Raw genomic sequence first — 57671 nt, 5'->3', positions numbered from 1 at the left:
TTTGGATATAACTGTGTAGTTATTGCAACTAAGGCAGATAAAATATCTAGAGGACAATATCAAAAACACATAAGTATAATAAGAAAAAAATTACAAATGGAAAGTAGCGAAAAAGTAATTCCTGTTTCTTCGCTAAAGAAGACTGGTGTTGAAGAATTGTGGGAAGAAATTGTAAATCAATACAATCAACATGGATATGAGATAACAGTAGATTAAATTTAAAATATTAAATGTTGCCATAATACTTGTTTAGATAATCTATGTAAAATAACATTAGATTAGTTTTAATTGTATTAATATCAAAATAAAATATAGGATGCCTAAAAATGGTTTTAATGGTCATTTTTTGGCATCCTTTTAGTTTTTAATACTAAATTAATGCTACAATACGTTTTTATGAAAATAAAGTAAAAAAAGAACTTATCAGTTAGGAAAAGGAATTTCACCTTTATAGTTAAATTTATATTTATCGATAAAAGCTAAGATATAGTATAAAAACCTATAATAATTAGATAAGATTAACATGTTATTAGTATTAGATGGTAAGTTTTAAATTTATCAAAAGTATAAAGCTGTAATAAAACTCTTATAATATGAATATCTTAATTAAGAGATATTGTAAATTATGAGGAGGCGCTAATATGGAAGGAAAGGTAAAGAAGGCATTTCCGGGTGGAAACACATCACAGGGCTCATATTCTTTTTTTGACTATATAATTCCTGAAAATGTAAAAAGAGTTTTTTGTTTAAAGGGTGGACCTGGAGTAGGAAAATCCTCGCTTATGAAAAAAATTTATAAAGAGTTTTTGCATAGAGGATATGATATTGATTTATATTACTGCCCTTCTGACCCAAGTTCATTGGATGGTTTAGTTATAAAGAAATTAGGCGTGGTACTTATGGATGCAACTGCTCCACATACTAGGGACCCAAAGCTACCTGGAGCTTTGGACGAGATAATTAATTTAGGTGATTACTGGAATACAGAAGAGTTAGAAAAGAATAGACAGGAAATATTAGTCTACGATAAAGATATTAGTAATGCATTTAAAAGAGCATTTAAGTTTTTAAAATCAGCAGAACCAATCTTTAGAGATATAGAAGAAAAATATTCTGATTGTATGGACTATGGTAAAGTGAATCTAATCACAGAAGAATTTATAAAAAGTTTGTTTGATGGAGTTGAAAGCACAGGAAATTTAAAAAGAGAAAAGCATTTATTTGGTTCAGCTATAACTCCTGTAGGGTGTTTGGATTATACAGAAAATATTTTAAAAGATGTAAAGAAAGTTTATTGTTTAGCTGGAGAAATAGGAACTGGGAAAACTACACTATTAAACAAAGTATATAAGAAAGCAATTGAAAAAGGTTTAAATGTAGAAGTTTATCATTATCCACTTATTCCAGAGAAAATTGAGACTGTAGTATTAACTGACTTAGATATAGGTATAACAATAAGCACGATTTTTAAAGAAGAAGATACAATTGATTTAAATCAATTTTTGAATAGAGAAAAACTACTTAAGTATGAAGAGGATATTAAGTTTGATGAAAAAGTCTTAGATGATTTAATTTGTTGGGCTGTGTTAAATCTTAAGAGAGCCAAGTCCAAACATGATATTATAGAAAGTTACTATATCCCTAATATGAGATTTGATGAAGTAGGAAAATTAAGAGACAAACTAATTAAGAGAATTTTAAAATATGAGGAAAACATATAAACACATATGTTTAAAATGAATATCAATTATAATGTATAATTTTTAGTAAACTGGTGTAGCTTTGGAGCTATGCCATTTTACTGTTTTTGATACTATCTCTATATCTAAAGTAAGAGGATTTTTGGTGGCTCACTTATTTATACTTAAACAGTACAATATAGGTGGTAGATTAGCGATAGGATTTTAATGTATGATATTATATACTAAAGATGAATTTTAATATACAATTTTGATATAATAAGCGTATGTAAATGTTTAATATTTAATTAAAAATTATAACATAAAAATAAATTTGTAAGGAGCAATACAGTATGAAAAAACAATATGTGTTTATAATACTAGCAAGTACTATTTTAGGTATACTTGTTGGAACCATATTTAGAGATTATAGAAGTGAAGAAACAGTTTATACAAGTAAGGATAAGTCAATAAGAAAAGAAATAAAAATGACAAAAAAATCTATAAAAGAATTAAGCAAAGAGAAAGGTAAGTTAGATAAAGAGATTGATTCAATGAAAAAAAATCAAAAAAATTCTGAAGAAATATCAGAAATAGAAACTCTTAGAGATAGTCTATCATATTCAGATATAAAAGGTAGTGGAATAATATTAAGTATAGATGCAATAGATGAAAAAACAGGGAATATAGCTAATAGTATAGACTATAACAAGATTCTTGTAAAAGTTATAAATGAATTAAAAGTAAATGGAGGAGAATACATAGAAATAAATGGTCAAAGAATTAATCAATATTCGGAAGTCGTACTTGCAGGAAGCCATATAAATATAAATGGAGTTCCTGTAGCACAACCATATGAAATAAAATGCATTGGGGATAAAGGTAAACTATCTAATTATGTAGATAAAGGGAGTAAATATTTAGATAGCATACAAACAAATTATCCAATGAAAATAAGCATAAAAACTGAAGAAAATATCTCTATGAAAAAAATGAATATACCTAATAAATTAAAGTATATAAAGGGTGATTAAGATTATATTAGAGGAAAGCAGTTTATCAATGTTAATACCAGAAAAACTTGCAAAAAAATATAATGTATTTCCAGTTGAATTTCAAGATGATAATTTAGTTGTAGAAATAGAGGATGAAGATATATATGCTCTACAGGACTTGAGATTAGCTACAGGTAAAGAAATTATATTGAAGAAAGAGAAAAAAGAACTTATAAGTGAAAAGATTGAAAAATATTACAATAGTTCTGAACTTGATGAGGATTATGCAAAAAAATTATTTGAAAATCTTTTAGAAAAAGCTATAAAAGAAAACGCGAGTGATATACATATAGAACCATTTAAAGAACATTTAATAGTGAGAATGAGGGTAGATGGAGAACTAAAGGAAGTATCAAAGTTTTTGGTTGATGTCTATCCATCGTTATCTACAGTTGTAAAATTAAAGGCATCAATGGATATAACAGAAAAAAGGCTTCCTCAAGATGGTAGAGTAGATATAAAGTTAAGTGGTAATTTAATTGACATTAGAGTTTCATCAATACCAACTGTCTATGGTGAAAAAATCGTTTTGAGGATACTTAATAGAGATACTTTCTTAAAAGATAAACTAGAACTTGGTTTTTCAGAAGAAGCTATAAAATCTATAAATCATATAATAAACAAAAGAGCAGGAATATTATTAGTCACAGGTCCTACAGGTAGCGGAAAAACTACAACAGTATATTCCTTATTGAATGATTTAAAAGGTATAAATAAAAATATAATGACTATAGAAAATCCCGTAGAGTATAAGATGGATGGTATAAGTCAGATTCAAGTAAATTCAAAAGTAGGATTGAGTTTTGAGGTTGGTCTTAGAGCGATATTAAGACAAGACCCAGATATAATAATGGTCGGAGAAATAAGAGATGCAGAAACAGCTAAGATAGCAGTAAGAGCAGCTATAACAGGTCATTTAGTTATAAGCACTTTACACACTAATGATGCAGTATCTTCTATAGCTAGATTACTGGAAATGCAAATACCACCATATCTTTTAAATGCCTCTCTTATAGGTGTTATATCTCAAAAGTTGGTTAGAAAAGTTTGTAATCATTGTAGTCATGAGATTATGATAAAAGATAATTTTAGTGGAGACGTAAATACTACAGTAGCTGTAGGTTGTGAAAGATGTAATGATAAAGGATATTTTAGAAGAACAGCAATTTATGAAATCTTAGAAATCAATGATGATATAAAGACATGTATAAGAAATATGGAGGATTCTAGTACTGTTAAAGAAGTAGCACAAAACAATGGAATGATAACATTTGAAGATAGTTGTAAAAGACTAATAAATGAAAAAATAACGACGTTAGAAGAATGTTTAGTAGTAAATGAAATGATTTAACTGAATTGTATAGTTAAACTTCTTTTAGACAGTTGGACTTCATTTAATTTATTTTAATTAAAGTGTTTGAGTATAAATTATATTCAAGTAAAATAAAATTAAATGCATTAAATTAGAAAGTATTAAATTTATTTAATTGTAATTAATATAAGTTGGAAGGTATTATAGTACATGAGATTATCTAAAAGTATATTTTATAATTTAGAAAAGTTTTATTTAGTATTAAATAGAATTAGTGATAAAGAAATTAGAATAATTTGCAAAGAGATAGGCATACTATTGGAATCAGGATGTGAAATTACAAAGATATTTGAAATCATTGAGAGTCAGTCCAATAAAAAAGTAAAAAATTTGCTCAATATAGTATCAAATCATATTCAAAAAGGTAACTCAATAGCAGAATCATTTCAAATAACAGGTACATTTTCTAAATTCTTTATAAGCATGATAAAAGCAGGAGAAGCTAGTGGAAACTTAGATGTAATAATGAGCGATTTGTCTAACTATTATGATAAAGAATACAAATTAAAAACGAAAATAATAACTATCTCAATCTATCCAATAATACTTATAGTATTATCTATCTTATCAATGCTATTTATATTTATATTTGTAATACCTAATTTTAAGGTGGTTTTTACCAGTAATGGAATTGAACCACCTTTAATAACTAAAGTTTTAATGGGAATATCTACAATAGTTACAAATAATTTAGGTTATCTGATATTTTGTCTTATATTGTTTTCAATAGGAAGCATTTATTTCTTTGTAACAAATGATAATATAAAAAAATTGATTAATTTGTTAAAGTTCAAAATGCCATTTGTAAAAAGAATTAATCAATTAGTAGCTACAACAAGATTTTCAAGAGCATTGTCTATTTTGATTAGTAGTGGAATACAAATTGTGGAAGCTATAGACATGTCAGCTAGTGTTATAGACAATGAATTTATTTACGAAAGGTTAAAGATTTCTAATAACTATATAAAAAAAGGCAATAGCATAGGTAAATCCTTGAATCTAGCGAATATTTTTCCTAAATTATTTATTTCAATGGCAAATACAGGAGAAGAAAGCGGTAAACTAGATAAAAGTCTAGATGTAATAAATAAATTTTATGAAAATGAATTAAATAGCAAAATAGAGCAAATAATGAAATTTATAGAACCTATGTTAATTATCTTTATGGGATTAATTATTGGAACTTTTATTTTGGCAATGGTTATTCCTATGTTCGATGCAATTACTAGTTTTTAGGGAGAAAAATAAATTTTATTAGATAAAACTTTTGAAAAGGAGAGAATATTTAATTGATAAATAAAAAACGAAGAGGATTTACACTTGTTGAAATGATTGTAGTGGTAACTATTTTAGGAGTTATATCTAGTATAGCATTAGTTAAATACAGTAAGGTTCAAGAAAGTGCTAAGTTAAATGCAGACTATACAAATGCCGCTAATATAGTAACAGCAGCTAGTATGGCAATTAATGATGATGAAAAGATAGCAGAATCACTAAGTGTAGAGTCATTAAAGGAAAAGGGATACTTAAATACTGTTCCAGTTCCTCAGAGTACATCAGGTAAATTTGAACTTGTTATAAGTGATAACGGAACGGATATAAGTGTAAATATAAATTCTAAACAATTTTATCCAAAATAGTATTTTATATAGATTGTTATAAATTTTAAAATTTGTTTTTATTTAAGAAGGAGATGGCTATAATTAAAAAATTTTTAAATTTAGAGATAAATGATGATTATATAAGGCTTATATTTTTAAGAAAAAATCATAAAAAAGTTTTTATAGATAAATCAATTATAAAAGAGATTAATTTTAATATAAAAAATGATAGTGATTCGGTTGAGAAGATTAAATACATAGAAGATGTAGTTAGATTTGTAAAAGAGGAGATAAGGAAATTAAAAATATCATATAAAACTTTATACTTTAACATTCAAATTCAAGATATAGTCATTAGAAATGTTGAAGTTCTAGATACTAAGAAAAAAAGAGATATATTAAGTATGATTGAATTTGAAATAACACAATATATCCCAATAAATATAAATAGCTATTCAATAAAATATAAAGTTATAAATTCTACCAATGATAAATTGAATATACAAGTAATTCTTTTTCCAAAGAGTATTATTCAATTAGTTGAAAGTATTTCAAAAAGTCTAAACATGAATCCAAAGGCTATAAATATAAATTTTGATATATTACAAAAGCTTATAAACTTAGATTTAATAGACAACTTTTCAGAAGAAGGAGTATTTATAGAATGTAAAAAAAATCAGTTCATTATAAATATAGCGAAAGATAAAAAAATAGAAGAAACATACTTGCTATCAAAGGAAATAAAATCATATGAGTCAGTAAAAAGGATATTAAGGAATTTTAAGTACATTTATTACTATGGTATAGAAGATTGTTTTATTGAAGAATACTTTAAATATACAGATAAGTCTATTGAAGTAAATCCATTAAGATTAAAAGATAAAGTAAAAGTAGAAAATAATTTTGATACAGGCTTAGAAGATAGTAGCATAAATTATATAAGTAGTATAGGAATGATTATTTAAATGAAAGTATATAAAACAATAAATTTTCTTAATGGATTCAAAAAAACTAAACCATGTAATAAAGTCTATAATGTAATAATAGTCTTAATTTTAACGTGTATTTTATTTAAATCGTTTATGTATGTGAAATCTATAAATGAACTTGAAGATTATATAAGTCAAAATAAGTTAGTGAATGAATCAAAACGCACTGTACCAACAACAGATAAAACTAGAGAGAAATTTTCTAAAATAAAAATTAATGAAATAAAAAAAATATATGAAATAGTTGGAATAAATAGTATTACTAGAATCTTAATAGATAAAAATAAGTTGGAGATGGAAGGTGTGTGTAATGATTTAGATGTTTTAGAGAATCTAAGGAAAATAAAGTATATAAAATATTATTACATAGATAGCATTGTAAGAGATGGAGAATATTACAGATTTAGAATAAAAAGTTAGATGGGTGGTTATTTTTGAGATTAAATAATAGAGAAAAAAATCTACTTAAAATATTGTTAATATTAGCTATTATGTTAGCAACTAATATAATAGTAAGTCCTTTGAGAGAAAATTTAACTAGTTTAGAGAATGAAAAGCAAAATATAATAAATAAAATAAATAGTCAAGATAATTATCAAATAAAGGATAATAAGCATAAAGATGATAAATATATAGAAAGTGTTGAATTAAATAAAAATGAAGAATTGAAAAATAATTTTAATAATTCATTTTTAGATAAAAAAACAAATAAAGATATAGTGTTATTAGTAGAAAATGGACTGAGAGATATTGTGAACATAGAATATATTAATCAAGAAAGTAGTTTAGATAATCATAATAAAAAACAAGTTAATTTAGAAATAAAAGTTAATGGAGAACTTGAAAATGTATTGAAACTTGAAGGTGTAATGAAGAAGTTAAAACTAAACAATAAACTTGAAAAGATAGAAATCAATAAATTAAAAACTAATAATTTTGATGCTCAAAATATTTCCAATGAATATAAACAAGAAAAAGATAATATTGTTGAATGTAAAATGACAGTTAGAGTCATATAACAAAAAAGAATAGATAAAGTAAAAAACTATTATCAATTAATAAAATTTTATAGAGGAATTAGTTTTACGATAATCCATTTCTATAAGAGGGATTGTTAGTGATTTTATCGAAATCCTAATTAAAGTTAATATATTGTACCAAAGTATAAGTGAATTTAAGAGAATATTTACTTATACTATAGATGGATTAATAAAAAAATGGTATAATAACAAATTGTACTTTAATTTAATAATAAGGGAGTGGAAGTCATATTGTTAGGGAGAAATGAGCTATGCCCTTGTGGAAGTGGCAAAAAATACAAGAAATGTTGTTTAAATAAAGATATTGTTTCAGAAAGAGCATGCAGAAAAACTGAACTTTCACAAAAACAATATACAGATTTATATTCAAAGTTATATGATTATTCAAGACAGGATAAGTTTAAAGACGAATGTAAAAAAGCTAAAGAAATGTTTTATATAATGCATAATGATAGTGTAAATGAAAAGTTTGAAAGATTTTTTAATACTTATTTAATACAAGACCACATAATGGAAAATAAAAAGGTTATGACAGTTGGTTTTCTTGAAGAAAATGGTGCAAACCTAAGTCAATCAGAAGTATCAATATTAAAAAGTCTATTTGAATCATATGTAAGTATTTATGAGGTAAAAGAAGTTTCTGTTGGAAGAGTAGTCTTAAAAGATTGTCTGAGTGGGAATGAACTTTATACAGAAGATGTAAAACTTTTAAGAAGTTTTAAAATCGGAAGTTGTATGATAGCTAGAATAGTTGATATTGAAGGAATTAACATATTGATAGATGTAACTATAAGTATATCAAATGAGGTTAAAGATATAATTTTAAAGGATATTATGAATTTATTCAATCAATATCAAGGTGTATACAAAGATATGAAGACGTTCTTAATTTATCATACACATATACTATACAAGTATATACAACAGCTTTTAGACCCAAGTATAGCTGAATACTTAAAGAGAGAAAGAGAAAAAAATGATATAAAAGTTAATTCAGAAAGTGGATTAGCTGAAGAAGAATGTAAGGTTTTAGATACTCTTAAAGAAAATGTAGAAAAAGAAAATATAGATGCATGTATAGAGTTTTGGAATGAATATAAGAAAAATCATGAAAATATAAAAGGAGCTGAAAATGGTTGGGCAGCTGCTGTTGAATATTATGTTAAGAAAGAAGCAGGACAACCTATAACTCAAGTGCAAATATCAAAAAAATACGATATAAGCTCTAGCACTCTAGGAAAAAGATACAAAGATTTAAAAATATCTTAATTAATTATAAAAAGCTTTAAGTCATAGATAAAGAATATATAGTATAATATATGTATAATGTTTAGAAAGAGGTATTAATAATGAGTCTTAGTTTAGGAAATGCAATTGCTGTGTCAACGAACTTTATAAAATCTAACCCAGCAGTACCTGTGTACAACGGAGAAGAAATATATGCAGTTATTTATCATATAGAAATAGGATATAATAATGGTGTATCCCCTGATACCAAACAATATATAATAATAGACTATAAAGAGTTTGATTTATCTATGGATAAAAAAATTGAACTAATAAATATTGCTAAAGAGTACTGTAAATCTAAAGGTATTGTAGAAAATGAAAACCTTGAAATGAATCTTTTAGATAATGAAGAAGCAGAAAACTTCTTAGAAAAGGTATTTAATAACATGAAAGTTATAAGAGGTCTTATAACTAAAAAAGGATAAGTAAATGGACTATATAGGAATAGAAAATATAACACCTTATGAAAATATATATGAATTTAGTGTGTATAAATATGATGATGAAATTACCTTAGGTAGTGAAGAGCTATATTTGTGTGAATTAAGGGTTGTATTAATTAAAGTTAATTCTCTGTATGTTGAAAGATTGAATAAATCAGTTGAAGCAATGGTCTTAGTAAAAAATTTGAAAAAAAATTTAGATAAAGCACTTGTTGTAAACAAAATAAAGAATTTTGTGCTAGATGAGATTTGGGTAGAAAATCTAGTAAAAGAGAATATAGAAGTTATATTTGTAGAAAGCTAGGAATAACCCTAGCTTTTTTATATTACAATCTAAGAGAGGAAAACAATATGTTAAGAGTATCTAATATAAAACTTGGAATTGATAAAGATATATCTTTATTAAAAGATATTGTACTTAAGAAGCTAAGAATAAAAGAAAAAAACTTAGTTAAATATAGTATATATAAAGAATCTGTAGATGCTAGAAAAAAAGGAAAAATGGAGTTTGTTTATTCTGTAGATGTAGAAGTTAAAGATGAAAATAAAATACTCAACTCAAAAATAAAAGATGTAACAAAAATAAAGGAAGTTAGATATGTAAATGTAACCATGGGTGATAAAAAATTAAAAAATAATCCTTTAGTAATTGGTAGTGGACCAGCAGGTTTGTTTGCAGGTTTGATTTTAGCTCAAATGGGTTATGAACCAATCATACTTGAAAGAGGTCTTGATGTAGACAATAGAACTAAAGATATAAGTGAGTTTTGGACAACTAGAAAGTTTAAAAATAATTCAAACGTTCAATTTGGAGAAGGTGGAGCAGGAACTTTTTCGGACGGTAAACTTACAACTAGAATAAAAGATATACGATGTAGAAAAGTATTAGAAGAATTGGTTCAGTTTGGAGCACCAGATGAAATATTATACTCACATAAGCCACATGTAGGAACAGATATATTAAAAAATGTAGTTAAAAATATAAGAAATGAAATAATAAATTTAGGTGGTCAAGTTAGATTTAATTCAAAAGTAACAGATATAGTTGTATCAAATGATTCTGTACAATCTGTAATAATAAATGATACCGAAAAAATAGATACAGATACGATTATATTAGCTGTAGGGCATAGTGCAAGAGATACTTATGAAATGTTGTATTCAAGAGGTGTAAAAATAGTTCAGAAACCTTTTGCAATAGGAGCTAGAGTTGAACATCCACAAGATTTAATAAATAAAGCACAGTATAAGGAGTTTTATAATCATCCTAGATTAGGAGCTGCTGATTATAGACTTATAGAGCATGTTTCAAATGGAAGAACAGCATATACTTTTTGTATGTGTCCAGGAGGTAGTGTCATAGCATCTACATCAAATGATTTTGAAATAGTTACAAATGGTATGAGTGAACATGCAAGAGATAAAGTAAATGCAAATAGTGCATTTTTAGTAAATGTAACGCCAGAAGATTTTAATAGTAATAATCCACTAGCAGGTGTGCATTTCCAACAGAAATATGAGAAATTAGCCTTTGAACTAGGTGGAAAAAATTACAATGCACCAGTTCAGCTTGTTGGAGATTTTATCAATAATAAAGCTTCTTTAAATTTAGGAAGTGTTGAGCCATCATATAGACCGGGATATACACTTACAAATTTAAGCGAATGTTTACCTAGCTTTGTAACAGAGACTATGAGAGAAGCATTTATATCTCTTGATAAAAAATTAAATGGATTTGCAATGTATGATGCTGTTTTAACCGGAGTAGAAACTAGGTCATCATCACCAATAAGAATAGTAAGAGATGAAAATACTTTAGAATCAATAAGTATTAAGAATCTATATCCATGTGGTGAAGGTGCTGGATACGCAGGTGGGATAGTTACAGCAGCAGTTGATGGTATAAGATGTGCAGAAAAAATAATACAAAAATACACTAATAATACAAAAATTTAACATAAACTTAATAATTTTGTAATATTTAACATGAATTTAACATTGCAACTCCTATAATTTGATAAAATACAATAGGTTATAAAATTTTTAGATATAGTAATCTCTTCACAAGGAGGAAATAATTTGAACATTATAATAAGTCTAATGGGTGGATTAGGTCTGTTCTTATACGGTATGAACCTTATGGGAGAAGGTCTTCAAAAATCTGCTGGGACAAAGCTAAAAAAGATAATAAAATTACTTACTAGTAACCTATTTATGGGGGTTTTAGTAGGTACAGGAGTTACAGCAGTAATACAAAGTTCAAGTGCTACTACTGTAATGGTTGTTGGTTTCGTAAATGCGGGAATAATGACTTTAAAACAGGCAATCGGAGTTATAATGGGTGCTAATATAGGTACTACTGTTACAGCCCAATTGGTATCTTTTGACTTAACTGGTATGGCTCCAGTGGCACTAGGTGTAGGTATTATACTTTATTTATTTGGAAATAAGCCTAGAATAAAAAATATAGCCGAAATACTTATAGGTTTTGGTATATTATTTACAGGTATGGATTTTATGAAGATGGCAGTAGAACCACTAAGAGATTATCAAGGATTTACTGACTTACTTGTTACATTTGGTAGATATCCTCTACTTGGATTATTATTGGGATTTGGGATTACAGCAATAATACAAAGTTCAAGTGCATCTATGGGGATGTTGGTTGCATTGGCAGCAGAAGGTCTAGTGCCATTATCAGCAGCACTACCAATTCTTTATGGTCAAAATATTGGTACATGTGTAACTTCACTGTTATCGAGTATTGGTGCCAACAAAAATGCACGAAGAGCAGCCATGATGCATCTAATCTTCAATGTTTTAGGAACGGTGATATTCTTGATATTCTTGAATAAACCAGTAGTAAGTTTGGTTACAAGTTGGGACCCAAGCAATGTTGCAAGACAAATAGCCAATACACATACACTGTTTAATATAATATCTGTATTGATACTTTTGCCATTTACAAATCTTATCATAAAACTAGCTATAAAGCTTGTTCCTGATAAAGTAGGCGACATAGATGAAGATGAAACTAAGACTATCAAATATATAGACGATAGAATGATAGAAACTCCTTCTATAGCTCTTGCAAATACGATAAAAGAAGCACTTCGTATGGGTGAGAAGGCTAAGGAAAGTCTAAATGCATCTATGGAAGCTTTAGTAGAACATTCAGCTGAAAAAATAGACAAGACATATAGACGAGAGAGATTAATCAATGATTTACAGAAAGCTATTTTGAATTACTTACTTAAACTTTCAAAAGCACCTTTAGATGATGATTCAAGAGAAGTTGTGGATACCTTGTTTAATACAGTCAATGATATAGAAAGAATTGGTGACCACGCTAAAAACATAGCTGAATTATCACAAGTTGCAATAGATTCAAATATTTCTTTCTCAGAAGAAGGACAATCTGAACTTGATGTTATGTACAATAGAGTTGTTTCAGCCTATACTTATGCGTTAGAATCAATGAGAAGTGATAATATAGATTTGGCTTGCAAGGTTATAAAAATCGAAGAACAAGTTGATATAATGGAAAAATCTTGTAGAGCTAATCATATGTACAGATTGAATAATAATCTATGTAGTATAGAGAATGGAGTTATTTATTTAGATGTAATAAGTAATCTAGAGAGAATATCTGACCATGCTGTCAACATAGCGCAACAAGTTATAGCTAAGAGATTAGGAAATGATTAAAAATAGTTGATTTAAAATAATATAAAAATTGAAGTATAAAATAAATAAAAAGAAATTCTAAACCATATGTTTAGAGTTTCTTTTTTTATAAATTTATTTGATTAAAATTTAAAAATTTATAGATAGTTATAGTATTTAGAAGAATCGATTTCCTAATAGCCAGTGATGATATATGTATAATTTTGTGGCAAATTTTAAAAAAAAACACCCATATTTTATGTTATAATCTCTTTAAAACGAATATGCTGAAAAGAGGGATTTAAATGGGAAAAATAAATTTTGATTATAGTAAAGCTATGGAGTTTTTTTGTCAAAACGAAATAGATGTTATGCAACCATATGTAGATGTTGCACATGAGATGTTACATAACAAAACAGGCTTAGGAAATACTTTTCTAGGTTGGATAGACCTTCCTAAAAATTATGATAAGGAAGAGTTTGATAGAATAAAAAAATCTGCTGAAAAGATAAAATCTGATTCAGACGTCCTTTTAGTAATAGGTATAGGAGGCTCTTATTTAGGTTCAAGAGCTGCTATAGATATGGTAAGTCATTCTTTTAGAAATGGACTTAAAAAAGAACAAAGAAAAGCTCCAGAAGTATATTTTGTAGGGCATAATATAAGCTCAACATACATTATGGATTTATTAGATATAATTGAAGGAAAGGATATTTCTGTAAATGTAATATCTAAATCAGGAACTACTACAGAACCAGCTCTTGCTTTTAGAATATTTAAAGATTACTTAGAGAAAAAGTATGGTAAAGAAGAAGCGAGAAAGAGAATTTACGCAACAACAGATTCAAGTAAAGGTGCACTTAGACAGTTAGCTACAGAAGAGGGATATGAGACTTTTGTAATACCAGATGATGTAGGTGGTCGTTTCTCTGTATTGACAGCAGTTGGATTACTTCCTATTGCTGCTGCAGGGCTTGATATTGATGCTATGATGAAAGGTGCAAATGATGCTAGAGAAGCATTTCAAAATCCTGATTTAAAAAGTAATGATAGTTATAGATATGCTGTTGCTAGAACAATTTTACATAGAAAAGGAAAAGATGTAGAACTATTGGTTAACTACGAACCTCAGTTACACTATGTAAGTGAGTGGTGGAAACAACTTTATGGGGAAAGTGAAGGAAAAGAAAATAAAGGTTTATTCCCTGCTTCTGTAGATTTTTCAACAGATTTACATTCTATGGGGCAATATATACAAGATGGAAAAAGACTTTTATTTGAAACAGTACTCAATGTTGAGAACTGTAAGAGAAATATAACTATAAATTCAGAGGAAGTAGATTTAGATGGTTTAAATTATCTAGCAGGTAAGACTGTAGATTTTGTTAATCATAAAGCTTTTGAAGGAACTCTACTAGCTCACACAGATGGAAAAGTACCTAATTTAGTAATAAATATACCACAATTAGATGAGTATAATTTTGGATATTTAGTGTATTTCTTTGAAAAAGCTTGTGGAATAAGTGGATATTTATTAGGAGTTAATCCATTTGACCAACCAGGAGTAGAAGCCTACAAGAAAAATATGTTTGCTTTATTAGGAAAACCAGGTTATGAAAAGGAAAAGGAAGAATTAGAAAAAAGACTTAAATAATTTTAAATAGTTAAGGTTTAATTAAGATTAAAATAATATAATGAAATCATCGAAAAGGAGTTTACTCAAAATAGATGGTTTCATTTTTTTATGAAAAATTGGGAAAAATATATTTTGATAATTTATATTATATTAGATAGGGAGTGGTATGAGATGTCAAGAAGAAAGAAAGGTATAAGTTTAGTAATATTAGTTGCTATAATAAGTTCAATACTTAGTAGTTTACTAACAATAATTTTAGTTAAAGACAATTTAGGAAGTAAGACTACAGGAAATTCTACGCCAATAGTTGTAAATGATGATGGTAAGAGCCAAAATATTTATCAGGCAGTTGCAGAAAAAGCCACACCATCTGTTGTAGGTATTACGACAACTAGCGTTGATACTAATAATATGTTTGCAATACCAACTGAAACACAAGGTGTAGGAACTGGAATTATAGTAGATTCAAATGGATATATACTTACTAATTCTCATGTTATATCAGATGGTCAAGCTACAAGTGTAAATGTACTATTCAATGATGGTTCGACAACTTCAGGTAAAGTGGTATGGTTTGACCAACAACTTGATTTGGCTATAGTTAAAGTTGATAAAACTGGATTAACACCAGCAGAATTTGCTGACAGTGATAAAGTAAAAGTTGGAGATATATCAATAGCAATAGGCAATCCTCTTGGATTAGATTTCCAAAAAACAGTTACTCAAGGGATAATAAGTGGATTAGATAGAACTATACAAACAGAAAAAACTAATATGACTGGTTTATTACAAACTGATGCAAGTATAAATGCAGGAAATAGTGGAGGACCATTGTTAAATCAAAAAGGTCAAGTAATTGGTATAAATACAGCAAAAGCTTCTCAAGCAGAAGGTTTAGGGTTTGCAATACCAATTAATACAGCTAAAAGCATAGTTGAAGAAGTAATAAAAACTGGAAAATATGAAAAAGTAACTTTAGGTATAAAAGGTACAGATGTATCAAATTATGAAGCAGCGACAGGTACAAAATTAAGTACTGAGAAAGGTGTTTATGTTGCAGAAGTAATATTTGGTTCAGCAGCAGAAAAAGCTGGAGTAAAAGTAGGAGATATTATAACTAAAGTAGGAGATACAGATATAACAGGCATGAATGACTTGAATAAAAAGTTATATACTTTCTCAAAAGGTACTAGTACAAAAATCACAGTAAATAGAGGCGGAAAAGCAGTAACAATAAATGTAAATTTCTAAATATGACTAGAAAGATAGAGACTACATGGTAAAGTATAGTCTCTATTTTTATTTAATTTTTATGGTATATACATATAAATTAACTAAAATAATATATTGTTTACGGATTATTGCTATATTTTCTTATAAAAATAAATTTAATAAATATTTAAATTTAATTTACAAAAACAATATAAATATCATAGCAAAATAAAGATTTTTAATATTACTAAAAATATATAGACAAAATAATAACAAATATAGTATTATGTAATTGTAGAAATGCTTTTCATAGGTATACTCTATAAAGATAAATTACGTAGAAATGAAAAAATGGAATGGATATTATTTAGGGGTGAAAAATTATGAATCCATTAGTTATAAACTTACAAAAATGTAGCATACATGATGGACCAGGGATAAGAAGTACAGTTTTTTTTAAAGGATGCCCACTTGAGTGTGTTTGGTGTCATAATCCAGAGAGCCAAACATATACAAAACAAGTTTTGTATAATGAAGAAAGATGTTCAAGATGTGAAGCATGTATAAATATATGTCCTCATAAGGCAATTTATAAAGGTGAAACAAAAATATGTCTAGACCAAGATAAGTGTGAGTTTTGTGAAACTTGCTTAGACTATTGTGTAAACAATGCAAGAGAGATTGTTGGTCAAGAGTATTCTGTAAGAGACTTAGTTAAAGAGATAGAGAAGGATAGAGTTTTTTATGAAGAATCAGGTGGTGGAGTAACTTTATCAGGTGGAGAAGTAATGGCTCAAGACATGGATTTTATTTGTGGAGTAATAAACATGTGCAAATCAAAGGGAATTCATGTAGCAATTGATACCTGTGGTTATGCAAAGTCAGAAAATTATGAAAGAGTTGCTAAATGTGCAGATTTATTCTTATATGATATTAAGCTTATTGATGAAGAAAAGCACAGAAAATTTACAGGAAAATCAAATGATTTAATACTTGAAAATGTTAAGCTTTTGAGTGAATTAGGAGCTAATATAAATATAAGAATACCATTAATTGTAGGAGTAAATGTAGATGATGAAAATTTAGAGGTTAAAAAAATGATAGAGTTTTTAAAGCCTTTGAATATAAAAGCAGTAAGTCTTCTTCCATATCATAATATTGGTAAACATAAGTATGATAAAATTTATAAAAAGTATGAAGGAGAAGAATTGCAAAGACCATCTGAAGAAAAGCTAGAGGAAATAAAAAGACTGTTTGAGGCAAGTAATTTCAATACTAAGATTGGAGGGTAATAAAATGGCAAGAGGAACTTTTGAGAGAACTAAAAAATTAAGAGAAGAAAGTATTAATGCAGAACCACACATATCTATTGAAAGAGCAGTACTTATGACGGAAGCTTATAAAAAATATGAGGGAAGTGTAGAGATTCCTGTGCTTCGTGCTTTATCATTTAAGCATTATATTGAAAATAGAACTCTTAGCATAAATGATGGAGAATTAATAGTAGGCGAAAAAGGGGATTCTCCTAATGGAGCACCAACATATCCAGAGATTTGTTGTCATACAATGGAAGATTTAGAAGTAATGCATAATAGAGATATAATAAATTTTAGTGTATCTGAAGAAGCAAGAAAAATACATAAAGAAGAAATAATTCCTTTTTGGAAAAAGAGACAAACAAGAGATAAGATAATAAATGCTATGACACCTGAATGGTTAGCAGCATATGAAGCAGGTATGTTCACAGAGTTTATGGAGCAAAGAGCTCCAGGACATACAGTTTGTGGAGATACAATATATAAAAAAGGATTTTTAGATTTAAAGGAAGACATAGAGGCAAGGTTAAAAGAATTAGATTTTCTTAATGATTTAGATGCATATAATAAAAAAGCTGACTTAGAAGCTATGGCAATAGCTTGTGATGCAATGGTTATATTAGGCAAAAGATATGCTGAAAAAGCAAGACAAATGGCAAAAGAGGAAACAGATGAAGCTAAGAAAAACGATTTATTGTTAATTGCTGAAACTTGTGATGTTGTACCAGCTCACAAACCAGAAACTTATCATCAAGCTATACAAATGTACTGGTTTGTTCATATAGGGGTTACTACTGAACTTAATATATGGGATGCTTTTACTCCAGGAAGACTTGACCAGCATCTAAATCCTTTCTATGAAAGAGATGTAGAGAATGGAATACTAGATAGAGATAGAGCACAAGAATTACTTGAATGTTTATGGGTTAAATTTAACAATCAACCAGCACCACCAAAAGTTGGTATAACATTAAAAGAAAGTAGTACATATACAGACTTTGCAAATATAAACACTGGTGGAATAAATCCAGATGGTCAAGATGGTGTTAATGAAGTTAGTTATATAATACTTGATGTTATGGATGAAATGAAATTGATACAACCTAGTTCAAACGTTCAAATAAGTAAAAAGACTCCTCAAAAATTCTTAAAGAGAGCTTGTGAAATATCGAGAAAAGGATGGGGGCAACCAGCATTTTATAATACTGAAGCAATAGTTCAAGAGCTTATGGAAGCTGGAAAGACTATAGAAGATGCTAGACTTGGTGGAACTAGTGGCTGTGTTGAAACTGGATGTTTTGGTAAAGAAGCATATGTTTTAACTGGATATATGAATATTCCAAAAATACTTGAATTAACATTAAATAATGGATATGACCCAATTAGTAAAAAGCAAATAGGTATTGAAACTGGAGACCCTAGAAGCTTTAAATCTTATGAGGAATTATTTGAGGCATTTAAAAAGCAATTACATTATATGATTGACATAAAGGTAGAGGGAAATGCTGTAATAGAAAATATATGTGCAAAACATATGCCTTGTCCACTTATGTCTACAATAGTTGATGATTGTATAAAAAAAGGTAAGGACTATCAAAGAGGTGGGGCAAGATACAACACTAGATATATACAGGGTGTTGGTATAGGCACTATAACAGATAGTTTAACAGCAATAAAATATAATGTATTTGATAAGAAAAAATTTGATATGGATACATTACTTAAAGCACTTGATGCTAATTTTGAAGGATACGAAGCCATACTTAATTTAGTTTCAAATAAGACTCCTAAATATGGAAATGATGATGATTATGCTGATGAGATAATGCAAGAGATATTCAATGCATATTACAATGAGGTAACTGGTAGACCAACTGTTTGTGGTGGAGAATACAGAGTAGATATGCTACCAACAACTTGTCATATATACTTTGGAGAAATTATGGGAGCAAGTCCAAACGGTAGACTTTGTGCAAAACCAGTTTCAGAGGGAATTTCACCTGAAAAAGGTGGAGATACTAATGGACCTACAGCAGTTATAAAATCTTGTGCTAAGATGGACCACATAAAAACTGGAGGAACACTATTAAATCAAAGATTTGCACCATCAGTGGTTCAAGGAGAAAAAGGATTGGATAATATGGCTAATCTAGTAAGAGCATACTTTAATATGGATGGTCATCATATACAATTTAATGTATTTGATAAAAATGTACTGTTAGAGGCTCAAAAGAATCCTCAAGATTACAAAGACTTGATAGTTAGAGTTGCAGGATATAGTGACCATTTCAATAACCTAAGTAGAACATTACAAGATGAGATAATAGGAAGAACTGAGCAAACATTTTAGGATTGTTTGTAAACAAAACTTCTTACTATATAAAAACTGAACTGGTATAATAGAGTATGGATGCTTAGATACCATTTCAAAAATTTTAGACTAATTATGAGCTAACTTTCTAAATAGGAAGTTAGCTCGTTAAGTTTAATCTAATAATCGTTAAATTTATATTTAATAAGTCATACATATATAAGGAATAAATTATTATTATAATCATAATAAGATTATATTTTATGAGAATAAGATAGTTTTAAGCAGTTAAAATAAAACCAATTTAGCTACTTTAAAATAAAAACTAATAGAAAAAAGGAGATTTGATATGAAAACTTTAGGATTTATTGGTTCAGGAAATATGGGAAGTGCAATGATAGGTGGTATAGTACAATCAGGATTAGTAAAGGCAGAAGATATAACTGTGTCAGACTTAAGTCAATTTGCTTTAGATAAAGTAAAAGAAGAGTTTGGAGTAAATACTACAACTGATTCAAAAGTAGCTGTTACAAACTCTGATGTGGTAATAGTAGCACTTAAACCTAATATATGTGAAAAGGCTTTAACACCACTTAAAGGATTAATAGATGCAAATAAAATAATAGTATCAATAGCAGCAGGTAAAACTATCGAAAGTCTTGAAAGCTTTATAGGTTCAGATAAAAAAATAGTAAGAGTAATGCCAAATACTCCAGCCCTTGTTGGTGAAGGAATGTCGGCTCTTTGTAAAAATAGTAATGTAACTGATGAAGAGCTAAATATGATTAAGGATTTGTTTGAATCATTTGGTGAGGCAGAAATAGTATCAGAATATTTAATGGATACAGTTACAGGTATTAGTGGCTCTTCTCCTGCATATGTATTTATGTTTATAGAAGCTATGGCAGATGCAGCAGTATTAGCTGGTATGCCAAGACAGCAAGCTTATAAATTTGCATCTCAAGCAGTAATGGGGTCAGCTAAGATGGTTCTTGAAACTGGAAAACATCCAGGTGAATTAAAAGATATGGTTTGTTCTCCAGCAGGAACTACTATAGAAGCAGTTAAGGTTTTAGAGGAGGAAGGTTTTAGAGCAGCAGTTATAAAATCTATTGTTGCTTGTATAGATAAATCTAAAGATATGAGCAAATAACAGATATAAATGAGGTTTATCATATTACTTTTTTAGTATTTACTTATATTTACAAAGAAATGTATGGGGTACAAGTAAAAGAAGAGTAATTTGTTATGGAAGGAGTTTAATGATTGAGTGAGAGTTTATTACTTAAATATTAATACTTAAATAGATATATTTTTAACTATATTTGAAATATACTATTGTAGAAAAAAATTTATAAGTATCATTGTGAGGCTATAAGTAGATTTACGCAAAATAAATTTACCTATAGCCTTTGTAAATTTGAAATAATATTCATAAGATAATAAAATTTACAAATATTTTCTTCACTAATGAGTTTTAAAAATATCCATAGTGTTTTACTTTTGGTTATGATAAATACAATAAATATATTCTTATATCAGTTCTATATCAAATATATGAGAAGATAAGAACTTTGAGATTATGCTAAAAATCTGGACTTTATGCTTATAAAAGTTTGATTTTACAATCTTACAAAAGAGAGTTAGATAGGGATATAATTAGCTTTTTCATAAATATATAAATGATATACTATTATTATAGTATTATTGATATTTATATTGGAGGTTGAACATGAGGGATGAAATTTTAAGTTTTATAAATGAATGTGTATTATTTAACAATTTTGATGAACTTAAAAAACAGAGTGGTATAGTAACAGAAGATATAGTAAAAAAGTTTAATTTAAGTAGAACTCAATCAAGTAGATTATTAAATGACTTAGTAAAGTCTGATAACCTTATAAAGATAAATAGTAGACCTGTTATCTTTTTACCTAAAAATAAGATAAATGATGTAATAGGTCCTACAAAGAAGAGTATTTATGAAAATATAGATGAACTTAACAATGAGTGTAAATTATTAAAGCAAGAGAGTGTATTTAATAGTATTATAGGGCATGACAATAGCTTAAAAGAGGTAATAGAACAAATAAAAACTGCTGTACTTTATCCAAATGGTGGGCTTACGATAATGCTAACAGGTGAAAGTGGAGTAGGAAAAACTTTTTTAGCCAGGATAATATATAAATATAGTGTAAGTAGTAATGTATTAGAAAAAAATGCTCCATACAATGTACTAAACTGTGCTCAATATTATAATAATTTGGAGTTATTATCTAGTATACTGTTTGGGCATGTGAAAGGAGCTTATACTGGAGCTAATGAATCTAGAGCAGGGTTAATAGAACAGTCTGATGGAGGTGTCTTATTTTTAGATGAGGTACATAGATTAAATAGTGAAGGTCAGGAAAAGTTATTTACATTTATGGATACAGGTACATTTTCTAGAATTGGAGAGAATGGAGTAAGCAGAAGAGCCAGAGTAAGGTTAGTATTTGCTACGACAGAAAACCTAGCTGAGTTTTTACAAACTTTTTTGAGAAGAATACCTATAAACATTTATGTTCCTAATATAGAAGAAAGAGGGATTATTGAAAAAAGAAGGATTGTAGAACATTTTATATATGAGGAAAGTAAGATACTTGGTTTGCCTATAGAGATAACTCAAATTACATTAAACACGATTTTAAAGATAAAATTCAAGGGTAATATAGGTGAATGTAAAAATGTAATAAAATATGCATGTGGACGAGCATATGCAAAAAATCAAAGAAGAAATGGAAATATTTTTGTCACTCTTCAAGACCTTCCTAGAAATATTTATATAGAAAATGTAGGTATGTTTCAATTCCAAAGTGGTAAAAGCAAAAGCATTGTATTTTCTCCTAAACAATTTAGTCTTGAAATCTCAAATGGAGAAAATAAAAGAAATATAATATATCAAAGTTTCATAAAATGTTTAGATTACTTTGATAGACTAGAAAAAAATGAAATAACAAAAGAATTATTTAATAAAAAGAGTTCTAGTTTAATGATTAGATTAATGGACAATTTAGTTTTTTCAAATAATGATGAAAACAAAAATGTACTTATGGAGCTTATAATATCTATAATGCAGGATATATTTAGAAACTTAGAAGTTAACAACAATATAAAATACGATGGGAATAATGTATTAGCATTTTCATCTTATCTTTATTTGAAGGATGAGTCTTATCAATTGTCTGATGAATATAAAGCTTTAGAAAATAAATTACTAATATATTTAAAAAAAGAAAATTATAAAGAATACTCTATAGTAAATAAAGTATCAACATTAATAACAAACCGATTGGATATGTACCTTAATAATGTAGATACAATTATAATGATTATATTTATTAAGGCAACAATTATAAGAATGAAATTTAATCAAGTTAATGTGATTATTATAGCACATGGATATGCTACTGCCAGTAGTATGGCGAATGTATGTAATCGTATGCTAGGTAAAAATGTATTTACAGCTATTGATATGCCTATAGATGCTACCATTGCTGATGTATCAAATCAAATGTCTAGATACCTAGAGGGGGATAGAATAAAAAATGGTTTAATTGTATTATTTGATATGGGCTCTCTTAATCTTATATACGAAGATTTAAAGGGTAAGATAAATAGTCCAATGTTATTTATAGACCAAATATCCACTATTTCTGCACTAGAAATAGGAAATTTATTAATGCAAGGTAAAAACATTGAAGAGATTGCAGAAATTATGGATGAAGAAATTAAACTCAATATACAATTGTATTATCCTCAAAAAAATAAAGAATATGCTATAATATCATCTTGTTTTACAGGGATAGGTACTGCTATAAAAATACAACATCTACTTTCAGAAAGTTTAATTGGAATAGTTGATGTTAAAATAATACCTTATGATTATGATAGTCTTGTTTCTATGGGAGATAAAGACTCGATTTTTGAAATGTATGATGTACTGGCTATAGTAGGAACTGCCAATCCAAATGTGGATGGAGTGGATTTTATACTGTTAGAGGATATAATATCAGGAAAAGGAGAAGCTGATGTCTTTAGAATATTTAGTAGAGTAGTAGAAAATGAAAAAATAAAGAACATAAATGACTCTATCGTAAAAAATTTTTCATTGATTAGAGTAATAGATAGTCTGACTATTTTGGATTCAAGAAAGATAATAGAGAGAATAGAAGAGGGAATTAATACTTTAGAAAATATTCAAAAAAAAAAGTTTTCAAATGATAAAAAGATTGCTTTATATGTTCATCTAAGTTGCATGATTGAAAGATTAGTTAGAAAAGCTGAAATTGAAGAGTATACTGATATGAATTTGCTAATTAGAAACCATCATAGTGAAGTTAAACTAATAAAAAATGCATTTAGTGTGCTAGAAAAGAGTTATAGTGTGCAAATACCAATTTCAGAAATAGGATACATCTATAATATTATCTATGGTCTACCACAGTAAAATACAAGATTATAAAATAAATAAATGAAATTTAAAAAAGTATGCCACTATTTGGCATACTTTTTGCTTTTATAGATAAATAAGAGGATAAAAATCTTAATATATGATGGAGGATTTTAGGAAAATGGTATCTTTAATGAGAATTGATGACAGATTAATACATGGTCAGGTAGCATATGGATGGGCAACATCACTAGGTATAAATGTAATACTAGTTGCAAATGATGAAGTAAAAAATGACCAAATGAAAGCTATGTCATTAAATTTAGCTAAACCTAGCAATGTAACTTTATATATAAGGGGGGTAGAGGAATCTGGAGAAATAGTAGAAAAATTTGCTTCTTCAAAGAAAAGTAATGTATTAGTATTAGTAAAAAATACCAAAGATGCTTTAATTGTAGCTAAAAACTCAGGAGGCGTTTTAAAAGAAATAAATGTAGGGGGATTAAGATATGAAGAAGGAAAGAAGAAACTTACAGATTTAGTTGCTGTTGATGATAGTGATATAAATAACTTTAAAGAAATAATTGATTTAGGGATTGATATAGAATTCAGAATGTTACCTAGAGATAAAAAGAAACGACTACAAGATTTAATAAAATAATTTAAGGAGAAAGAAAATGAAAAAATTTTTAATTGCAACACATGGAGAATTGTCTAGAGAACTTGTTGACACAAGTAAATTAATAATTGGTTCATTAAATAATGTTGAGTATTTTTGTATGACAAAGGATAAGTCAACAGATGATGCTGAGAAAGAAATTAGAAGTATATTATCAAATAACAAATATAGTGAAGAATTTGTTGTTTTAACAGATGTGTTTGGTGGAAGTGTAGCAAATATATGTACAAATTTACTTTTACAAGGGCTAAAATTTGAGTTATTGACAGGAGTAAATCTACCAATGCTTTTATCTATTCTTTTATTAGTCGAGGAAGATACAAAATTACTAGTTAAGTCAGGTTTGGAGGAAGCAAAAAATGGAATTGTTTATGTAAATGAATTATTAGAAAATCTAAATAAAATCAAAAATGTAATGTAGTTTAATAGAAATTAAATTAAGTTAAGATGGAGGTTTACTATGTTAGTACAAGCTATTATGTTAGCTATTGTAGCAGGCTTTGGTATATTAGATGGACGTATATTTGGTCAATCTATGCTTGATAGACCAATAGTTACAGGTATGTTAGTAGGATTAGTTTTAGGAGATATAAAATCAGGGATTATGATTGGTGCACAGCTTGAATTAATTTGGATGGGAATTGCAGGTATAGGAGCAGCTACTCCTCCAGATGTAGTAACTGGTGGTGTATTAGGTACAGCTTTTGCTATATTATCAGGAAATGGTGCAGAAGTTGCTCTAGCAGTAGCAGTGCCAGTAGCAGTCTTAGCACAATCTCTTGGAGTATTAGTTAGAATAGTAAATTCATACTTTTCTCAAAAGGCAGTTTTTTATGCTAAACAGGCTGATTTTAAGAAGGTTACCATAATGATGTGGTTACCAGTAGTATTATTCTTTTTAAGTACATCAATTCCAACATTTTTAGCAATTATGATTGGTGCTGATAAAGTTACAGTATTAATAAATGCAATACCTAAAGTTATATTAGATGGATTAGGCGTTGCAGGAACATTGTTACCAGCAGTAGGATTTGCATTACTTATGGATATGTTACTTTCAAAAAAGATGTCAGTATTTTTCTTTATAGGATTTCTGTTAGCATCTTATGGTGGGTTAGATATAACTGCTATAGCTCTATTTGGAGTATGTGTAGCAGTCGTGTTAAACTTTTATATCAATAACAAAGAAAATAATCAAAATCCTCAATTAGCAATTAATACTTTAACGGAAGGAGAGATTGACTTTGAATAAACTAACAAAAAAAGAATTAAGAAGTATGTTTTGGCGTTCATTTGCTCTTCAAGGTGCATTTAATTACGAAAGAATGCAAAACTTAGGTTACTGCTATTCAATGTTACCTGCAATAAAGAAGTTATACAATAAGAAAGAAAATCAAGCAAAAGCAATAGAAAGACATTTGGAGCTTTTTAATACAACGCCAGTGGCAGTTCCTACCATATTAGGTATAACCGCAGCTATGGAAGAGGAAAATGCTAATAATCCAGAATTTGATGAAAGTTCAATTAGTGCTGTTAAAACAGCTCTTATGGGACCTCTTGCAGGAATTGGTGATTCACTATTTTGGGGGACATTTAGGATTATAGCAGCTGGAGTAGGAGTATCACTTGCAAAAGAAGGTAATATATTTGGACCACTATTATTCTTGATATTATACAATATACCAGCATTTGCTCTTAGAATATTTGGAATTAAATATGGGTATCAAGTCGGAGTAAATTCTCTTGAAAGAATACAAAGAGAAGGGCTTATGGAGAAAATAATGTCTATGGCTACAACTGTTGGTTTATTTGTTGTAGGAGGAATGGTTGCTACTATGTTAAGTATAACTACTCCTCTTAAATTTAACTTAAATGGTGCAGAAGTAGTTTTACAAGATATATTAGATAAAATAATACCTAATATGTTACCTTTAACTTTTGCATTTGTAATATATTACATGTTAAGGAGGAAGGTAAGTGTAACAAAATTGACCATAGGCATTATAGTAGTAGGAATTGCTTTACATGCTATAGGTCTGTTATAGAAGTTAAATTATAATTTATTAATATATAGATAAGGAAGGTGTACAAAATGACGATACAAGATTATATGCTAGAAACACCCGTTAAAATGAGAGAAATTATATCTAATGCAGATAGATTATTTAATGAAGTTAAGAAAGAAAACATAAAAAAGATTATAATAACAGGTTCAGGTACTAGCTATCACTCAGGAGTGCAAGTACAACCATATTTACAAAATTTATTAGACATAGATGTTGTGAAGATGTATCCATTTATGATAACTGAAGATACATTTAAGTTTGATAATGAAAATACTCTAGTAGTAGGTATATCTCAAGGTGGGAGTAGTTATTCTACATACAATGCTATGAAGTTAGCTGAAGACAAAGGTTGTAAAATAGCATCTATGGCAGGTTGTAAAAATGCTCTAATAGATGAGATTTCTGACTATATATTAACAGTAAATTGTGGTGAAGAAAAATCTGGAGCTAAAACAAAAGGATACTATTGTACAAAATTAAACTTGATGCTATTAGGTCTTCAAATAGCTAGAGAAAAAGGTTTAATATCTAGTAAAAAGTATAGTGAGGAAATAAATAAGATATTAGATGCAATTGATAGATTTGAAGCAGTGTACAAGTTGTCTAAACAATGGATTGAAAGAAACAAAGAAAAGTTAGTTAATTCTAAAGAAATAAGAATAATAGGTCATTCTGATATATATGGAGATACATTAGAATCAGCATTAAAATTATTAGAAACAATGAGAATACCTGTAACTGGATATGAATTTGAAGAGTTCATACATGGTATATATAATGCTATAAACAGTGACTCTACTATATTTATACTGGATACAGGAAAAGAGCCTAGAGTAAATAAGATGATTGATGTACTTTCTGGTTGGACAGAAAATGTATTTGCTATAGGGAGAGATGTTATAGAAAACGATAAAAACTTAAAAATAGATATTACAGATAATCCTTACTATCAAACTTTTAATTTCATAGTACCTATACAACTAATATGTGGAGAAATACCTGCATTAAGAGGTGTAGACCCAAGTATTCCAAAAGATACTAAGTTCCACATGAAGTTAGGTAGCAAGAAGTTGAATAAGTAAAAAAGAAGAGGCTATCTCAGAAATGGATATGTCCCTGTCAAGTAGACAGACTTAAAAAAGGCTATCTTTACGCACAATGAGTTCGATATTCAATCGGACTCATTCCGTTTTTTAATTGTATTCTTTCATTATTATAAAAATAAATATAATCATTTATTAGACTAATCATTTTCTTTGGATCTGTAGTATCAATTAAATATATTAATTCAGATTTAAAATGACTGAAAAAACTTTCTATAGGAGCATTATCCCAGCAGTTGCCCTTTCGGGACATTGATTGTATAATACCATTATCCTTAAGCCTTTTAGAGTAAGATCTACTTGTATATTGTGAACCTTGATCTGTATGTAAAATACAATCTTTAGCTAAATTCATATTTATTAGTTGATTTACTGTATTATTAACTAATTTAGTATCCATTTTTGTACTTATCTCATATGCCACTATTTCACCATTAAATAAATCTTTGGCTACATTCATATATAAGAATTTTTTACCGATAGGTATGTATGTTATATCCATACAAATTTTTTCTAATGGTTGATTAGCTCTAAATTCACGATTTAATATATTATCATATATCTCATATGATTTAAACTTACGTCTATATACTTTCTTTCTAATAATAGATTTAATACCTAGTTCTTTCATCAACCTATATACTCTCTTATGATTAATAGGGCTATCAAGTATTTTATTTAAATAAGTACAAATTCTTTTTCTACCGTAAGTTCCTCTATATTTTTTATGTATTTCAATTATATAATCCTTAATAATTCTATCTTTGATACCCCTATCGGAAGATTTTTTAGAATAACTTAGCCATTTATAGTAACCGCTTCTTGACACACCTATCAACTTACACATACTAGAAATACTATACTTCCTAGACATAAGTTTAATTGTTTTAAATTTATCGCTTACTTTGACTTGTCCAATAGGGTACTTAACTTTTTTAAGAATTCATTCTCCATGCGTAAGTACTTCAATTCTTCTTCAACAGATTTAAATTTTCTATTATCATTTTCTAGACTAATATTTTTAAATCTGCCCCTAGTTTCATCATTAAACGCAGTTTTACCTTTATTTTTATAATCTTTTACCCAGTTTTGAACTTGTGTTTTGCTTCTTATATTCAGCATCTCAGCAATTTTGTATGATGAGTATCCTTCTTTTATATATAAGTTTACAGCTTTTAGTTTAAGTTCTTTGCTATATTTTTTGTGTTTTTTAGACATAGAAAAACCCCCTTAGAGTATACGCTTTTTAGACCTATTATAATAGCCTTTTATTTAAATGTCTACTATAAGGGGATTATACTAGAAAAGAGATAAGCCTTTTTCTCGAGACACCATCTTCTATGTTATTTTAAACTAAAATATTTACATATTAGTGTATACTACTTTTTTTATTACTGTCTTCCTCACCTGAGCAAGAATTAGCATTTGGACATCCAGAGCAAGCAGAACATCCACTACAGCCACTTCCGTTTTTTGTGGACTTGAATTTATTAAATAAAATAAAAAGTGCAAGGACTATAATTATTCCACCTATCAAAGCCTCCATTATTGAATTACCCATAAACAATACTCCACCTATACTTTTAACTATAAAAGCCATTATCCATGCTAGTATAAATTGATATGCAAATGATGCAAACATCATTTTATTGCCGTATTCTTTTTTCATAGTTGCAAGTGCGGCTATACATGGAGTATATAAAGCAGTAAATATCAAGAAAGTATATGCAGTAATTCCATTAAATATTGTTGGCAAGACAACAGTTAGATTACCATATAGTATATTTAAAGAGTTTACTACAATTTCTTTTGCTCCAAGACCACTTAAAATGGCAACTGAAGTCCTCCAATCATCAAAACCAAGAGGTTTGAATATAGGAGATATAATATGCCCTAGAGTAGCCAAGAAGCTTACATTTATATCCTCTGTATATCCAAAAACATTGAATGAAGAAAGTCCCCAAATTAAGACTGACATTGCAAACATGACAGTAATAACTCTTATCAAGAAGCCTTTTGATTTATTCCATGTATTTTTAATAAGTGCATCTATAGTAGGTATTCTATATTCTGGCAATTCTAATATAAATGGTTCAGCCTCTGTTTTAAATGCTGTTTTATTTAAGAATAATGCAACTACAATTGCCATAATTATACCAACTAAGTACAGTGATGTAGTTACTAAAGCAGCATTATGTGGAAAGAATATAGCTACAAATAGTGCATAGATAGGTAACTTTGCTCCACAAGTCATAAGTGGTGCAATAAGAGCTGTAACTCTTCTATCCTTTTCACTTTCCAATGTTCTAGTTGCCATTATAGCTGGAGAAGAACATCCCATTCCCATAACTATAGGTATAAATGCTTTACCAGATAGACCAACTTTTCTCATAACCTTATCCATTAAAAATGCTGTTCTTGACATATATCCACTATCTTCAAACAACGATATACCAAAGAACAATGTAAATATTAAAGGGAAAAATGGTAAAGTGCCACCAACACCTCCAATTATTCCATCAACTATAAGCGATTTAAACCATGGACTAGAGTTAGATAATATATCACTAACAGGTGCAGAAATATAAGCTTCTATAAGACTAGCAAATCCTTCTTGTAGTGGTCCTCCAACCCAATCAAAGGTAAATTTAAATAAGAGGAACAATATACCAATAAATATCGGATATGCTAATATAGGATTTAAAACTATATTGTCTATTTTATCACTGATAGATTTTCTCTGTGTATATGTAGTTTTTGTACATCTTGATAAAATGGATTCTAATTTTTTATATGTTTCTGTTTCACTTCCAAAGTTTTTTTGATATATAAAAGCTTTTTGTGTAGCTCCCTTAATTTCTTCTTCTATCCTATCAACACCATTTTTCTTTTTTGCTATAATTGGAACAACAATTACTCCAAGTTCTTCGCCTAGTTTTTTAGCATCTATATTAACTCCTTTAGATTCTGCAATGTCTAACATATTAAGCAGTATCACTATAGGCTTGTTAAACTGCATAAGTTGAGTTGTTAAGTAAAGGTTTCTCGATAAATTAGAGGCATCAACTACATTTACTATTACATCGACATCTTCATTTTCTAAATATGATTTAGAAACCTTTTCTTCATTTGAGAAAGTATCCATTGCATATATACCAGGTAAATCGACAACTTTTATTTCTTTCCCAAGAAATCCTTCTTTTTTTTCTATAGTAACACCAGGCCAGTTACCTACATATTGATTTGAACCTGTAAGTATGTTAAAAACAGTAGTTTTACCGACATTTGGGTTTCCTAATAATGCTACATTAATCACAGGTAGCTCCTCCTCTATTATTGTAAAGAAATATTTTTAGCATCAGATTTTCTAATCGCAAGGTCAAAACCTCTAAATCTAATTATAATTGGGTCTCCAAATGGGGCAACCTTTTTAACTTCTATTTCAGTACTATTTATACATCCAAGTGCAAGTAATCTTTTAGATAATTTAATGTCTCCATCTATGCTATTAATAAGTCCTTTTTCTCCTATTTTTAAATCATAAACAGTCATTATTAACACCTCCTAATGAAATTCATTATCATTAAAATTGTAACAAGTATGATACAAAAAGTCAAGAATTATAGAGTCAATTGCACGTTGAAATAACTAATATTTATTTTAAATAGATTAAAAAATATTTTAGTTTAAATTAGGTGTTTTTATATATTTTGTATTATAATGTAAGATGATAGATAAAATTTGAAGGAGTTAACTTAATGAAAACTAGAAAAATGACTTTTTTAGGTCTTATGATAGGATATAGTTTAGCTTTATACGTACTAGAGACATATATACCAAATCCTCTTATAGTTATATTTCCAGGGGCAAAATTAGGTTTGAGCAATATTATAACTTTAATTTCATTAATGTTGTTAGGTGTCAAAGATACTGTTATAATTGTTACTATCAGGGTAATTTTGTCATCAATATTCGCAGGCCCTTTATCATATCTACTATTCAGTATAGGAGGAGCTTATCTAAGTCTTTTATTTATGTATTTAGCAAGTAAAATAAAAGATTTATCGCTGATAGGGATAAGCATTATAGGTGCAATAGGGCATAATATAGGTCAATTATTAGTTGCAAGTTTAATTATAGAAAATATACTTGCTATAGGATACTTACCATTTATGTTAATGGCGTCATTAGTAACTGGTATGTTTGTAGGTTTAGTATCTAGGTATACAATACCTAAATTAAAACATTTTTATAGTAAGTTTTATTGACATAATATTGACAAAATATAATATTGTTTGATAAAATGTATATAAAAATATACAAATTTGTAATAGTGGTGATTATTATGGCGAACAATGAATTAGAAGTGTTAAAAAATGAGATTGAAGCAGTTAGGGAAGAGATAAATACATACATAGAATATCCAGAAATATTTCAAGAAGAGTTAGTAGAATCGAGTAAGAAAATAGATATATTAATAAATAAATACATGTACCTAAGCAAATAGCCCACAGTTGTGGGTTTTTTTGTATCAAAAATTAACAGATGGCTATATTTTACATATATTAATAATAATATTAAGATATAAAATAGTATTTCTGATGTGTAAATTATCTGTAGGGCATAAGATGTGATTAAGTCAGGAGGGTTTTATATTATGATTGATATAGGAAGTAAGGAGATAGCAATAAGGTTACTATTAGCTTTAATAATAGGAGGAATAATAGGTCTAGAGAGAGAAAAAATAAGACAGTTTGCAGGCTTTAGGACACATATATTAATTGCAATAGGTTCTTGTATTGTTTCAATAACTTCGATTCGATTATTTTTTGATTATAATTTGTATACAAATGCTGACCCAGCAAGAATGCCTGCTCAAGTATTATCTGGAATTGGTTTTTTAGGTGCAGGAGCAATTTTAAAAAATAAAGGTGGAGTAAAAGGGCTTACTACAGCTGCTGGAATGTGGGCAACTGCATGTATTGGTATAGCAGTGGGTTATGGTTATTATGAATTATCAATTTTAGGTGGATTATTTGTAATGATAGCATTATTTGTGCTTAGGATAATCAATACATTTTTATTTAGCCAAGAAAAAAATGTATTGATATTAAAATTAAGCAATTTGGATTCTATACCTTTTTTATATGATAAATTTGAAAAAAATCAACTTATTGTAAGAAACATGGAAATAGAATGTCGTAATGAAGAATACTGGAAGGTAAATTTTTTTGTATCCTATGATAAAAGAATATACTTACACGATGTTATGAAAGAAATAAATATGATAGAAGGAGTAATAAATGTAGATTATTTGGACTAAAATATATACAATATATTTTGTAAAGTAATAAAATATAAAACAAATAAAAATAGAGGTGTATGATATGGGAACTGATAGAAGTACGATAGAAGAAAAGTATAAATGGAAGATAGATAAGATGTACTCTAGTAAAGAGGAAATTGAAAAAGATATAAGCAAAGTAAAAAATCTTATCCAAGAGGTAAAAGAATATAAGGGGAAGCTTTCTGAGAGTAAGGAGAATTTGTATAAAGTATTAAATATCTCTGAAAATGCGTCTAGAATTGTTCAAAATTTATATGTATATACTCATATGAAACAACACGAAGATACTAGAATTAATGATAATCAAGGAAGAGCTACTAAGACAGAAATGCTATCTACTGATTTGGGTGTGGCTACTTCTTATATAGTACCAGAAATCCTGGCTATAGAAGAGAATAGGTTAAGTGAATATTTAAAAGATGAGAAGTTATCTTTTTATACAAAATATATAAAGGATATATTAAGAGATAAACCACATACTTTGAGTGAACGAGAAGAAGAAATACTTGCAGCCACATCAGAATTATCAACAGTTCCAGAAAATGTATACGATATGTTAGCATATGCAGATATGGAATTTCCTGAGATAGAAGATGAAGAAGGTAATAAGGTCAAGCTTTCTCATTCAAACTACTCTTTATTTATAAAAAGTAAAAATAGTAGAGTTAGAAAAGATGCTTTTGAAGGTGAATTTTCAACTTATGAGAAATATAAAAATACATTTGCATCAACACTTTATGGTGGAATAAAGTCAGAGATATTTTACGCAAAAACTAGAAAGTATAATTCAGCAATAGAAGCGTCTTTATTTTCAGATGATGTAAGTTTAGATGTCTACAATAATCTTATATCAGCTATAGATGCAAGTCTTCCTACTTTAAATAAGTATGTTGAGCTTAAAAAGAAATTTTTAGGATTGAATGAAATACACATGTATGATTTGTATGTTCCTTTGACAGATAAATTTGACATGGATATACCATATGATAAGGCACAGGATATCATATTAGAGGCACTTAAGCCTTTAGGAGAAGAATACTTGAAGGTTATAAAAAGTGCTTTTGACGAAGGTTGGATTGATGTATATGATAATGAAGGTAAAAAAGGAGGAGCTTATTCTTGGGGAAGTTATGATTCTCATCCTTATATATTAATGAGCTATAAAAATGACCTTAATTCTCTATTTACTTTAATCCATGAATTAGGTCACTCTGTCCATAGTCATTATTCAAGAACAAGTCAACCATTTTTATATTCAGACTATAAGATATTCGTTGCAGAAGTTGCGTCTACACTTAATGAATTACTTCTTATAAATTATTTATTAGAAAATTCTAAGTCTAAAGATGAAACTGTATACCTATTAAATTACTATTTAGAACAATTTAGAACTACAGTTCATAGACAAACTATGTTTGCTGAGTTTGAAAAGATTGTACATGAAAGGGTAGAGAGCAAAGAACCACTTACTGCTGATGAATTTACTGACATATACTACAAATTAAATGAAAAGTATTACGGAAAATCTGCAATAGTAGATAAACAAATAGGAATAGAATGGGCTAGAATTCCTCATTTTTATTCAAATTTCTATGTGTATAAGTATGCTACAGGATTTTCTGCTGCAAGTGCTTTAAGTCAACAGATACTTTCAGAAGGAAGTACTGCTGTAGATAGATATATAAACTTCTTAAAAAGTGGAGGGTCAGAGTATCCTTTAGAACAATTAAAATCTGCTGGTGTGGATATGACGAAAAAAGAATCTATAGAAGAAGCTTTAAATGTATTTTCTAGTTTAGTTAATAGACTGGAAAAAGAGCTATAATATATAAATAGATTAATGAATTAAGTAAAAACTTGTAATAATATTAGACAAGTATGCTATACTCACATACTTCTATACCCTAAAGGTTACTTAAAAAATTTAATATAATTTCAAATATACTATATAAAATAAAATATTTACATGTATTTAACAATGTTTACACTTACTTAACCTCGCTCTAATATTTATTTAACAAAAATTATGTATCATTAAAACATGGATAATATGAAAACAAAAAAATTAAAATATAAGCGGGGGTAAGTAAAATGTTTAAAAAGAAAATAGGAGTTCTTTTAGCTAGTACAATGCTAGTTGGAGCTTTAGCAGTAGGATGTGGTTCTAATTCAGGAGGTTCAGGTGATTCAAGTAAAGTTTCTGTTTCAGGTTCAACTTCAATAGGTCCTCTTATGGAAACTATCGCAGAAAAGTTTCAGGGAAAAAATCAAGGTGTTAGTGTAGAAGTACAACAAATTGGTTCTTCTGGAGGTATAAAAAATGCCATAGAAGGAACATCTGAAATAGGAATGAGCTCAAGAGATTTAAAAGATGAAGAAAAAAGTGCTGGATTGAAGGAATCTAAGATAGCAATAGATGGTATAGCATTGATAACTAATACTGCTAACCCAGTAAAAAATCTAACAATGGACCAAGTTAAAGGTATATATACAGGAAAGATAACTAACTGGAAAGAAGTGGGAGGAAAGGATGCGCCAATAGTAATAGTATCAAGAGAAGAAGGTTCAGGAACTAGAGATGGATTCCAAGAAATTGTAGGATTTGAGTCAGAAGAATTAACTAAAGATGCACAAATAAGTGATGGTTCAGGAAATATAAAAACTACAGTTGAAGGCAATGAAAATGCTATAGGATATATATCATTTGGATATGTTGATGAGAAAGTAAATAGTTTAAAAGTAAATGATGTTGAAGCAACTGACGAAAATGTAATAGCTAACAAATATCCGATATCAAGACCATTTATACTAGTTAATAAAGAAGATGGTTTATCAGAAAAAGGTAAAGCTTTAATAGACTATATATTGAGTGATGAAGGACAAGCACTTGTTTCAGAGAAAGGATTTATTAAAGTTAATCAATAAAATGAATATTTAATGTAAAATAAATATATGTACCCTGCAAGGTAAGCTCATAAAAATGTTGCTATAACTTGCAGGGTATTGTCTATTCTTGGATATAGAAATATAAATATTTTTAGAGATAATATATATTTTAGTATGTTATACCTAAAGAATATGGAAATATTGACAAAATAATATTACAATGTTAGAATAAAAAGGAAATTTACTAAAACATATTAAAGATTTTTAATAAAAATATTTTAGAAACTGAGAAGTATATCTTATTATTGGGCATCTAGAGATATATGGAGTTAATGGTGCAACCGGCTATGAATATAATCTTTATATTGCATAGCCTTTTTTGTTTTAAAATTAACAAGAATATTGTGAAATTTGAAAATAATAGTATTAGTAGTTAGATTTATATTAATAAGTTAAATTTTGAATTTTAAAGTAGCCATTTGTTGGAAAAGGGAAATTTTTTAAAAAGTATAATACAATTATAATAAGAAAATAACGTTTTTATAAACATTAGGATATAGAATGTAAACTTTTTGTAACAATATATTTACCAAAATAATACAATTTATTTTATATTATAACCATATAAATCATATAAATCAATACTCAAACTCACTAATGGACAAGTTTCTAGAAAAACAATAGATTTATAAGATAAAACGACTTTAAGCTCCATTTTCCAACAATCGGAGACTTTGATTAGTATTTAATAATGAATCTTAATATTTAATATAATATTCAAGAATTATTCAAAAGTACTTAAGTATTATAGTCTAGTTTGTAAAAATATTATAAAATGATAATACTAGTTATATAAAAATAAAACATTATAATTTGTAATAATAAAAACTTGAGACTATGATTAAAATATTTTTGAATGGAGTGGAGTAATGTATATACATCAGAGACTGCTAAAGGATTCTATAAATATAGTAGAAAACATAGTTTTAGATTGTATAATTATGGATATTGTATTGCCAGATATAGATGGATATGAAATGTACAATGATATAAAAGAAAAGGTTAACATATCTATAATGTTTTTATCTAATTATGAACATGAAGAAGAAAAAATTTGGTGATTTTTAGCTGAAAACAAAGAACCAGTATTCTCGAAGATAAAAATATATAATATAAGGTTGGTAATATTCGTGTAGATGAAGAGACAAAAGCTTATCTATCTGCGATAAATCAAAAATCAAATGAGGTACAAAATAGAGTACATAGTCTACAAGAATTTACATCACAAGATAGAGAGATTGGTCTTAGATTAGAAAATATGTCAAAGATATTTGAACGATTCTTTACATCAAGAGATGCTGACATTTGAACAGGTCAAGGGTTAGGGTTATATGTTGTAAAGTCCATTGTGAAAGAACATGATGGAGAAATTTTTGTAGATTCAGAGTTAGGAAAAGGAACTGTTTTTACAATAAAACTAAATCTATGTTTTTCATAATAATGGGTTATTTAATATAAAAGAATAATGATATTTAGGAGTGATTATAATGCAAACTAAGATATTGATAATAGATGAAGATAAAAATAATTGCCAGGAATTGAAAAACTTTTTAGAAGGAAAAGGGATAAATATAGATTTAGCATATAATTGTGAAGAAGCTATTGAAAAAATATTTAGTAATAAATATGATTTAATATTTTTAGAAATAATTTTACCTGATGGTGATGGATGGACTCTTTGTAAAAAAATTAGAAATGTAACTACATGTCCAATTGTATATATGACTTACATAAATGAAGACCAAAGCATTTTAAATGCATTAAATTCTGGTGGAGACGATTATTTAATTAAGCCTTTAAATTTAGAAATATTATATGCAAAAGTAAAAGCTATTTTAAGAAGAATGAATTTATATGTAAATAATAATGAAAATAATACAAAGTTAGAGGAATATAATAGAACTAGTGGAGTAATAAAGTTAGAAGATAAAATAATAAAATTGACTCCAACAGAAAATAAGTTATTAAACTTTTTTATAGAGAATCCTGAAAAGACTTTAACTACTAAAGAGATATATGAACATGTATGGATGAATGAATACTTAGAGGATAATTATAGTGTGGTAGTTGCAGTGAATGGATTAAGAAAGAAAATAGAGAAAGATTATAAAAATCCTCAAAAGATTATAACAATAAGAGGAGCAGGATATTATTTTAATAAGGAATAATGAACATATATTAATGAGCGTTAATAAGTATAAAAAATGTGCAACTTTAGCGATATTTAAACGAAATTATTGTAAAATAGCTGACTGAAATTTAACTGTCAAAGCCTGTTTTTCTGGGTTTAACTGACGTTTAACTTACATTCAGTTTTATTGTTTAAAAAGATATTTACTTAAGCTATTATTTTAAGGTTTCCATTTGAAACTTAGATGAATTTGATTTGGTAATTTTAGATATTATGTTGCTAAACCTTTCTGACCTATTGTAAATATCAAGTATCATAACAATTTGATGAAAATAATAGTGACATAGATAATAATTATATATGTAGTATAAAAGTTAAATTTAGTTAACAAATCTTAATAGCAGATATAGGTAATAAATTACGCATAAAGCGTATTATTACCTATATCTGCTATTTTAATATAGCAAAACACCGTTATATGTAAAGTAAATTTCAAATATAGTTTTAAAAGTAAAATTAATGTTAAAAAAGTGAATATAATTTTACACTTGCTTAACTTAATCCTAATATAGATTTAACTTAAAAAAAGTAGAATAAAAGTACAGGAAATTTGATGAAGATGAATTATAAAAATTTAAATTTTGAATACAGAACGAAAATCGATAAGTATATTTTAATGGGAGGATATTATGATAGTAAAATCTAGATTAGTAGGTTTAGAAAAAAATGACAATAATGGCAATAAAACAAAATACGTAATTGAAAAAGTAGCAAAAAATATTTTTCTACTTAGTGCTTTAGTAGCAGTTGCAAGTTTACTTTTGATAATAGGATTCGTATTTTATAAAGGGCTAAGACCATTTATATTTGAGGGATACTCATTTATAGACTTTTTAACTGGTGTAGATTGGGTTCCTTCTGCTAATAAATTTGGAATATCATCTATGATAGTAGCATCAATATTTGCAACACTTGGAGCACTTGTGATAGGAGTACCAATTGGTATATTAACATCTGTATTTATAGCAGAAGTAGCACCTAAAAGATTAGCAAAAATAATGTCACCAGCAGTTGAACTTTTAGCAGGTATACCTTCAGTATTATATGGTGTATTTGGTCTTGCAGTGATAGTTCCAACGATACAAAGTATATTTAATCTTCCAAAAGGTCAAAGTTTGTTGGCAATAGTAATAGTACTAGCAGTAATGATGTTACCGACAATAATATCTGTATCAGAAACAGCAATAAGAGCAGTACCAAAAGCATACAAAGAAGGTTCATTAGCACTTGGTGCATCAAAAATAGAAACAATATTCAAAGTTGTATTACCTGCTGCGAAATCTGGAGTATTGGCTGCAGTAGTGTTAGGAGTAGGAAGAGCTTTAGGTGAAACAATGGCAGTAATACTTGTCGCAGGAAACTCACCAGTTATGCCAACTGCAATAACAGATAGTGTAAGACCACTTACAACTAATATAGCACTTGAAATGGGATACGCATTTGGTACACATCAAGAAATGTTATTTGCAACTGGAGTAGTATTGTTTACATTTATATTAATTTTAAACTTAGTTTTAAATAAACTTTCAAATAAGGCGGTAAATTAAGATGAGAAAGTTCAAAGAGAATCTATTGAAGTCATTAGTATATCTATCAGCACTATTTACAATAGTATCATTAGTAGTTATAGTGGGATTTATATTTATAAAGGGAATTGGAAACATGAATTTTAATTTCTTATTTAGCAATTATTCAGCATCAGGTGATGGTGGTATACTTCCAATGATAATTACAACATTATATACTGTAGTAGTTTCTATAGTTGTAGCAACTCCTATAGGAATATTGGCTGCTATATATTTACAAGAATATGCTAAAAAAGGAAAAGCAGTTACTGCTATAAGATTTGCAACTGAAAGTTTATCAGGGATACCATCTATAGTGTATGGATTATTTGGAGGAATTTTCTTTGTTGTTACATTAAAAATGGGGTATTCAATAGTTGCAGGTTCGCTTACAGTTGCAATAATAATATTACCAGTAATAATTCGTACAACAGAAGAAGCTTTAAAGACAGTTCCTCAAGCGTATAGAGAATCATCATTAGCATTAGGAGCTACAAAATTTCAAACTTTATATAAGGTAGTACTTCCAAGTGCGATACCAGGAATCTTATCTGGAGTAATCTTATCAGTTGGTCGTATAATTGGAGAGTCAGCTGCAATATTACTTACAGCAGGTACTGTAGCTAAGATGCCAGGAGGAATATTTGATAGTGCAAGAACATTAACTGTACACTCATACTTACTGACTAAAGAGAGTGGAGATATAGCGACGGCAGCTAGTATAGGAATTGTTTTAATAGTAATTGTATTAGCACTAAACATGTTAGCAAGATTTGTTGCTAAGAAATTAAATAAGGCTAATTATTAAATTTAAGAGGTGTGAATAATGGAATTAATCGATAAGATAAAAATGAGTGTAAAAGATTTGGATTTATTTTATGGTGATAAGCAAGCTCTAAAGAAAATAAATATGGATATAAAAGAGAATAAGGTTACTGCTTTAATAGGTCCATCTGGATGTGGGAAATCAACTTTTATAAGGACGTTAAATAGAATGAATGACCTAATAGAGGATGTAACAATTAAAGGAAACATTTTTGTTGATGGAGAAGATATATATACTTCAGATGATGTTATAAATCTCCGTACTAAAGTTGGAATGGTATTTCAAAAGCCAAATCCATTTCCGATGAGTATATATGATAATGTGGCATATGGTCCTCGTACACAGGGGCTAAGAGATAAGAAGCAATTAGATAAAATTGTAGAAGAAAGCTTAAAAGGAGCAGCTATTTGGGATGAGGTTAAAGATAGACTTAAGTCATCTGCACTAGGACTTTCTGGTGGACAACAACAGCGTATATGTATAGCAAGAGCAATTGCAATGAGACCAGAAGTTATTCTTATGGATGAACCTACATCTGCTTTAGACCCAATTTCAACATTAAAAGTAGAGGAACTTATAGAGGATTTAAAAAGAGACTACACAATAGTCATAGTTACACATAATATGCAACAAGCTGCTCGTATATCAGATGAAACAGCTTTTTTCTTAAATGGAGAGGTTATAGAATTTAGCGATACAAAAACTATGTTTACCACTCCTGTAGATAAAAGAACAGAAGATTATATAACTGGTAGATTTGGTTAAAATATATAACTATAAAGGAGTTAGACAATGGTCAATAATAGCTTAGATATAAGTATTGATACTTTAAAAGAACAAACAGTACTTATGATAGAAAAATGTGAAGAAGCAATAGAGAAGTCTGTGACTTGTATGATAGAGAAGGATTTAGAGGGTGCAAGAAAAGTAGTAGAAGATGATGAAGAAATAAATAAATTAAGGGAAGAAATAAGAGATAAAAGTATAGAGCTAATAGTATTAAAGCAACCAATGGCAAGGGATTTAAGATTTATCTATTCATTGGGGAATATATCGATAGAGTTAGAAAGAATAGGAGATTATGCAGCAAATATAGCTAGAGAAATGTTGAAGATAGGTGGAGAAGCTTATATAAAAGAGTTGATAGATATTCCTAAAATGGCAAAAGAATGTAGAGATATGATGTCTCATACTAGAGAAGCTTTAATCTCATTTGATGCCAGTATAGCTTATAATGTTGGAACTAAAGATGATATTGTAGATGATTTATATGAACAAGTACAAATTGATTGTTTAAAAATAATGCATGAAAATAAGAATACTATAGACCAAGGGGTAAAACTTTTACTTATAGGAAGATACCTTGAACGAATTGGAGACCATATAACAAATGTATGTGAAAAGATAATTTTTGCAATTGAAGGTAAAATGGTAGAGATAGGATAAAAAACTGCTTTAAAGCAGTTTTTTTATTGTCTAAATTAATAAGTAATTGATAAAAAAATATGATTAATGGGTAAATTTAAAAAATTGTGATATACTAGGAACATACTAAATATGAGGATGCGTATTTTATAGAAGATGCTTTTTAGGAGGTGGAACTTTGAAACTTCAAAAGATGGGTATGAGGACTATAAAAACAGGAATTAGTGTCACTTTATGTATGCTTCTTGGCGATTATTTAGTTGAGAATATGTTTTATTCTCTAGTAGCATGTATAATTTCTGTTCAAGATACAGTAAAAGGTTCTCTAAAGACGGGAATCAATAGAGTGGAAGGTACTATTTTAGGTGGTATAATAGGATTCATATTTGCCATCACTAAAGCTGGGGACCCGTTTTTATGCGGTCTAGGAGTAATGTGCGCAATATATTTATGCAATTTATTTAAAATAAAGTCAGTAGTAGTTGCATGTGTAACTTTTCTGGCTATACATCTAGGTGTAGGAAATAGTGACCCTGTATCTTATTCTTTACATAGGGTATTAGATACGTCTGTAGGTGTTTTGTTTGGGGTACTTGTTAATTATTATGTAGCTAGACCAAATTATCTAAATAGTGTTATAGATGAGTTTAAAAAGATAGAAGAACTTTCAATGTTACTTATTGAAGATAAAATACTCAGAAAAGAAAATTTAAATGTCGAGAAATTTGAAGAAGAAGTAGAAAAATTGGAAGAAATATATTCAAAACTTATTGATGAGTTGGATTATAGTTTGAGCGAGACTAATATAGAAAAAATTGAGAATGCCTTAAGGATATGTAGAGAAATCCATTTTCATATGCAATCTATAGAGTTACTTGAAAATAAACTTTATTTAAAAGAGCATACATATAAATACCTTAAGAAAATATATAATGTGGATGAATTGGATTGGAATATAGATGAAGAAGAAAGTCCTGTATTCAACTATCATTTAATGAAAATAATGCTTGAAATAGAGATGTTAAAGAAATTAAATAAATTATATCAATAATAGTAAGTAAATAATAAATAAAAAATAGTATCTTTGTAAATATTAAACATATATAAGTTTAATTTACGGAGGTACTATTTTTTATGGATACTAGAAATGATAATTCTAAAATATTAGAAATATATAAGATGAAGCTTTTTGGCGAACTTGTAAAGGCAGTGTGGAATGATGACATAGAGGATATTGAAAACTTACCTAATAAAATTTTAAATGAAGATTTAAATGATAATTTAAAGAATTATTTTGGTGAAAAATTCGATAAAGATACTATGGTAAATTTAATTAGGGTAACTATGGGATTGGATGTGACAGGAGATACAGATAAAAATCTAAAAGATGCACTACATGAAGCTGTAAATTTAGATGAAGTTAAAAGACCAATAATATCTATAATATCAGATGCTTGCAAATATTGTGATGAAAATAATAAGGAAGATGAGTCATGTAAGATAAGAAGTAAGCATATTAATTGTAATGAGGAAGATGTATGTAGTGCTTGTGGTGATTGTGTATCAAGATGTAAGTTAGGTGCAATATCAGATAAAATAGAATTTATACCAATGATAAAGTTGTTGAAAGATATAAAGAGCCCTGTGTATGCAATAGTTGCACCAGCTTTTGTAGGGCAGTTTGGAAAAGATGTGAGCCCTGGTAAGTTAAGAACTGCATTAAAAAGGATAGGATTTGAAGATATGGTAGAAGTTGCTTTGGCAGCAGATATGCTTACTGCAAAAGAAGCATATGATTATTATGAACATATGAAAAAGGATGAAAAAGGATGCTTTATAACTAGTTGTTGCTGTCCTATTTGGGTTAGCCTGATACAAAATAGTTTTCCTCAGATACTGGAGAATGTATCACCATCTGTTTCTCCTATGATTGCTTGTGGGAGAGCTGTAAAAATTTTAAATCCAGATGCTAAAGTTGTATTCATAGGTCCTTGTATGGCAAAAAAGAAAGAAGCAATGTTAGAAGATATAAAGGATGCAGTTGATTTTGTGCTTACATTTAAAGAGCTACAAGAAATATTTGATGCATTAGAGTTAAATCCAGCAATAATGGATGAGAGTAATAGAGTAGAGGCATCTCTTTCAGGTAGAGTTTATGCTAGAACAGGAGGTGTAAGTAAGGCAGTTAAATTATCAGTTAGAAGAATTGATAAAAATATAAGATTTGAAGAAAAAGCATTTGAAGGAACAAAAGAGTGTATGGACGGTCTAAAGAAAGTTCTAAATAAAGAAATAGAAGCTACATTTATAGAAGGAATGGGGTGTATAGGAGGCTGTGTAGGAGGTCCTAAACGTATTTTAAGTGTAGAAGAAGGTACTAAGAATGTTGATGAATATAGTGAAAGTACAAATATGGAAACTCCATTTGATAATTTAAATGTATTACAATTTTTAACTTCTTTGGGAATCAAAAGAGTAGAATCTCTAGGAGAAAAGGAAGAAGAAAAAGTTAAAAAAATATTTAGTAGAGATATAAAAAGTAATAAGAAAGAGAATAAGTATAAAAAATAATTTTTACTCTTAAACTTATTCTTTTATAAAAGGGAGATATGGGGGATGAAAATTAAAGATAATAAGGCTACTTTTCATGTAATGATAAGGTTATTTCTTATAGCTGTTTTAATTTTAACTGGGACATTATTGGAAGAAAAAATCAATAATGTTCCAGTCCAAAATATAAGCACAAAAGGTGAAAATACACTAGAATTACTTTCTCAAGGGAATACATTAGGAGAAATTATGTATAAAGCATCTCAAGAAGAAACAAAAGGACCAGGAGCTACTTCTGAAAAAGTAGCGTACATAACAATAGATGATGGACCATCAAAATATACAAATGCACTACTTGATATTTTAAAAGAAAATGATGTCAAAGCGACATTTTTTATGCTTAATCAAAACATGAAAAACCACAAGGAAGAAGTAAGAAGAGTCTTAGAAGAGAAAAATTCAATAGGTTTTCATAGTGTAAGTCATGATATACATAAGCTATATAAAAGCCCAGAAGTAACAGTCGGGGAATTTAATACATGCAATAATACTCTGCAAGATATAACTGGTCAGAGTTCAAAATTAATAAGATTACCATATGGAAGTAAGCCATATATGCCAGAAGGTTCATATAATAAACTTATGGCAAATGATTATTTAATTTGGGACTGGAATTTGGATACACAAGATTGGAAGTCTTCTACAAGTCAGATAGTAAGTAATATATTATATTATGGAAGAAAAAGAGATGAATTAGTAGTACTAATTCATGAGAAAGAGCAAAGTTTAAATGCTTTAAATAACATTATAAGAATCTTAAAAGAGAGAGGGTATACAATATTGCCAATTACAGAAAATATCACACCTAAAAATTTCTGGCAAGAAAACTTATAATAAATTTAAATATGGTAAAAAATAAAGTAAATTATTTATGAAATAAAACATATAATTTACAAAATAGAATATAAAAAATAAAGCATAAGAAATATAATGTAAATAGAATATAATCTAAAATCAATAAAAAGATGTTAAAATTTAAACAAAATAATAGTATAATTATTGACATTATAAGGCAAAATAAGTTGAAAAAAATAGTATAGGATATAATAATCAGCATAGAATATAAAAAAATAATTAAGAAAATTCAGAAAAAATAAAATAAAAATGATTGACAAAGAGAATAATATTTGTATATAATAATATGTAATATTAAAGACTGAGAAGAAGAGGAGTAAGTAAATACTACTAAAAGAGAGGAAAATTCACTGGCTGTAAGATTTTCTAAGTACAAGGTTTACTGAACGTAGCTTTGGAGTTTCTAAACTGAACTGTTAGTAAGTTTAGACGGTTAGAACCGTTAAATTCTTTGAGAGTCAAAGTTGATAAAATAACATTAACCGATAATTTAACTATATGTTAATGTATTTTTAAGCTTTGGAATTAAGGTGGTAACGCGAGCTTTTCGTCCTTTTTAAAGAGGATGAAGGGCTCTTTTTTATTTCTAGATATATTTTAAAAAATTTATTTATAAAAATACAGGAGGCAAGACAATGGAAAATACGAACTTATCAAAAACTTATAATCCCAAAGATTTTGAGGCTAGGTTATATAAAAAATGGATGGATGAAGGGTATTTTAAATCTAAACCAAATCCAGATAAAAAACCATTTACAATAATGATGCCACCACCAAACATAACAGGGCAATTGCACATGGGACATGCTCTTGACCATACACTTCAAGATATACTAATCAGATGGAAGCGTATGGATGGATATGAAGCTTTTTGGCTTCCAGGAACTGACCATGCTTCTATAGCAACTGAAGTTAAAGTTGTTGAAAGAATAAAAAAACAAGAAGGTAAGACAAAATATGAAGTAGGTAGAGAGGAATTTTTAAAGAGAGCTTGGGAATGGAAAGATGAGTTTGGAGGAAAAATATCTAACCAGCTTAAACAATTAGGAGATTCTTGTGATTGGGATAAAGAGAGATTCACTATGGATGAAGGGTGTAATGAGGCAGTTATAGAATTCTTTGTAAGCCTATATGAAAAAGGTCATATATATAGAGGAAATAGAATAATAAACTGGTGTCCAGATTGTAAAACTACTTTATCAGATGCAGAAGTTGAACATGAAGAACATGACGGAAACTTTTATCATATAAAATACCCACTAAAAGATAGTGAAGATTTCTTAGAGATAGCTACAACTAGACCTGAGACAATGATAGGGGATACTGGTATAGCAGTAAATCCAGAGGATGATAGATATAAACACTTAATAGGAAAAACAGCAATACTTCCATTAGTAGGAAGAGAACTTCCAATAGTTGCAGATAGTTATGTTGATTTAGAGTTTGGAACTGGTGCAGTTAAGATGACTCCAGCACATGACCCTAATGATTTTGAAGTAGGATTAAGACATAATCTTGAACAGTTAAATACTATGAATGAAGATGGAACTATGAATGAAGTTTGCGGAAAATATGAAGGTATGGATAGATTTGAGTGTAGAAAAGCTATTTTAGCAGACTTAAAAGAACAGGGTTACCTAATTAAGGTAAAAGAGCATAATCATAATGTAGGAACGTGTTATAGATGCCATACAGTAGTTGAGCCTAGATTATCAGAGCAATGGTTTGTTAAGATGGAAGAACTTGCAAAACCAGCTATAGATATTCTTAAAAATGGAGAACTAGAATTTGTTCCAGAGAAATTTGATAAAACTTATTTACAGTGGCTAGAAAATATAAGAGATTGGTGTATATCAAGACAATTATGGTGGGGTCATCAAATACCAGCTTACTATTGTCAAGAGTGTGGAGAAATAATAGTTGCGAGAAAAATGCCAGATAAATGCTCTAAATGTGGAAGTACTCATTTTAAACAAGATGAAGATGCACTAGATACTTGGTTTAGTTCTGCATTATGGCCTTTTTCTACTCTAGGATGGCCAAATAAGACTGAAGCTTTAGACTACTATTATCCGACAAGTGTACTTGTTACAGGATATGATATAATATTCTTCTGGGTAGTTAGAATGGCATTTGCAGGTATGTTCTGTATGAATGAAAAGCCATTTGAACATGTTTTGGTTCATGGATTAGTAAGAGATTCTCAAGGTAGAAAGATGAGTAAATCATTAGGAAATGGTATCGACCCATTGGAGATAATCGAGCAATATGGAGCTGATGCACTAAGATTTACATTAACAACTGGAAATTCCCCAGGAAATGATATGAGATTCTATATGGAAAGAGTAGAATTTGCTAGAAACTTTGCCAATAAGTTGTGGAATGCATCAAGATTTGTATTTATGAATGTTGATGAAGATATAATTAAAAACATAACTAGAGAAAGTGTTAAAGATAACTTAACTTTAGCAGATAAATGGATAATATCAAGAGCAAATAATATTGTAAAAGAAGCAACTAATAACATGGATAAGTTTGATTTAGGAATAGCACTTCAGAAGATATACGATTTTACTTGGTCAGAATACTGTGACTGGTATATTGAAATGGTTAAACCTAGATTATATGGAGAAGATACAAATGCTAAGTCTGCAGCATTATATACATTAACTTATGTTCTTGAAAAAATATTAAAATTATTACATCCATATATGCCATTTATAACAGAGGAAATATACACTTATCTTCCTACTGTTGAAGGATGTATAATAGTATCTGAATGGCCAAAATACAATGAACAAGATAATATGGCTGAAGAAGAAGAGATGATGAGCTTATTGATGGAAGGTATAAGAAGTATAAGAAATGTGAGAGCAGAAATGAATGTACCACCTTCTAAGAAAGCTAAATTGATAATAATACCAAGTGAAGAAAAAATAGAAGTTATTGAACTTGGCAAAGATTATTTCATAACTTTAGCATCTGCTTCAAATGTTGAGATAGCAAAAGACAAATCTAATGTACCAGAAGATGCAGTTGGAGTAGTTATTGATGGTGTTGAAATATTTATACCTCTTAATGAGTTAGTTGATTTTGAAAAAGAAATTGAGAGATTATCTAAAGAAAAGAAAAAATTAGAAGGAGAAATAAAGAGAGTTAATGGAAAACTTGCAAATCAAGGTTTCTTAGCAAAAGCTCCTGAAAGTCTAATTGAGGAAGAAAAAGCCAAAAAAGAAAAATTTGAAGAGATGATTAAATCTGTTGAGGAAAGACTAATAAATTTAGAATCAAAAATAAAATAAATATAAGAATGAATGGAAACATACAAAAAGTAGAGAATATCTACTTTTTGTATGTTTTTCTTTCTATATAGATAAATATGATGTTATAATGCTTTACAGATATATTATATTTTTATCTTATTTTATGAATGTATCAATTTTATATTTTAAAATTTATAAGCAATAAAAATTTGATATATTATGATATTTGATATAGGATAATAAATACATGTTACGTTTATTTTCCTATATTTTTTTACATAATATAGCTATAAAAGCATATGAATTTATCATAATTTAAGTTTAAATATTAAAGATAATTACTATAAGTAGTTTAATCGACAATTTAAATTCGTCAAGGAATTTAAATATAAAAGCTAGTAAGTGCATTTTGAAAATTGAAATAAAGTAAACTAAATGATATTTTAGATTTGGAGGTGATATTATGTTTAGGGTAGTTATATGTGATGACGAAAAAATACAAAGAAGTATACTAAAAGAATTTACAGAAAAACTTTTGTCTGAAAGATGTCTAAATTATCAAATACTGGAATTCTCCTGTGGAGAAGACTTAATATCTAAATACCCAGAAAAAATTGACATTATATTTTTAGACATCCAAATGAAAGATATTAATGGAATTGAGGTGGCTAAAAAAATAAGAAAGTTTGATGAAAAAGTAGAAATTATATTTACAACAGCTTTTTCAGAGTATGCCCCCCAAGGTTATGAAGTTCGTGCTTATAGGTATTTAGTAAAACCTATAGAGTATAGTAACTTTGCAATGGGTGTAAATCTTTGTATTGACAACCTTCAAAGAAAGAAGGAGCGTTATATAGTTTTAAATAGTAAAAAAGGATTTAACAGGATACAGATAGATTCTATTTTATACGTTGAAACTGTAAAGAGAGATTTAGTTGTACATACATTAGGTAGAGATTATAAAGCTAATATGAGCATGAAACAAGCAGAAAAATTACTGTGTGAAAATGGATTTTTTAGATGTCACACAAGTTTTATTGTTAATTTAAGAAGAATAGAAGATATTGGGGATAATATGATTACTATTAACGAACAATTTATACCTATAAGTAAGTATAGGCTTAAAGATTTAAAAGTAGCATTAACAAGCTTGTTATGTGATATAATGTATTAATTTTAAAAAGGTAAACGAAAATATTGTAAAAAATATTTAATGTCATCACAGGGCTATTGATTAAAACTGTCTTAATATATAAAAAATTATGTATATTAAGACAGTTTTATTATGTAAAATAGTAGATTATAGATTTTTAATGTTGTTTCATATGTAGAGTAATCGTTATAATAACTTAATTATTAATATATTATAATTGATTTTTATATATATCAAATGTCTCGTCTTTAATACCATGAGCGACATCATTAGGATATATAATGAATATTTATAAAATTTATACATATTTGTTTTATTTATTATATCTATTCTAATTAGTTATATCAATATTTAAGGAAATATCGAATAGATATAAAAATAATTATTTACAATTTGTAAAACTTATAGTAATGAATTAATAAATAGTTTAATTCTATTAAAAGATTTCCTTTTATACAATTTATTTATTGAAATATGATATAATATATAAGGGTATAGGTATTGTTTTTTAGGACAATACTTATATGAGTTTTTATAGTATACTTGGTATAAGTTTTTTATATATTGACTAAAATTGATGTTCATTCGTTGTTTTTAGTATTTTTTTTGCCTTTTGATTCATACTTTGTAGAATGGTGCATTTTGTAAATTTGCCTATAAGACAAGTTTGTTCAAATTAATGTTCCCATAGCATATAAATAATTATTCCCTTAAATAAAATTAAGATGTATGGTATTTAGATTAAAAAGAATAAGATACAATTGATGGTTAATCATAGATAAATATTAATAAAGCATACAAGGGGATTGTCTAATGAGAAAGATAATCTCCTTTTTACAAATAATTCTAAATTATGATATAAATCTAAAAATTTTATCACAGTATTTAACCATTTAATGATAATAATTGATATAATAAATATAAATTAAATATATAGTGTACTTATTTTAGGTTTTTAGCAAGAAATATAGCATTTAAAGGATAAATTGTGCAACTTAAATCAAAGTTTAAGATGAACTATTAACATAGATATATTAAAAACTTGTGTAATGGAGAATGTATGTGATATGAATAATAAAGTTAAGGTTGCAGTATTAGATACAGGAATAGATAAAAATCATGATTACTTAAAAGATAACTTAGTTGGAGGAATTGCTTTTGAATGTATACATGATTATATCTTTATATCAGATAAATTTGATGATGAAGATGGTCATGGAACTGCTTGTGCATCAATAATAAAGAAGGAGTATGAAGATGTAGAGTTGTTTGTAATAAAAGTTTTAGGAAAAGATGGTATTACAAATATAAAAGTTCTTGAAGAAGCATTGAGATATCTTTTAGACACTAACATAAGATTAATTAATTTAAGTTTATCAGTAATAGGCGTAGAAAGTGTCAAGGGATTATTTGAAGTTTGCTATGAATTATTTAGAAAAGGAAAAATAATAGTATGTTCACTAGCTAATGACTTTGACTTAAGTTATCCAGCTATGTTTAACAATGTTATAGGAGTGAGGGGATTTACTTTAGATGTAGATGATTCATTTTGGTACAATAAAAAATATGATGTTCAATGTGTTATGGATAGCAATTCGTATATAAGTTGTGATATAAATAATTCCTATAGATTGCCACCAAAATGTAATAGTTATTTGTCAGCAAAGCTTACTGGTAAAATAGCTAAGATACTATCAGAAAAACCAGACACAACAATATCTGATTTAAATGATAAGCTTGAATCATTAGCAACTAGAAATCATTGGAATAGTTGTGATTTTGATGAATATAGTGGAATTCTAAACTTTAAATTGGATTTGTATGACAAAGATAATGCCCTTCTTATGAGAGTCGCTGATGTTGTTAGGGATTGTCTAAATATTGAAGATGATGATAAGAAATTATTTCAATGTAGCCTTTTTAATAAGGAGATAGGTCTAGTTTATGATAATTGTTTTAATCTGTTGAAAAAACTAGAACATAGATTTGACATAAAGTTTAATTATATGGACATTTCAAAATATGACTTAGTTTCGATATATACACTAACTGGATTAGTGGAAAGGTATAAAAGTAAAAACTTATAAATAAAGATTTGTAACTAAATTTAATGTAGAAGGTATTAAATTATATGTATTCTTTGTCAGTAGATTAAAAGTAAAAAATATACTATAATTAGATAACATAAAAGAAAATGCCAATACAGGGGGAATTAGATAATGAAATATGAAGAAGCATTAGAGTACATATCACAAACTAATAAATTTGGTATAAGATTAGGTCTAGAGAATATCGGAAAATTATTAGAATTATTAGGAAATCCACAAGAAACTTTAAATATAATACATGTAGCTGGAACTAATGGAAAAGGTTCTGTGTGTTCTTTTGTTTCTAATATACTAAGAGAGTGTGGATATAAAGTTGGTTTATATACATCTCCATATTTAGAAACTTTTACTGAGCGTATAAGAGTAAATGGACAAAATATACCACAAGATGATGTTGCTAGGATAATTGATTTAATAAAAGAAAAAATAGAGATTATGGTAAGAGAAGGCTATACATATCCAACAGAGTTTGAAGTAGTTACTGCAATGGCATTTTATTACTATTCAGAACAAAAGGTAGACTTTGTGGCTTTAGAAGTTGGTTTAGGTGGCAGATATGATGCTACAAATATAATAACAAAATCACTTGTAAGTGTGATAGTATCTATAAGCTTGGACCATACAGGTATACTTGGAGATACAATAGAAAAAATAGCATATGAAAAGGCGGGAATAATAAAGGAAAATGGAGTAGTACTAGTATATGACCAGACTGATGAAGCAAAAGATGTTATAAAATCAGTTTGTGAGGAGAAAAAAGCTAAATATATAGAAGTTAATTTTGATGATTTAAATATAAAAAAATCAGATATAAATTCTCAAATATACGATTGTACTGTAATGAAAGAAATTTATAGAGACCTTGAAATAAAGTTGATAGGTGAACATCAAATAAACAATTCTATATTGGCAATTAGCGTAATAAAATATCTAAAAGATATAAATAAATTAGCAAATATAAGTGAAGAATCTATAAGAAAAGGACTTATAACTACTAAATGGCCAGGAAGAATAGAAAAGATAAAAGAAAATCCAATTTTTATAATAGATGGTGCACATAATGAAGATGGAGCAAAATCTTTAGCAAAAGCACTTAATAAAAATTTTAAAGATAGAAAATTGACATTATTAATAGGTATGTTAGAAGATAAGGACATTGATAGTGTTTTAGAGATATTGTTGCCACATTTTAATAAGGTAATAACAACAACACCAAATAACCCAAGAGCCATAAATTCAGATACATTAAGAGAAAAAGTATTAAAATATGTGGATGATGTAACATCAAAACATGAGATAGAAGATGCAGTAAATTATACATTAGAAACATCAAGTAAAGATGATGTTATAATAAGTGCAGGTTCATTATATATGATTGGTGCAGTAAGAACTTTAGTAAATAAATTATAATTTTATAAAACAAATATATAAATATAAATAAAAGTATAAAAAGAGTTGTCTAAAAAATGGACAACTCTTTTTATATAGTAAATTTTTAATAATTTTATTGATGTTTGTATAGTAGTAATTATATAGATTGACGGATTGCTTTAGATAACTGGTCTGGGCAAGAAGTACCTTTTCCACCACAGTCAATACCATTTAATTTATCAGCAACTTCAAGAGCATTTTGACCAATTATTAAGCTTCTAAGTCCTGACAAATTACCATTACATCCCCCTATAAATTCAGCATCAACAATCACATTATTTTCATCAACTTCAAAAATCATTTCTCTACAACAGACACCACTTGGATTAAATGTTACTTTCATTAAGAAGACCTCCATTAAATATTATTTCTTTTTTTAACATTTATAATAATACCAAATATATGCGTAATAATGCAACTATAAAGCATAATACAAGCTAATGAAATAATATATTATTGTAGTATATGTATTGTAGAGAGGAGGGGGTTATATGAAAATCTATATTTCTAACTATCTATCAAAGAGCATTAGCATAGTTGATTATTCTACACTTGAGCTAGAAAAAGAAATAGTATTAGAAGATAATATATATCCACACCATTTTTGCATAGAAAAAGAAAAAAATTTAATATACATACCTAGTTCAAGTAATGGGATACTCTATGTCTTAGATTTAAGTAATGATAAAATAATCGATACTGTTTCTATAGGAGGAAGTCTTAGTCAAGTTGTACTTAGCGATAATGAATTATTTGTAGCAAATGAAGACTCTAATAGTATATATGTACTAGATAAAAACACATTAAATCCAATAGGAATTATTGGTGTTGATAACATGCCACATGGATTTGACTTTGATAGAGAAAGTAAAAAGTTATATGTACCGTGTATAAATTCGATAGTATGTATAGATACAATTAATAAAAATATACAAAAGAAAATAAATATGGACTTTAGAGCATGGCATATAGAACTTGATAAACAAAAGAAAGAAATGTATATATCAACACTTGATGGAAAGCTTATAATAGTTGATGAATTAAGCATGGATATAAAAAAGGTATTATATGAATTCTTATTACCAGTAGAAATAAGATTTAATTATAGTGGCAAAAAAGTTTATGTTGCTGATTTGGGCTATAATAATGTGAGAATTTTAGATTATACAACAAGTAGATACATTGGAAATATTGAGATAAATGGAATTCCTCAGGGATTAGAAATATCTAAAGATGAAAAATTATTATTTGTATCAGATACACAAGAAAATTCAGTGAAAGTTTATGAAACTGCAAATAACAAATTAATAAAAGAAATCAAGGTAGGAAAAGAGCCTACAACTATAGTTTGTTTGTAGGCTTTAATGTATGTCTCTTATAAGCAAGTCGATAACTTCGGCATACATATAAGATGCATTATTTTTCCAGTTATTGCAAATAAGCTTTGCTTGTTTCTCTGATGAAACATTTAGATTTAAATCTATTAAGTTAGACTGATTTTCTATGACTCTAAGGTTGACAATAAATTCATTATCACTTTGTTTTACGAAACTAGACTTTACTTGAGTATCTGCTAGTAAATTTTCTTTGTTAGAATCTATATACTTGTCTATTTTTTCAGTAACACTAGTAGGTATTCGATTAAAGAAGTATTCTAGACTTTCTACGCCTCTTTGAGTAAGAGCATAATATTCTCTGTCAGAGTCTTTATATGTAGTCAAAAACTTAGATTCCATAAGCTGAGATAAAAGCTGTTGTAATGAAAAATAGTTCATCATTTCAGTCTCTAATACTACTTGAGTTATTTGAGAATTAGTTAAATCCATTTTAATTTTTTCTAATATATATAAAATTAAAAGTTTGTGATACGCTAATTCTTCAGACGAGTTTTCAAACATAAATATCATCCTCCGTCAAACTATTTCTATATATAATATATTAAACTAATTTATACAAAATTAAAAGAACAATTTGTATAGTATTATTAATCTTTAACAATTAATATAAAAACAATTTTATAAATAAATACAGAGAAACAGGGCTGCTAATTAGCAGCCCTGTTGATACCCAGGTGTCAAAATTTACTATTTATTTTCCAGCCATTTGTCTTTCAGCCATTTCAACTAATTTCTTAGTCATATATCCACCAACATATCCATTTTCTCTAGCTGTTAAGTTACCTTTGTCTATGTTTTCATAGTTAGATAAACCTATTTCATTAGCTATTTCTAATTTCATTTGGTTTAAAGCAGCTTTTGCTTCTGGAACTACTGTTCTGTTTGAATTTGACATAGTAAATTTCCTCCTCAAATAATTAGTTTATGATGTCTAACAACACTTTTATTTATGTGATGTTAATACTAATTTCTCCAAAATAAAAATAATATATACAGAAAAATAAAGGTAAAAATGTAAAAAATATAAAAAAATTAAATAAACGAGTATTTTAGGGAGTTTAATTAGGTTAATATAGGCTTTATTTTTTTAGTTGTTGTCTTATAAATTAAATATTACAGTACTTTTTTGAGCTGAAAAAAAATAAATTTTAAATATAGAAGAAATTATTTAAAAGGGGGAATAGCATGAAAAGAGAAGTTAAAAGAACTAAAGCTTTGATATATAGTGTTTTATTTTTTTCATTATTATTAGTATTGATATTTGTTTTTGTTTATGGGATAAAATACGTATGCTCTAAATCTGATAATTCAAAAATGCCTATATATAAAGTTGATACAAATGAGAAAAAAATAGCTTTGAGTTTTGATGTAGCATGGGGAACTGATAATATGGATGATATTTTAAAAATTTTAGATAAACATAATGTAAAAGCTACCTTTTTTCTAGTTGGTAGTTGGGTGGATGATAATGAAGAAATTGTAAAAGCTATAGATGAAAAAGGACATGAAATTGGAAATCATTCGAATACCCATGCCAATTTGAAAGAAATATCAAAAGAAGACATAACAAAAGAAATAGAAACTACATCAGAAAAAATATATAATATAACAGGGAAAAAGACTACTTTATTTAGACCTCCTTTTGGAGATGTAAACAATAAAGCTATGGACATTTGTAGTGATTTAGGTTATAAAGTAATTAAGTGGGATGTAGATTCGATAGACTGGAAGGAGCTTGGTCCAAATCACGTAATTGAAAAAGTAATAAAAGAATCTGAACCTGGCTCAATAGTCTTATTTCATGCTAATATAAACGATGTAGATAACTATTTGGATACTATAATAAGTCGACTAAAAAAAGATGGATACAGTCTAGTAAAAATGTCCGACTTATTGTATAAAGATAATTACATAGTTGATTCCAAAGGAGTGCAGAAACTTAAGAATTAGTAAGTAATAAATGTATATTTTAAGTAAAGTTGTGGTAAATTATATAGTATATGTTAGAAAAGTGTCGATAAAAAGACGGTGTCTATTTTTTGACACTTTTTATGCATGTATGCAATATCAATAATTATAGATTAAATTGATTAGAAAAGTGTCTAATAATTGACTTTTTTTGATGGCTTTAAAAATTTAGAAGAATTAATAAATGCTGTAAGACAGTATTTCCAAAGGGTATAAGTTTGTTTAAAAGTTGGCATAGAAATTGCTTTGTTAATAAACGATATGTTCTATAGAAATAAACAATATGTTAAGACCTTATAATAGAAAAATAGCATTAACATTATTTGAACAGCTTATAAAAAATTAATATACTTAAGGGGGCGTACTAGTTGAACAAACTATATTCTATTTTATTAAAACAACACGTTGGTGGTTCAGATAAACCAGTAGTAAGTGTTGGAGATGTAGTAAAAAAAGGAACTCTAATTGCAGAACCAACTGGATTAGGGGCAAATATTTATGCCAGTGTTAGTGGAAAAATAAGTGAAATAAATGACCAAGCTATAGTAATTGAAGCTGATGAAGTACAAGAAGATACTTTTGAACCATTAAAAGGAGAAGGTATACTTGACTTAATTAAAGAAGCTGGAATCGTAGGAATGGGTGGAGCAGGATTCCCTACTCATGTAAAATTAAACATAGATTTAAATGGTGGA

At 27.8% G+C, this 57671-nt stretch carries 52 protein-coding genes, 2 pseudogenes, 1 riboswitch and 1 other annotated feature (2 of these 56 cut by a window edge); of the genes and pseudogenes, 47 read left to right on the top strand and 7 right to left on the bottom strand.

Annotated elements, in window-relative coordinates; genetic code table 11:
- From JJC02_16230 to JJC02_16110, 25 genes are all read left to right on the top strand, one after another.
- Positions 1–216 carry the final stretch of a YihA family ribosome biogenesis GTP-binding protein gene (locus tag JJC02_16230; protein UDN54397.1) on the top strand. 396 nt of this gene lie to the left of the window's left edge, so 216 of the gene's 612 nt are visible here — the last part of the coding sequence; the start codon falls outside the window, past its left edge; its stop codon occupies positions 214–216.
- 425 nt (positions 217–641) lie between these two features.
- Positions 642–1721, top strand: a complete 1080-nt coding sequence (locus JJC02_16225) for an ATP-binding protein (GenBank protein ID UDN54396.1) — start codon at positions 642–644, stop codon at positions 1719–1721.
- Between the two features lie 311 nt (positions 1722–2032).
- Positions 2033–2713 carry a DUF881 domain-containing protein gene (locus tag JJC02_16220; GenBank protein UDN54395.1) on the top strand — a complete coding sequence of 227 codons (681 nt, stop codon included), beginning with the start codon at positions 2033–2035 and terminating at the stop codon, positions 2711–2713.
- Complete coding sequence (locus tag JJC02_16215) at positions 2706–4085, top strand: type II/IV secretion system protein (GenBank protein UDN54394.1); 1380 nt, start codon at positions 2706–2708, stop codon at positions 4083–4085. The genes JJC02_16220 and JJC02_16215 overlap by 8 nt, the downstream gene beginning before the upstream one ends.
- Before the next feature lie 171 nt (positions 4086–4256).
- Positions 4257–5342, top strand: coding sequence for a type II secretion system F family protein (locus JJC02_16210; protein UDN54393.1), 1086 nt, complete (start codon positions 4257–4259; stop codon positions 5340–5342).
- 53 nt (positions 5343–5395) lie between these two features.
- Complete coding sequence (locus JJC02_16205) at positions 5396–5746, top strand: type II secretion system protein (protein ID UDN54392.1); 351 nt, start codon at positions 5396–5398, stop codon at positions 5744–5746.
- Between the two features lie 53 nt (positions 5747–5799).
- Positions 5800–6672 (top strand): pilus assembly protein PilM, encoded by an 873-nt coding sequence (locus JJC02_16200; protein ID UDN54391.1) that lies wholly within the window; start codon positions 5800–5802, stop codon positions 6670–6672.
- Positions 6673–7116, top strand: a complete 444-nt coding sequence (locus tag JJC02_16195) for a hypothetical protein (GenBank protein UDN54390.1) — start codon at positions 6673–6675, stop codon at positions 7114–7116.
- Positions 7117–7130: 14 nt separating this feature from the next.
- On the top strand, positions 7131–7715 hold the full coding sequence (locus tag JJC02_16190; GenBank protein ID UDN54389.1) for a hypothetical protein: 585 nt from the start codon (positions 7131–7133) through the stop codon (positions 7713–7715).
- A gap of 252 nt (positions 7716–7967) precedes the next feature.
- On the top strand, positions 7968–9005 hold the full coding sequence (locus JJC02_16185) for an SEC-C domain-containing protein (GenBank protein ID UDN56444.1): 1038 nt from the start codon (positions 7968–7970) through the stop codon (positions 9003–9005).
- A gap of 80 nt (positions 9006–9085) precedes the next feature.
- Positions 9086–9451, top strand: coding sequence for a hypothetical protein (locus JJC02_16180; GenBank protein ID UDN54388.1), 366 nt, complete (start codon positions 9086–9088; stop codon positions 9449–9451).
- 4 nt (positions 9452–9455) lie between these two features.
- The gene (locus tag JJC02_16175; protein UDN54387.1) at positions 9456–9773 is read left to right on the top strand and encodes a hypothetical protein; all 318 of its coding nucleotides are present in this window, start codon (positions 9456–9458) and stop codon (positions 9771–9773) included.
- 47 nt (positions 9774–9820) lie between these two features.
- Positions 9821–11425: a hypothetical protein gene (locus tag JJC02_16170; GenBank protein ID UDN54386.1), complete on the top strand. Its 1605-nt coding sequence runs from the start codon at positions 9821–9823 to the stop codon at positions 11423–11425.
- Positions 11426–11548: 123 nt separating this feature from the next.
- Positions 11549–13177: a Na/Pi cotransporter family protein gene (locus JJC02_16165; protein UDN54385.1), complete on the top strand. Its 1629-nt coding sequence runs from the start codon at positions 11549–11551 to the stop codon at positions 13175–13177.
- A 263-nt stretch (positions 13178–13440) separates the two neighbouring features.
- A complete protein-coding gene (locus tag JJC02_16160; GenBank protein UDN54384.1) occupies positions 13441–14790 on the top strand; it encodes a glucose-6-phosphate isomerase in 1350 nt (449 codons plus the stop codon).
- Positions 14791–14943: 153 nt separating this feature from the next.
- Positions 14944–16023: a trypsin-like peptidase domain-containing protein gene (locus tag JJC02_16155; GenBank protein UDN54383.1), complete on the top strand. Its 1080-nt coding sequence runs from the start codon at positions 14944–14946 to the stop codon at positions 16021–16023.
- A 344-nt stretch (positions 16024–16367) separates the two neighbouring features.
- The gene (locus JJC02_16150) at positions 16368–17276 is read left to right on the top strand and encodes a glycyl-radical enzyme activating protein (protein UDN54382.1); all 909 of its coding nucleotides are present in this window, start codon (positions 16368–16370) and stop codon (positions 17274–17276) included.
- A 4-nt stretch (positions 17277–17280) separates the two neighbouring features.
- Complete coding sequence (locus tag JJC02_16145; GenBank protein UDN54381.1) at positions 17281–19650, top strand: glycyl radical protein; 2370 nt, start codon at positions 17281–17283, stop codon at positions 19648–19650.
- Between the two features lie 310 nt (positions 19651–19960).
- Entirely contained in the window at positions 19961–20764 is an 804-nt protein-coding gene (gene proC / locus JJC02_16140) for a pyrroline-5-carboxylate reductase (protein ID UDN54380.1), read from the top strand.
- A 579-nt stretch (positions 20765–21343) separates the two neighbouring features.
- Positions 21344–24100, top strand: a complete 2757-nt coding sequence (locus tag JJC02_16135) for a sigma 54-interacting transcriptional regulator (GenBank protein ID UDN54379.1) — start codon at positions 21344–21346, stop codon at positions 24098–24100.
- Positions 24101–24224: 124 nt separating this feature from the next.
- Positions 24225–24704: a PTS sugar transporter subunit IIB gene (locus JJC02_16130; GenBank protein UDN54378.1), complete on the top strand. Its 480-nt coding sequence runs from the start codon at positions 24225–24227 to the stop codon at positions 24702–24704.
- 16 nt (positions 24705–24720) lie between these two features.
- Complete coding sequence (locus tag JJC02_16125) at positions 24721–25143, top strand: PTS mannose transporter subunit IIA (protein UDN54377.1); 423 nt, start codon at positions 24721–24723, stop codon at positions 25141–25143.
- Between the two features lie 39 nt (positions 25144–25182).
- On the top strand, positions 25183–25974 hold the full coding sequence (locus JJC02_16120; GenBank protein ID UDN54376.1) for a PTS sugar transporter subunit IIC: 792 nt from the start codon (positions 25183–25185) through the stop codon (positions 25972–25974).
- A complete protein-coding gene (locus JJC02_16115; protein ID UDN54375.1) occupies positions 25967–26767 on the top strand; it encodes a PTS system mannose/fructose/sorbose family transporter subunit IID in 801 nt (266 codons plus the stop codon). Before JJC02_16120 ends, JJC02_16115 begins: the two co-directional genes overlap by 8 nt.
- A gap of 47 nt (positions 26768–26814) precedes the next feature.
- Positions 26815–27870 carry an SIS domain-containing protein gene (locus JJC02_16110; protein UDN54374.1) on the top strand — a complete coding sequence of 352 codons (1056 nt, stop codon included), beginning with the start codon at positions 26815–26817 and terminating at the stop codon, positions 27868–27870.
- 67 nt (positions 27871–27937) lie between these two features.
- Here the strand turns inward: JJC02_16110 and JJC02_16105 are convergent, their stop codons facing one another.
- From JJC02_16105 to JJC02_16090, 4 genes are all read right to left on the bottom strand, one after another.
- Positions 27938–28834, bottom strand: a complete 897-nt coding sequence (locus JJC02_16105) for an IS3 family transposase (GenBank protein UDN56443.1) — start codon at positions 28832–28834, stop codon at positions 27938–27940.
- Positions 28792–29109, bottom strand: coding sequence for a transposase (locus tag JJC02_16100; GenBank protein UDN54373.1), 318 nt, complete (start codon positions 29107–29109; stop codon positions 28792–28794). Before JJC02_16100 ends, JJC02_16105 begins: the two co-directional genes overlap by 43 nt.
- 151 nt (positions 29110–29260) lie before the next feature.
- Entirely contained in the window at positions 29261–31207 is a 1947-nt protein-coding gene (gene feoB / locus JJC02_16095) for a ferrous iron transport protein B (GenBank protein UDN54372.1), read from the bottom strand.
- 17 nt (positions 31208–31224) lie between these two features.
- Complete coding sequence (locus JJC02_16090) at positions 31225–31443, bottom strand: ferrous iron transport protein A (GenBank protein ID UDN54371.1); 219 nt, start codon at positions 31441–31443, stop codon at positions 31225–31227.
- Between the two features lie 206 nt (positions 31444–31649).
- Between JJC02_16090 and JJC02_16085 the strand changes: the two genes are divergently transcribed.
- From JJC02_16085 to JJC02_15995, 19 genes and pseudogenes are all read left to right on the top strand, one after another.
- A complete protein-coding gene (locus JJC02_16085) occupies positions 31650–32159 on the top strand; it encodes a Gx transporter family protein (GenBank protein UDN54370.1) in 510 nt (169 codons plus the stop codon).
- Between the two features lie 77 nt (positions 32160–32236).
- Positions 32237–32398 (top strand): aspartyl-phosphate phosphatase Spo0E family protein, encoded by a 162-nt coding sequence (locus JJC02_16080; GenBank protein ID UDN54369.1) that lies wholly within the window; start codon positions 32237–32239, stop codon positions 32396–32398.
- Between the two features lie 150 nt (positions 32399–32548).
- Positions 32549–33214, top strand: coding sequence for an MgtC/SapB family protein (locus JJC02_16075; protein ID UDN54368.1), 666 nt, complete (start codon positions 32549–32551; stop codon positions 33212–33214).
- 64 nt (positions 33215–33278) lie between these two features.
- Entirely contained in the window at positions 33279–35063 is a 1785-nt protein-coding gene (gene pepF / locus JJC02_16070; protein UDN54367.1) for an oligoendopeptidase F, read from the top strand.
- Between the two features lie 266 nt (positions 35064–35329).
- On the top strand, positions 35330–36163 hold the full coding sequence (locus tag JJC02_16065; protein ID UDN54366.1) for a phosphate ABC transporter substrate-binding protein: 834 nt from the start codon (positions 35330–35332) through the stop codon (positions 36161–36163).
- A 233-nt stretch (positions 36164–36396) separates the two neighbouring features.
- Positions 36397–36480: riboswitch (cyclic di-GMP riboswitch) on the top strand.
- Positions 36481–37040: 560 nt separating this feature from the next.
- Positions 37041–37320, top strand: a pseudogene (locus tag JJC02_16060) (response regulator).
- Positions 37311–37622, top strand: a pseudogene (locus JJC02_16055) (sensor histidine kinase). Before JJC02_16060 ends, JJC02_16055 begins: the two co-directional pseudogenes overlap by 10 nt.
- Before the next feature lie 49 nt (positions 37623–37671).
- On the top strand, positions 37672–38352 hold the full coding sequence (locus JJC02_16050) for a response regulator transcription factor (GenBank protein UDN54365.1): 681 nt from the start codon (positions 37672–37674) through the stop codon (positions 38350–38352).
- A 652-nt stretch (positions 38353–39004) separates the two neighbouring features.
- Positions 39005–39922, top strand: a complete 918-nt coding sequence (gene pstC, locus JJC02_16045) for a phosphate ABC transporter permease subunit PstC (GenBank protein UDN54364.1) — start codon at positions 39005–39007, stop codon at positions 39920–39922.
- Position 39923: 1 nt separating this feature from the next.
- Positions 39924–40748 carry a phosphate ABC transporter permease PstA gene (gene pstA / locus JJC02_16040; protein UDN54363.1) on the top strand — a complete coding sequence of 275 codons (825 nt, stop codon included), beginning with the start codon at positions 39924–39926 and terminating at the stop codon, positions 40746–40748.
- A gap of 18 nt (positions 40749–40766) precedes the next feature.
- A complete protein-coding gene (gene pstB / locus JJC02_16035; GenBank protein ID UDN54362.1) occupies positions 40767–41531 on the top strand; it encodes a phosphate ABC transporter ATP-binding protein in 765 nt (254 codons plus the stop codon).
- A gap of 27 nt (positions 41532–41558) precedes the next feature.
- A complete protein-coding gene (phoU, locus tag JJC02_16030) occupies positions 41559–42212 on the top strand; it encodes a phosphate signaling complex protein PhoU (protein UDN54361.1) in 654 nt (217 codons plus the stop codon).
- A 157-nt stretch (positions 42213–42369) separates the two neighbouring features.
- Positions 42370–43242: an FUSC family protein gene (locus JJC02_16025; protein UDN54360.1), complete on the top strand. Its 873-nt coding sequence runs from the start codon at positions 42370–42372 to the stop codon at positions 43240–43242.
- Positions 43243–43325: 83 nt separating this feature from the next.
- Positions 43326–44762 (top strand): iron hydrogenase, encoded by a 1437-nt coding sequence (locus tag JJC02_16020; protein ID UDN54359.1) that lies wholly within the window; start codon positions 43326–43328, stop codon positions 44760–44762.
- A 45-nt stretch (positions 44763–44807) separates the two neighbouring features.
- The gene (locus JJC02_16015) at positions 44808–45635 is read left to right on the top strand and encodes a polysaccharide deacetylase (protein ID UDN54358.1); all 828 of its coding nucleotides are present in this window, start codon (positions 44808–44810) and stop codon (positions 45633–45635) included.
- A 315-nt stretch (positions 45636–45950) separates the two neighbouring features.
- Positions 45951–46214 (top strand) — a binding site (T-box leader).
- Positions 46215–46291: 77 nt separating this feature from the next.
- Entirely contained in the window at positions 46292–48958 is a 2667-nt protein-coding gene (locus tag JJC02_16010) for a valine--tRNA ligase (GenBank protein ID UDN54357.1), read from the top strand.
- A 424-nt stretch (positions 48959–49382) separates the two neighbouring features.
- A complete protein-coding gene (gene rgaR / locus JJC02_16005) occupies positions 49383–50093 on the top strand; it encodes a two-component system response regulator RgaR (GenBank protein UDN54356.1) in 711 nt (236 codons plus the stop codon).
- A 1028-nt stretch (positions 50094–51121) separates the two neighbouring features.
- Positions 51122–52159 carry a S8 family serine peptidase gene (locus JJC02_16000; protein UDN54355.1) on the top strand — a complete coding sequence of 346 codons (1038 nt, stop codon included), beginning with the start codon at positions 51122–51124 and terminating at the stop codon, positions 52157–52159.
- A 132-nt stretch (positions 52160–52291) separates the two neighbouring features.
- The gene (locus JJC02_15995; protein ID UDN54354.1) at positions 52292–53590 is read left to right on the top strand and encodes a bifunctional folylpolyglutamate synthase/dihydrofolate synthase; all 1299 of its coding nucleotides are present in this window, start codon (positions 52292–52294) and stop codon (positions 53588–53590) included.
- A 118-nt stretch (positions 53591–53708) separates the two neighbouring features.
- On the opposite strand, the gene JJC02_15990 is transcribed toward JJC02_15995, so the two are convergent.
- The gene (locus JJC02_15990) at positions 53709–53954 is read right to left on the bottom strand and encodes a TIGR03905 family TSCPD domain-containing protein (protein UDN54353.1); all 246 of its coding nucleotides are present in this window, start codon (positions 53952–53954) and stop codon (positions 53709–53711) included.
- A 148-nt stretch (positions 53955–54102) separates the two neighbouring features.
- Between JJC02_15990 and JJC02_15985 the strand changes: the two genes are divergently transcribed.
- The gene (locus JJC02_15985; GenBank protein UDN54352.1) at positions 54103–54969 is read left to right on the top strand and encodes a YncE family protein; all 867 of its coding nucleotides are present in this window, start codon (positions 54103–54105) and stop codon (positions 54967–54969) included.
- 3 nt (positions 54970–54972) lie between these two features.
- Here JJC02_15985 and JJC02_15980 read toward each other — a convergent pair whose 3' ends face one another.
- Both JJC02_15980 and JJC02_15975 read right to left on the bottom strand, forming a co-directional pair.
- Positions 54973–55509, bottom strand: a complete 537-nt coding sequence (locus JJC02_15980) for a DUF4364 family protein (protein UDN54351.1) — start codon at positions 55507–55509, stop codon at positions 54973–54975.
- A gap of 190 nt (positions 55510–55699) precedes the next feature.
- Positions 55700–55903 carry an alpha/beta-type small acid-soluble spore protein gene (locus JJC02_15975; protein UDN54350.1) on the bottom strand — a complete coding sequence of 68 codons (204 nt, stop codon included), beginning with the start codon at positions 55901–55903 and terminating at the stop codon, positions 55700–55702.
- Positions 55904–56193: 290 nt separating this feature from the next.
- On the opposite strand from JJC02_15975, the gene JJC02_15970 reads away from it, so the two are divergent.
- Positions 56194–56958 carry a polysaccharide deacetylase family protein gene (locus tag JJC02_15970; protein UDN54349.1) on the top strand — a complete coding sequence of 255 codons (765 nt, stop codon included), beginning with the start codon at positions 56194–56196 and terminating at the stop codon, positions 56956–56958.
- 386 nt (positions 56959–57344) lie between these two features.
- Positions 57345–57671, top strand: the beginning of a protein-coding gene (gene prdC / locus JJC02_15965; protein ID UDN54348.1) for a proline reductase-associated electron transfer protein PrdC. The gene runs 987 nt beyond the window's last position; only the first 327 of its 1314 coding nucleotides appear in the window; its start codon is at positions 57345–57347; its stop codon lies beyond the right edge, outside the window.

This window comes from Clostridioides sp. ES-S-0054-01, assembly GCA_021561035.1.
GTDB lineage: Bacteria > Bacillota > Clostridia > Peptostreptococcales > Peptostreptococcaceae > Clostridioides.
Note: the sequence above shows the minus strand (reverse complement) of the source record. Positions and strands in the feature narration are given on the sequence as shown.

Bases quoted from the DNA above. Each gene is read 5' to 3' on its own strand.
- phoU (UDN54361.1), top strand. From the start codon at position 41,559: ATGGTCAATAATAGCTTAGATATAAGTATTGATACTTTAAAAGAACAA.
- JJC02_15995 (UDN54354.1), top strand. From the start codon at position 52,292: ATGAAATATGAAGAAGCATTAGAGTACATATCACAAACTAATAAATTT.
- JJC02_16065 (UDN54366.1), top strand. From the start codon at position 35,330: ATGTTTAAAAAGAAAATAGGAGTTCTTTTAGCTAGTACAATGCTAGTT.
- pstC (UDN54364.1), top strand. From the start codon at position 39,005: ATGATAGTAAAATCTAGATTAGTAGGTTTAGAAAAAAATGACAATAAT.
- JJC02_15990 (UDN54353.1), bottom strand. From the start codon at position 53,954: ATGAAAGTAACATTTAATCCAAGTGGTGTCTGTTGTAGAGAAATGATT.
- JJC02_16000 (UDN54355.1), top strand. From the start codon at position 51,122: ATGGAGAATGTATGTGATATGAATAATAAAGTTAAGGTTGCAGTATTA.
- JJC02_16020 (UDN54359.1), top strand. From the start codon at position 43,326: ATGGATACTAGAAATGATAATTCTAAAATATTAGAAATATATAAGATG.
- JJC02_16200 (UDN54391.1), top strand. From the start codon at position 5,800: ATGGCTATAATTAAAAAATTTTTAAATTTAGAGATAAATGATGATTAT.
- JJC02_16175 (UDN54387.1), top strand. From the start codon at position 9,456: ATGGACTATATAGGAATAGAAAATATAACACCTTATGAAAATATATAT.
- JJC02_16130 (UDN54378.1), top strand. From the start codon at position 24,225: ATGGTATCTTTAATGAGAATTGATGACAGATTAATACATGGTCAGGTA.
- JJC02_16090 (UDN54371.1), bottom strand. From the start codon at position 31,443: ATGACTGTTTATGATTTAAAAATAGGAGAAAAAGGACTTATTAATAGC.
- pstB (UDN54362.1), top strand. From the start codon at position 40,767: ATGGAATTAATCGATAAGATAAAAATGAGTGTAAAAGATTTGGATTTA.
- JJC02_15970 (UDN54349.1), top strand. From the start codon at position 56,194: ATGAAAAGAGAAGTTAAAAGAACTAAAGCTTTGATATATAGTGTTTTA.
- JJC02_16135 (UDN54379.1), top strand. From the start codon at position 21,344: ATGAGGGATGAAATTTTAAGTTTTATAAATGAATGTGTATTATTTAAC.
- JJC02_16010 (UDN54357.1), top strand. From the start codon at position 46,292: ATGGAAAATACGAACTTATCAAAAACTTATAATCCCAAAGATTTTGAG.
- JJC02_16080 (UDN54369.1), top strand. From the start codon at position 32,237: ATGGCGAACAATGAATTAGAAGTGTTAAAAAATGAGATTGAAGCAGTT.
- JJC02_16150 (UDN54382.1), top strand. From the start codon at position 16,368: ATGAATCCATTAGTTATAAACTTACAAAAATGTAGCATACATGATGGA.
- JJC02_16100 (UDN54373.1), bottom strand. From the start codon at position 29,109: ATGTCTAAAAAACACAAAAAATATAGCAAAGAACTTAAACTAAAAGCT.
- JJC02_16170 (UDN54386.1), top strand. From the start codon at position 9,821: ATGTTAAGAGTATCTAATATAAAACTTGGAATTGATAAAGATATATCT.
- JJC02_16195 (UDN54390.1), top strand. From the start codon at position 6,673: ATGAAAGTATATAAAACAATAAATTTTCTTAATGGATTCAAAAAAACT.
- rgaR (UDN54356.1), top strand. From the start codon at position 49,383: ATGTTTAGGGTAGTTATATGTGATGACGAAAAAATACAAAGAAGTATA.
- proC (UDN54380.1), top strand. From the start codon at position 19,961: ATGAAAACTTTAGGATTTATTGGTTCAGGAAATATGGGAAGTGCAATG.
- JJC02_16180 (UDN54388.1), top strand. From the start codon at position 9,086: ATGAGTCTTAGTTTAGGAAATGCAATTGCTGTGTCAACGAACTTTATA.
- JJC02_16210 (UDN54393.1), top strand. From the start codon at position 4,257: ATGAGATTATCTAAAAGTATATTTTATAATTTAGAAAAGTTTTATTTA.
- JJC02_16145 (UDN54381.1), top strand. From the start codon at position 17,281: ATGGCAAGAGGAACTTTTGAGAGAACTAAAAAATTAAGAGAAGAAAGT.
- JJC02_16120 (UDN54376.1), top strand. From the start codon at position 25,183: ATGTTAGTACAAGCTATTATGTTAGCTATTGTAGCAGGCTTTGGTATA.
- pstA (UDN54363.1), top strand. From the start codon at position 39,924: ATGAGAAAGTTCAAAGAGAATCTATTGAAGTCATTAGTATATCTATCA.
- JJC02_16075 (UDN54368.1), top strand. From the start codon at position 32,549: ATGATTGATATAGGAAGTAAGGAGATAGCAATAAGGTTACTATTAGCT.
- JJC02_16225 (UDN54396.1), top strand. From the start codon at position 642: ATGGAAGGAAAGGTAAAGAAGGCATTTCCGGGTGGAAACACATCACAG.
- JJC02_16160 (UDN54384.1), top strand. From the start codon at position 13,441: ATGGGAAAAATAAATTTTGATTATAGTAAAGCTATGGAGTTTTTTTGT.
- JJC02_15985 (UDN54352.1), top strand. From the start codon at position 54,103: ATGAAAATCTATATTTCTAACTATCTATCAAAGAGCATTAGCATAGTT.
- JJC02_16050 (UDN54365.1), top strand. From the start codon at position 37,672: ATGCAAACTAAGATATTGATAATAGATGAAGATAAAAATAATTGCCAG.
- JJC02_16085 (UDN54370.1), top strand. From the start codon at position 31,650: ATGAAAACTAGAAAAATGACTTTTTTAGGTCTTATGATAGGATATAGT.
- JJC02_15975 (UDN54350.1), bottom strand. From the start codon at position 55,903: ATGTCAAATTCAAACAGAACAGTAGTTCCAGAAGCAAAAGCTGCTTTA.
- JJC02_16125 (UDN54377.1), top strand. From the start codon at position 24,721: ATGAAAAAATTTTTAATTGCAACACATGGAGAATTGTCTAGAGAACTT.
- JJC02_16220 (UDN54395.1), top strand. From the start codon at position 2,033: ATGAAAAAACAATATGTGTTTATAATACTAGCAAGTACTATTTTAGGT.
- JJC02_16015 (UDN54358.1), top strand. From the start codon at position 44,808: ATGAAAATTAAAGATAATAAGGCTACTTTTCATGTAATGATAAGGTTA.
- pepF (UDN54367.1), top strand. From the start codon at position 33,279: ATGGGAACTGATAGAAGTACGATAGAAGAAAAGTATAAATGGAAGATA.
- JJC02_15980 (UDN54351.1), bottom strand. From the start codon at position 55,509: ATGTTTGAAAACTCGTCTGAAGAATTAGCGTATCACAAACTTTTAATT.
- JJC02_16110 (UDN54374.1), top strand. From the start codon at position 26,815: ATGACGATACAAGATTATATGCTAGAAACACCCGTTAAAATGAGAGAA.
- JJC02_16155 (UDN54383.1), top strand. From the start codon at position 14,944: ATGTCAAGAAGAAAGAAAGGTATAAGTTTAGTAATATTAGTTGCTATA.